At 37.9% G+C, this 57671-nt stretch carries 45 protein-coding genes, 1 tRNA gene and 6 pseudogenes (1 of these 52 running past the window's edge); 33 read left to right on the top strand and 19 right to left on the bottom strand.

The features are described 5' to 3' along the window. Window positions 1-270 carry the final stretch of a ParB/RepB/Spo0J family partition protein gene (locus tag HWX04_RS02565; RefSeq protein WP_175868674.1) on the top strand. It extends 627 nt beyond the left edge of the window, so the window shows 270 of its 897 coding nt (coding positions 628-897); its start codon lies off the left edge, out of view; its stop codon occupies window positions 268-270. 23 nt (window positions 271-293) lie between these two features. Here HWX04_RS02565 and HWX04_RS02560 read toward each other — a convergent pair whose 3' ends face one another. From HWX04_RS02560 to dapF, 7 genes are all read right to left on the bottom strand, one after another. After that, window positions 294-761 carry a hypothetical protein gene (locus tag HWX04_RS02560; protein WP_175868667.1) on the bottom strand — a complete coding sequence of 156 codons (468 nt, stop codon included), beginning with the start codon at window positions 759-761 and terminating at the stop codon, window positions 294-296. Between the two features lie 619 nt (window positions 762-1380). Further along, the gene (locus tag HWX04_RS02555) at window positions 1381-1869 is read right to left on the bottom strand and encodes a hypothetical protein (protein ID WP_175868666.1); all 489 of its coding nucleotides are present in this window, start codon (window positions 1867-1869) and stop codon (window positions 1381-1383) included. Between the two features lie 2 nt (window positions 1870-1871). Then, window positions 1872-2633, bottom strand: a complete 762-nt coding sequence (gene gloB, locus HWX04_RS02550; RefSeq protein ID WP_175868665.1) for a hydroxyacylglutathione hydrolase — start codon at window positions 2631-2633, stop codon at window positions 1872-1874. Between the two features lie 65 nt (window positions 2634-2698). Next, window positions 2699-3385 carry a septation protein A gene (locus tag HWX04_RS02545; protein WP_175868664.1) on the bottom strand — a complete coding sequence of 229 codons (687 nt, stop codon included), beginning with the start codon at window positions 3383-3385 and terminating at the stop codon, window positions 2699-2701. After that, window positions 3382-4623: a signal recognition particle-docking protein FtsY gene (ftsY, locus tag HWX04_RS02540; protein WP_175868663.1), complete on the bottom strand. Its 1242-nt coding sequence runs from the start codon at window positions 4621-4623 to the stop codon at window positions 3382-3384. Before ftsY ends, HWX04_RS02545 begins: the two co-directional genes overlap by 4 nt. Window positions 4624-4637: 14 nt before the next feature. Next, window positions 4638-5921: a tRNA (N(6)-L-threonylcarbamoyladenosine(37)-C(2))-methylthiotransferase MtaB gene (mtaB, locus tag HWX04_RS02535; RefSeq protein WP_175868662.1), complete on the bottom strand. Its 1284-nt coding sequence runs from the start codon at window positions 5919-5921 to the stop codon at window positions 4638-4640. Beyond that, the gene (gene dapF, locus HWX04_RS02530; protein WP_175868661.1) at window positions 5921-6772 is read right to left on the bottom strand and encodes a diaminopimelate epimerase; all 852 of its coding nucleotides are present in this window, start codon (window positions 6770-6772) and stop codon (window positions 5921-5923) included. The genes mtaB and dapF overlap by 1 nt, the downstream gene beginning before the upstream one ends. 223 nt (window positions 6773-6995) lie before the next feature. On the opposite strand from dapF, the gene HWX04_RS02525 reads away from it, so the two are divergent. From HWX04_RS02525 to lpdA, 8 genes are all read left to right on the top strand, one after another. Then, window positions 6996-7538 (top strand): AprI/Inh family metalloprotease inhibitor, encoded by a 543-nt coding sequence (locus HWX04_RS02525; RefSeq protein ID WP_175868660.1) that lies wholly within the window; start codon window positions 6996-6998, stop codon window positions 7536-7538. A 98-nt stretch (window positions 7539-7636) separates the two neighbouring features. Continuing rightward, the gene (gene zapE / locus HWX04_RS02520) at window positions 7637-8836 is read left to right on the top strand and encodes a cell division protein ZapE (protein WP_175868659.1); all 1200 of its coding nucleotides are present in this window, start codon (window positions 7637-7639) and stop codon (window positions 8834-8836) included. Window positions 8837-9124: 288 nt separating this feature from the next. Then, a complete protein-coding gene (gene mdh, locus HWX04_RS02515; RefSeq protein ID WP_175868658.1) occupies window positions 9125-10087 on the top strand; it encodes a malate dehydrogenase in 963 nt (320 codons plus the stop codon). An 88-nt stretch (window positions 10088-10175) separates the two neighbouring features. After that, entirely contained in the window at window positions 10176-11372 is a 1197-nt protein-coding gene (gene sucC / locus HWX04_RS02510; protein ID WP_175868657.1) for an ADP-forming succinate--CoA ligase subunit beta, read from the top strand. A gap of 3 nt (window positions 11373-11375) precedes the next feature. Then, on the top strand, window positions 11376-12278 hold the full coding sequence (gene sucD / locus HWX04_RS02505; RefSeq protein WP_175868656.1) for a succinate--CoA ligase subunit alpha: 903 nt from the start codon (window positions 11376-11378) through the stop codon (window positions 12276-12278). A 163-nt stretch (window positions 12279-12441) separates the two neighbouring features. Further along, on the top strand, window positions 12442-15441 hold the full coding sequence (locus tag HWX04_RS02500; RefSeq protein WP_175868655.1) for a 2-oxoglutarate dehydrogenase E1 component: 3000 nt from the start codon (window positions 12442-12444) through the stop codon (window positions 15439-15441). Between the two features lie 32 nt (window positions 15442-15473). Next, window positions 15474-16685 carry a 2-oxoglutarate dehydrogenase complex dihydrolipoyllysine-residue succinyltransferase gene (odhB, locus tag HWX04_RS02495; RefSeq protein WP_175868654.1) on the top strand — a complete coding sequence of 404 codons (1212 nt, stop codon included), beginning with the start codon at window positions 15474-15476 and terminating at the stop codon, window positions 16683-16685. 31 nt (window positions 16686-16716) lie between these two features. Then, on the top strand, window positions 16717-18123 hold the full coding sequence (gene lpdA / locus HWX04_RS02490) for a dihydrolipoyl dehydrogenase (protein ID WP_175868653.1): 1407 nt from the start codon (window positions 16717-16719) through the stop codon (window positions 18121-18123). Window positions 18124-19317: 1194 nt separating this feature from the next. Here the strand turns inward: lpdA and HWX04_RS02485 are convergent. Together HWX04_RS02485 and HWX04_RS02480 are read right to left on the bottom strand one after the other, a co-directional pair. After that, the gene (locus tag HWX04_RS02485) at window positions 19318-20556 is read right to left on the bottom strand and encodes a saccharopine dehydrogenase family protein (RefSeq protein ID WP_175868652.1); all 1239 of its coding nucleotides are present in this window, start codon (window positions 20554-20556) and stop codon (window positions 19318-19320) included. Window positions 20557-20610: 54 nt separating this feature from the next. Next, window positions 20611-21708 (bottom strand): carboxynorspermidine decarboxylase, encoded by a 1098-nt coding sequence (locus HWX04_RS02480; protein WP_175868673.1) that lies wholly within the window; start codon window positions 21706-21708, stop codon window positions 20611-20613. A gap of 167 nt (window positions 21709-21875) precedes the next feature. Here HWX04_RS02480 and HWX04_RS02475 point away from each other — a divergent pair, with 167 nt between their 5' ends. From HWX04_RS02475 to mnhG, 7 genes are all read left to right on the top strand, one after another. Next, window positions 21876-22343: a BA14K family protein gene (locus HWX04_RS02475; RefSeq protein ID WP_175868651.1), complete on the top strand. Its 468-nt coding sequence runs from the start codon at window positions 21876-21878 to the stop codon at window positions 22341-22343. A gap of 233 nt (window positions 22344-22576) precedes the next feature. After that, a complete protein-coding gene (locus HWX04_RS02470) occupies window positions 22577-25498 on the top strand; it encodes a monovalent cation/H+ antiporter subunit A (protein ID WP_175868650.1) in 2922 nt (973 codons plus the stop codon). Further along, complete coding sequence (locus HWX04_RS02465) at window positions 25498-25839, top strand: Na+/H+ antiporter subunit C (RefSeq protein ID WP_175868649.1); 342 nt, start codon at window positions 25498-25500, stop codon at window positions 25837-25839. Before HWX04_RS02470 ends, HWX04_RS02465 begins: the two co-directional genes overlap by 1 nt. Next, complete coding sequence (locus HWX04_RS02460) at window positions 25839-27461, top strand: monovalent cation/H+ antiporter subunit D (protein ID WP_175868648.1); 1623 nt, start codon at window positions 25839-25841, stop codon at window positions 27459-27461. The genes HWX04_RS02465 and HWX04_RS02460 overlap by 1 nt, the downstream gene beginning before the upstream one ends. Beyond that, on the top strand, window positions 27458-27940 hold the full coding sequence (locus HWX04_RS02455; RefSeq protein ID WP_175868647.1) for a Na+/H+ antiporter subunit E: 483 nt from the start codon (window positions 27458-27460) through the stop codon (window positions 27938-27940). The genes HWX04_RS02460 and HWX04_RS02455 overlap by 4 nt, the downstream gene beginning before the upstream one ends. After that, the gene (locus tag HWX04_RS02450) at window positions 27940-28221 is read left to right on the top strand and encodes a K+/H+ antiporter subunit F (protein ID WP_175868646.1); all 282 of its coding nucleotides are present in this window, start codon (window positions 27940-27942) and stop codon (window positions 28219-28221) included. Before HWX04_RS02455 ends, HWX04_RS02450 begins: the two co-directional genes overlap by 1 nt. Then, entirely contained in the window at window positions 28218-28628 is a 411-nt protein-coding gene (gene mnhG / locus HWX04_RS02445) for a monovalent cation/H(+) antiporter subunit G (RefSeq protein WP_175868645.1), read from the top strand. Before HWX04_RS02450 ends, mnhG begins: the two co-directional genes overlap by 4 nt. Before the next feature lie 17 nt (window positions 28629-28645). Here the strand turns inward: mnhG and HWX04_RS02440 are convergent, their stop codons facing one another. The 4 genes and pseudogenes from HWX04_RS02440 to HWX04_RS02425 all read right to left on the bottom strand — a co-directional run bounded on the left by HWX04_RS02440 (window position 28646) and on the right by HWX04_RS02425 (window position 31586). Then, window positions 28646-29038 (bottom strand): MliC family protein, encoded by a 393-nt coding sequence (locus HWX04_RS02440; protein ID WP_175868644.1) that lies wholly within the window; start codon window positions 29036-29038, stop codon window positions 28646-28648. Between the two features lie 17 nt (window positions 29039-29055). Next, window positions 29056-29439 (bottom strand): MliC family protein, encoded by a 384-nt coding sequence (locus tag HWX04_RS02435; RefSeq protein WP_175868643.1) that lies wholly within the window; start codon window positions 29437-29439, stop codon window positions 29056-29058. A gap of 405 nt (window positions 29440-29844) precedes the next feature. Continuing rightward, window positions 29845-30978 carry a 3-dehydroquinate synthase gene (aroB, locus tag HWX04_RS02430; RefSeq protein WP_175868642.1) on the bottom strand — a complete coding sequence of 378 codons (1134 nt, stop codon included), beginning with the start codon at window positions 30976-30978 and terminating at the stop codon, window positions 29845-29847. Then, window positions 30944-31586 (bottom strand): annotated as a pseudogene (locus tag HWX04_RS02425) (shikimate kinase). Before HWX04_RS02425 ends, aroB begins: the two are co-directional and overlap by 35 nt. A 254-nt stretch (window positions 31587-31840) precedes the next feature. On the opposite strand from HWX04_RS02425, the gene HWX04_RS02420 reads away from it, so the two are divergent. From HWX04_RS02420 to HWX04_RS02410, 3 genes are all read left to right on the top strand, one after another. Beyond that, complete coding sequence (locus tag HWX04_RS02420; protein WP_175868640.1) at window positions 31841-32779, top strand: site-specific tyrosine recombinase XerD; 939 nt, start codon at window positions 31841-31843, stop codon at window positions 32777-32779. A gap of 78 nt (window positions 32780-32857) precedes the next feature. Then, window positions 32858-33814, top strand: a complete 957-nt coding sequence (locus HWX04_RS02415) for an acetyl-CoA carboxylase carboxyltransferase subunit alpha (RefSeq protein ID WP_175868639.1) — start codon at window positions 32858-32860, stop codon at window positions 33812-33814. Window positions 33815-33854: 40 nt separating this feature from the next. Then, window positions 33855-34604: a L,D-transpeptidase family protein gene (locus tag HWX04_RS02410; protein WP_175868638.1), complete on the top strand. Its 750-nt coding sequence runs from the start codon at window positions 33855-33857 to the stop codon at window positions 34602-34604. A 792-nt stretch (window positions 34605-35396) separates the two neighbouring features. On the opposite strand, the pseudogene HWX04_RS02405 reads toward HWX04_RS02410, so the two are convergent. The 3 genes and pseudogenes from HWX04_RS02405 to HWX04_RS02395 form a co-directional block, all read right to left on the bottom strand. Next, a pseudogene (locus HWX04_RS02405) lies at window positions 35397-36458 on the bottom strand (CobW family GTP-binding protein). Window positions 36459-36842: 384 nt separating this feature from the next. Continuing rightward, complete coding sequence (locus HWX04_RS02400; protein WP_175868637.1) at window positions 36843-37934, bottom strand: D-alanyl-D-alanine carboxypeptidase family protein; 1092 nt, start codon at window positions 37932-37934, stop codon at window positions 36843-36845. A gap of 1010 nt (window positions 37935-38944) precedes the next feature. Further along, window positions 38945-39751 (bottom strand): lysophospholipid acyltransferase family protein, encoded by an 807-nt coding sequence (locus HWX04_RS02395; protein WP_175868636.1) that lies wholly within the window; start codon window positions 39749-39751, stop codon window positions 38945-38947. Window positions 39752-39881: 130 nt separating this feature from the next. Here HWX04_RS02395 and thiD point away from each other — a divergent pair, with 130 nt between their 5' ends. After that, window positions 39882-40736, top strand: coding sequence for a bifunctional hydroxymethylpyrimidine kinase/phosphomethylpyrimidine kinase (gene thiD, locus HWX04_RS02390; RefSeq protein ID WP_175868635.1), 855 nt, complete (start codon window positions 39882-39884; stop codon window positions 40734-40736). Between the two features lie 1127 nt (window positions 40737-41863). On the opposite strand, the gene HWX04_RS08455 is transcribed toward thiD, so the two are convergent. Continuing rightward, complete coding sequence (locus HWX04_RS08455) at window positions 41864-42589, bottom strand: GNAT family N-acetyltransferase (protein WP_246257349.1); 726 nt, start codon at window positions 42587-42589, stop codon at window positions 41864-41866. Window positions 42590-42838: 249 nt separating this feature from the next. Between HWX04_RS08455 and HWX04_RS02380 the strand changes: the two genes are divergently transcribed. Next, the gene (locus HWX04_RS02380; RefSeq protein ID WP_175868634.1) at window positions 42839-42985 is read left to right on the top strand and encodes a hypothetical protein; all 147 of its coding nucleotides are present in this window, start codon (window positions 42839-42841) and stop codon (window positions 42983-42985) included. Window positions 42986-43228: 243 nt separating this feature from the next. Here the strand turns inward: HWX04_RS02380 and HWX04_RS02375 are convergent. After that, window positions 43229-43303 (bottom strand) — tRNA-Gly (locus tag HWX04_RS02375). Window positions 43304-43497: 194 nt separating this feature from the next. Here HWX04_RS02375 and HWX04_RS02370 point away from each other — a divergent pair. From HWX04_RS02370 to HWX04_RS02340, 7 genes and pseudogenes are all read left to right on the top strand, one after another. Beyond that, window positions 43498-44476 (top strand): annotated as a pseudogene (locus HWX04_RS02370) (ABC transporter substrate-binding protein). A gap of 63 nt (window positions 44477-44539) precedes the next feature. Then, window positions 44540-45432, top strand: a pseudogene (locus HWX04_RS02365) (ABC transporter permease). Beyond that, a pseudogene (locus HWX04_RS02360) lies at window positions 45429-46222 on the top strand (ABC transporter ATP-binding protein). Before HWX04_RS02365 ends, HWX04_RS02360 begins: the two co-directional pseudogenes overlap by 4 nt. Window positions 46223-46226: 4 nt before the next feature. Further along, window positions 46227-47267 carry a DNA polymerase III subunit delta gene (holA, locus tag HWX04_RS02355; RefSeq protein WP_175868633.1) on the top strand — a complete coding sequence of 347 codons (1041 nt, stop codon included), beginning with the start codon at window positions 46227-46229 and terminating at the stop codon, window positions 47265-47267. A gap of 386 nt (window positions 47268-47653) precedes the next feature. Further along, window positions 47654-48586: a prephenate/arogenate dehydrogenase family protein gene (locus HWX04_RS02350; protein ID WP_175868632.1), complete on the top strand. Its 933-nt coding sequence runs from the start codon at window positions 47654-47656 to the stop codon at window positions 48584-48586. Window positions 48587-49060: 474 nt separating this feature from the next. Beyond that, window positions 49061-49915: a YihY/virulence factor BrkB family protein gene (locus HWX04_RS02345; protein ID WP_175868631.1), complete on the top strand. Its 855-nt coding sequence runs from the start codon at window positions 49061-49063 to the stop codon at window positions 49913-49915. 12 nt (window positions 49916-49927) lie between these two features. After that, window positions 49928-50424 (top strand): annotated as a pseudogene (locus tag HWX04_RS02340) (YaiI/YqxD family protein). 1 nt (window position 50425) lies between these two features. On the opposite strand, the gene HWX04_RS02335 reads toward HWX04_RS02340, so the two are convergent. Next, on the bottom strand, window positions 50426-51124 hold the full coding sequence (locus HWX04_RS02335; RefSeq protein ID WP_175868630.1) for a TlpA family protein disulfide reductase: 699 nt from the start codon (window positions 51122-51124) through the stop codon (window positions 50426-50428). Window positions 51125-51158: 34 nt separating this feature from the next. Here HWX04_RS02335 and argH point away from each other — a divergent pair, with 34 nt between their 5' ends. The 5 genes from argH (at window position 51159) to HWX04_RS02310 (ending at window position 57603) form a co-directional block, all read left to right on the top strand. Continuing rightward, complete coding sequence (argH, locus tag HWX04_RS02330; RefSeq protein WP_175868629.1) at window positions 51159-52559, top strand: argininosuccinate lyase; 1401 nt, start codon at window positions 51159-51161, stop codon at window positions 52557-52559. A 46-nt stretch (window positions 52560-52605) separates the two neighbouring features. Continuing rightward, window positions 52606-52785: an LptM family lipoprotein gene (locus HWX04_RS02325; protein WP_175868628.1), complete on the top strand. Its 180-nt coding sequence runs from the start codon at window positions 52606-52608 to the stop codon at window positions 52783-52785. Window positions 52786-52794: 9 nt separating this feature from the next. After that, window positions 52795-54069, top strand: a complete 1275-nt coding sequence (gene lysA / locus HWX04_RS02320; protein ID WP_175868627.1) for a diaminopimelate decarboxylase — start codon at window positions 52795-52797, stop codon at window positions 54067-54069. Between the two features lie 116 nt (window positions 54070-54185). Beyond that, a complete protein-coding gene (locus HWX04_RS02315; protein WP_175868626.1) occupies window positions 54186-56612 on the top strand; it encodes a TIGR02302 family protein in 2427 nt (808 codons plus the stop codon). A 226-nt stretch (window positions 56613-56838) separates the two neighbouring features. Next, window positions 56839-57603, top strand: a complete 765-nt coding sequence (locus HWX04_RS02310) for a class I SAM-dependent methyltransferase (protein ID WP_175868625.1) — start codon at window positions 56839-56841, stop codon at window positions 57601-57603. Window positions 57604-57671 lie beyond the last annotated feature (68 nt).

Here is a 57671-nt window from a genome sequence, read left to right as displayed (position 1 = left end):
GATAATCCACAAGATTTAGCTGAAAAAATTATCCGTGAAGGGCTTTCGGTACGCCAAACAGAAATACTTGCATATGAGCTGGCAAATCCTAAGACTAAAAAACGTACAACTATGGAAAAAGATGCAGAAACAAAATCTTTAGAAAAATTACTTGCCGATGTCATTGGAATGAAAGTTATTATTCGTCACGGTAAAAAAGGTGGCGATTTAAAAATACATTATTCTTCACTAGAACAATTAGATGAAATTTGCCGTCGTTTACAAAGTTAATAAATTGTTTTTTAATAGTTTTATTAACAAGTTCCTTTTAAAATTTTGATTATTCTATACATATGCTTTTTAGCAAATTCTATATTACTTGAAGAGACGATGTTTTTTTCATAAGGAGAGTTTTTTTCATTTGTAAGCATATTCAATGTTGCTTGAAGCGTTAGGAGAGCAATAACAAAATCTTTTGGTGTAAAATTATTTTCTCTTAAAATATTTACAAGTCTTTGTTTACTAGAAATATAAGTGATATATCCTTCTATATGATTATTATTAGTGTTTAAATTGCTGTTTGTATTTTCTTTTTCTGGCTCAGGAGGTAATTTTTTACATTTTTTTTCAATTTTTTCCAGCTTTAAAAGAAGATCTTCTGTTAAGGGATAATTTGCACCATGATCTGATATAAGAGAAGGAGTATTCGTTTTTTGCTTTTTTTCTTGAGCGTATGATGTAGAAGGAAAAAGCAAAAGAAAGCACAACGCAAATTTAAACATAATTAAAAAATATCCTTTCTTTACCGAATTTTAATTAAAGACTTTTTCATCTATTGCTCTTTATTTTTAGAAAAATCATTTATAAATATAACCAGAATATAAGGTAATTATTCGGAATGGTGAAAATATGATGATTTTTAAGAGGAGTATATCTCTCACGAAAAATAAAACGCTATTGGATGCTAATTCACACGCTTGTTTTAAAAAGACATCTTTCAACGCACCTAAGTCCGTTTTACGACAGTGTCCGTGAATGGCATAAAGGTACATCCTCATGAATAATATAAAATTATAAGGCTCCAATCTTTACGTTTATGAAGGAGCTAAGCCATATCATAACGCATACTTTGCCAGCTCCCAATGTGCGGCAAGTCTTTGGCACTTAAGATGGTTCATAAAAGGTGTTTTTATTATAGAATTTCACTCCACATGGCTCTCCCAGCTTCTAACAAGCGAACGAATAGTTTTGATTGTTTCAACATGAGAGAGAGTTTGAATAAGAGAATCTTATGATATTTAAGATTCTAATAGAGTATGAATAAAGATAAATTATTATTAATAATAAATATGTTGACTTATTATAGCAATAGGACGATATTTTCTTATGTCTTATAATTTATTAGTTTCTCAAAATGAGCTCTTCACAGCTTCCTAAAAGAGTTGTTATTTTGTAAAAATGTTTTTTTACAAATTGAAGGTTATTTAGAAATATAATATTTTTCTCAGATGAATATTCCTTTTCGGGTAAAAATGCAGAAAGCATTGATATTCCTCTAAGTGTTAAAACTCCAGCAGCGAAATCGTTTGGTGTGAGATTATTTCGTTTTAAAATACTTACGACTTTAGGTTTACGAGAAATATAGGCAGTGTAATTTTCAATATTAGAATCAATACTATGGTGATAAGTGATAGGATCATTTTTTATTTCTAAAAGTGAAATTTTACATTCTTTTTCAATTTTTTCCATCTTTAAAAGAAGATCTTCTGTTAAGGAATAATTTTCAACAAGAGTTAATATAAGGGAAGGATTATCCGTTTTTTGTTTTGTTTCTTGAGCGTATGAGATAAAAGGGAAAAGAAAGAAAAAGTACAATACAAGTTTAAACATAACTAAAAATTATCTTTTCTTTTTCGAATTTCAGCAAAAACTTCTTCATCTGTAGAATCTTTCATTGAAAGATTTTTTCTGATTGCCGGATCATCCCAACGAAGAAAGGGATTTGTTGCTTTTTCTTCTCCTAAAGTGACTGGGAGAGTCATGGCATTTTTTACGCGTAATGAAAAAACTTCTTTTGCTCTTTGTTGAAGTTTTTGATTATGTTGATCAAGTGTCAATGCAAAAAGAGCATTATTTTTTGTGTACTCATGTCCACAATAGAGAAGTGTTTCGTTGGGAAGTTCACGAAGTTTTTTTAAAGAATTTAGTATCTGTGCAGCGCTTCCTTCGAAAAGACGTCCACAACCAAGTGAAAAAAGCGTATCTCCGGCAAAGAGTAATTTTTTTTCAGGAAAATAATAGGATAGAGCTCCTAGGGTATGGCCAGGTGTTGAGAGAGCTAAAAGCATGTGAGAACCAAAGAGAAGTTTCTCATCAGCTTTAAGTGTTTGATCAAGATGATGAATCTTTTCTTTTTCTGCTTCTGGTCCGATAACCATAGCGTTGTACACTTGTTTTAATTCAGCTATGCCTTCTGTGTGATCATAATGATGATGAGTCACAAAAATAGTGTGAAGTGTCCAATTACGACGTTTTAAAGCATTGTGAATTGCCTTGCTTTCAGGAGCATCTATTGCGGCTGTCATACCGCTTTTTTCATCATGAATGAGTACACCAAAATTATCTTCTCGACAGATAAACTGCTCAATCAACATGCTTTTTTTCCTGAACAGTGTATATGTCAATGAATACATAAAGTAATCTGTAATCGTGAATTTGTTTAAGAATTAGATTTATCCTCTTCTGTAAAAAGCCCTTGTGAGTGTTTTAGTATAAGAGGCATTTGGGTGAGCATAAAGACAATTGTTATAGGCATGACACCAAAAACTTTGAAACTTGTCCAAAAATTGTCGCTAAAATTGCGCCAAATAATTTCATTCAAAAGGGCAAGAAATACGAAAAAGAATGCCCAACGATAGGTAAGTTTTTGCCAGCCTAAGTCATCAAGTTTTAAGGTGGTGTCGAGAGCATAACGTAAAAGTGGTTTTTTAAAAAACATGCCACCAAAAAGAATAATAGCAAATAAGCTATTGATGATTGTCGGTTTCATTTTAATGAAAGTATCATTGTGAAGCCAGAGTGTTAAAAAGCCAAAGACGAGAACAAATACTCCTGATATGAGAGGCATTATGGGAATTTTTCGTGCGAAAATCCATGATAAGTTTAACGCAATAATGATTGCTACCATAAAAATAGCTGTAGCAGGGAAAATAGGCTTGTGAAAATTTTTAAAAAGTTCAACATTTTTTATTAGCCATTCCCCTTTATAATTGGCAAGAAAAAAAACAACCAAAGGTCCCATTTCTAAGAGAAACTTAAGTGTTGGTGAAAGAGGTGTTTTTTGATTGTCGTCCATATTTTTTTCAGAATTATTGTGTGAATTAGGGGTAGATAAAGGCTGTTTCATGCATGTTTTCCTACAATAGTTTCGGCAAAATCAGAAGCAGAAAAGGGGTGAAGGTCTTCAATATTCTCTCCTACACCGATAAAATAAATGGGTAATTTATATTTTGCTGCGATAGCGACAAGAATTCCTCCTCGTGCAGTTCCATCTAGCTTTGTCATGACTATACCATTAACACCAGCGATATCACGGAAAATCTCTACTTGGCTTAGTGCATTTTGTCCGGTGGTGGCATCAAGTGTTTGAAGAATTGTATGGGGCGCTTGGGGGGAGTGTTTTCTTAAAACACGGATAATTTTTGCCAACTCATCCATCAATTCAGATTTATTTTGTAAACGCCCCGCTGTATCAATAATTAATACATCACTGTTTGCTTTTTTTGTTTTCTCAAAAGCATCAAAGGCTAAACTTGCGGCATCTGCACCCAATTTAGTTGAAATAACAGGAGAATCGGTACGTTCACCCCAAATATGCAATTGCTCAATTGCTGCGGCTCGGAAAGTATCACCTGCAGCAAGCATAACTTTTAGTCCCCCTTCAGTTAATTTGGCTGCAAGTTTTCCAATTGTTGTCGTTTTTCCTGTACCGTTTACACCTACCAGCAAAATAACATGAGGTTTATGACTGAGATCAAGTTCTAATGGTAATGCTACAGGTTCCAGAACTTTTTTGATTTCATCAGCGACAATTGTATGAATGTCATCTGGGGAGAGATCTTTTTCATAACGACTGGAAGCTAAAGTATTGGTTATGCGTGTTGCCGTTTCTACACCGAGGTCAGCTTGAATAAGAATATCTTCGAGTTCTTGTAAGATATCTTCATCAAGTTTTCTTTTAACAAAGAGATCACCAATTGATCCGCTTAAGCGTTGTGAAGAAAGAGCTAAACCTTTTTTTAGGCGTCCAAACCATGCTGTCTTTTTTTGTTCAACAGAGGGGGCAGGTAAAGTTTCTTCACTCTTTTTTTCACGAATGGTGTCTGTGACAATAATTTTGCCATAAGAGGGAATTTTACCGGAAAGTGGGGCTTTATCAGAATGGAGTTCTAAAGGTGAGATGAGGTCATCGTGTTTTGTAGATGTTGATTTTTCTTCTTTTACTACCTCTACAGAGGTTTGGCTATTTTTTTTCCTTTCATTTTCTTTTATTATATCGCTTTTATTAGGAGCGGAAATTTGTTCCATTTCCTGCGCTTTAGATTTGTTAAAAGAGAATATTTTTTTTATAAAAGATTTTTTCATAAGAGTTTTCCCGCTTAAGCAGCGTTTAATTTTGGAAGGACAGCAATTAATTTATCGCCATCATGGTCAATGATAAGAGCTTGGACAATTGTTCCTGCTTTTGCACCTTTTATTTGTACAAGAGTATAATCTTCGGTTCGTCCAATTTCATCTTTTTCAACGAGAATTATTTGCTGGCTGTTTTGTAAATGAGCAAGATGTCTTTGGTAAGCTTTCTCACCTGCTTGACGCAATTTTTCAGCACGCATCTTAACTATTTTACGGTTGACTTGTGGCATTCGTGCGGCAGGTGTACCTTCTCTTGGACTAAAGGGGAAAACATGAAGATGGGTTAAATTACAATCTTTGATTAAAGCAAGACTGTTTTGAAACATCTCTTCTGTTTCTGTAGGAAAACCAGCAATTAAGTCGGCACCATAAACCATTGTAGGACGTTTGGCACGCAATTCGTGGCAAAATTGAATAGCATGTTCACGCAAATGCCTACGTTTCATACGTTTTAAAATCATATTATCGCCTGCTTGCAAAGATAAATGCAAATGGGGCATAATCCTTTTTTCGTAGGCTAAAAGATTTATAAGTTCTTCATCTGCTTCAATAGAATCGATAGATGATAGGCGTAATCGGGCTAAGTCAGGGATATGATGTAAAATGGCTGAAGTCAATTTTCCTAGAGTCGCTTTTCCAGGTAGATCGTGACCATAACTTGTAAGGTCAACACCTGTAAGGACCACTTCTTGAATCCCTTCGCCTGTAAGCTTTTTAATTTGCTCTATGACAGAACCCATGGGAACTGAACGAGATGGTCCACGTCCATAAGGAATAATGCAAAATGTACAGCGATGATCGCATCCATTTTGCACCTGTACAAAAGCACGGGTGCGTTCTTGCATTGCACTGACCATATGGGGAGCAATTTTTTGCACTTCCATGATATTATTGATACGCACCTTTTCGGAATGGTTAATACCAAAATCAGGAAGTTGACGGTAGGAATGGGCGTGAAGTTTATCTTCGTTTCCTAGAACGAGATCTACTTCTGTCATTGAGGCAAAATTTTGTGCTTCTGTTTGGGCAGCACATCCTGTTACAATAATGCGCGCATGAGGATTTTCACGTCGCGCTTTGCGGATAGCTTGTTTTGCTTGTCGCACGGCTTCGGCAGTGACAGCGCAGGTATTAAAAATAATAGCACCATCTTTGAGCTGGTCTAGCCCTGAAGAAGTGCTTTCTTTGCGAATGATTTTCGATTCGTAGCTGTTGAGTCGACAACCAAAAGTTACAATTTCTATTGCCATCAAGAGTGATCCTTTTTGTAGCACCCTGTTAAAGGGTTTAAAAAACCACTAAATTGATATTTTATGGGTCCTGTCATAATGATGTGATCATCTTCTCGGTAAAAAATATTAAGTGTTCCCCCTGGTAAGTTTACATCGATATGGCGCTCTGTCAGACTACGTCGATAAGCGGCTACTGCACTGGCACAAGCAGCGCTCCCACATGCTTGTGTTAATCCTGCTCCTCGCTCCCATGTACGTAAATTTAGACTTTTCTTTGACGTTATGCAAGCAATGGAAATATTGCATCGTTCTGGAAAAAGGGAATCATGTTCAAGTTTTGGTCCGTATTTTTCTAATGGAATATGTTGAATATCATTTTCGACAAAGAAGATAGCATGAAGATTGCCAATAGATATAAGACAAGCATCTTTCAGGGGACCAGCCGTAATTTCTACGTGATTGGTATCAACTATTTCACGTGAAACAGGCATCTCTTTTGCATTGAATTTGGGGCATCCCATATCAACAGAGATGAGATTGTTGGTCTGCTGTTTTCCTTCAATAATTCCAGCGGGTGTTTCTAAACGAAAATTTTCACCAAAATTGTGGTCTGTAAGCCATGCAATGACACAGCGGGTACCATTGCCACAAGCTTTAGCCTTTGAACCATCAGCATTCCATATTTCGATGCGGAAGTCAGCTTCGTTCTCAGTTGGTGTGTGGATAGCCATGATTTGATCAAAATGCATTTCAGGGGCTGCCGATAAAGCAAGGATTGCTTGTGGTGTAAGAGCTTGTGCGCTTCCACGCATATCAGCAACAATAATTTGATTCCCAAGACCGTCCATTTTGCTAAATGACGTTTTCATGAAATTTCTCTATTCTAAAGATTACTTATCAAGAGATATATGACTAAAAATCTTATAAATTTCTAGTGTTTAATAAATATAAACTTAAGTACATAAATTATTTCGTTTAAAATGAGAAATTTAAATCCTGTTTTTTTAATTTGTTAATTTATCTTTGTAAGTATAAAAAATATTCACTTAATTTTTTGTGAGCTTATTTATTGACATGGGAGAGAGTAAAGATATGTCGTTTTTAAAAATTTCGTTTTTCGTTACAATGTCAACTGTAATACTTTTAGGGGGGTGTTCAACAACGCGGTTTGACAGTAATGATAATAGTAACGCATTAGAAGTTTTTTATCCATCTCAACAAATGACAACATTGGAAGTATCTGATTTATCGTCTTCTTCGTCGATATCTGAAGCTGAAAACGCTTCGATTTATGAGAAAGGTGATGCTCAGAGTGATGGACGAATGGCTAGTCTCGAATTACCAAGTAATGCTACTGATTTGTTTCCTGCAAGTATTGCTGGGGTGTGGAATCTTTCTATGGGGGGTAAAGTTTGTCGGATTGCAACGCCACAAACAAAGTTTGGACAAGGATACCGAGCTGGTCCTTTACACTGTTCAGGAATTGTTTCCCAAGTGAGATCTTGGGCTGTTAAAGGAAAAAGATTATATTTTTATAATAATTCTGGACGTGTTATCGTTGCTCTTTTTTCTTCAAATGTTGATCGTTTTGAAGGACGTACGCTTGATGATCATCCCGTTGTTTTAAGCCGTTAGATCACTTTTGACCGTTTATGAAAAAATAAGCTATATGGGCAGATTCGTGAAAAGAATTTGTATTTTTCATTGAAAACGTTTGGAAAAAGGTTGTTTTAATGGTTCTCGTTTCAACGCGCTATAAAGAGCTGGTCTCTAAAGGAAAAGTCCTTTTTGATCCAGCTCAATTGGCTGTAACAGAGCATTTTGATCATTTATTAAAAAAAATTTCAGAACAAAATGCTTCTAGTCCTTGGTCTTGGATATTCTGGTCTTTTTTAAAAAGAATATTCAAAAAGAAAAGACAAAATTTTGCTCGTGTTGCAAAACAAGGGGATGAAAATGCTTCTTTTCAGGGATTATATATTTATGGTGAAGTAGGACGGGGTAAAACCATGCTGATGGATTTGTTCTTTTCTTGTTTGCCTAAGATTGATAAAAAGCGCGCTCATTTTAATGATTTTATGGCTGATGTGCATGAGCGTATTAATTTTTATCGTCAAGCATCTGGGCGTACAAAATCTAAACAAGATAATCCTATTTTAGCTGTTGCTGAAGATCTTGCACGAGAAGCAAAGGTGCTTTGTTTTGATGAATTTAGTGTAACAGATATTGCCGATTCTATGGTGTTGGGGAGGCTTATTTCTGCTTTTTTTGATAAAGAAATTTTCTTTATTGCGACTTCAAATGTAGCGCCGGATAACCTTTATTATAACGGTTTAAATCGTGAACTCTTTTTGCCTTTTATTGACGTTTTGAAAGCATATGTTCGTGTTGTTAATCTTGATGCAAAAACAGATTATCGTCTTGAAAAATCAAATCTACAGTCTGTGTATGTAACACCATTAGGGAAAAAAGCAGATGAATGCATGGATCAAGCGTGGGCATTTGTGTTGCAAGGACATAAAGAAAGATCTGATGAGCTTTTTATAAGAGGGCGCCTTATTCCTATTCCGCGTTTTGCTGCGGGTTGTGCACGCTTTGATTATAGAGACTTGTGTGCAAAGCCTTTGGCTGCATCTGAGTATTTGGTATTAGGGGAGCATTATCATACGATTTTTATCGATAATATACCGATCATGGATGATACATGTCGCAATGAGACAAAACGGTTTATTTTGCTTATTGATATTCTTTATGAGCGCCACATCCGATTATTTATGTCGGCAGCAGCAGGGGTGGAGGATTTGTATAAGGGGTATGCTCAGACCACGGAAACATTTGAATTTCAAAGAACACAGTCACGTCTTTTTGAAATGCAAAGCTATGATTATTTGAAGCGTTGGGAAGAACATTTTCTTTTGAAGAAAAAGTGTTGATTATACTTTTACCTTTACGTAAACTGTAAAAACAATAACTCTTTGAAATTAAAGAAATGTAATAATTCTGTTGTATTTTTTTTAAATTCACTTTATCGATACATCATGATAATTTTCTAATAGTTGTTTTTGTGGAGGGGTGTTGTTTCTATAAGGAGAGAAATTTGTAAATTTCATTTCTTTACTCCTTTTTATGATGTTGTTTAAATATGATTGAAGTCAAAAATATTCAGTATATGAGCGCTGATGAGTGTGCGCTGAATTATCTAAAAGTTAGGAAGAAATAAAATGGCACGAAAAAAGATAGCTCTCATTGGTTCAGGTATGATTGGTGGTACTTTAGCACATATTATTGGATTTAAAGAGCTTGGTGATGTGGTCTTATTTGATATTGTAGAAGGTATGCCACAGGGTAAGGCTCTTGATATTGCTGAATCTTCTCCTGTTGATGGTTTTGATGTTAATTTAAAAGGTGCAAATGCTTATGAAGCGATTGAAGGGGCTGATGTTGTTATTGTAACAGCAGGGGTTGCACGTAAACCTGGTATGAGCCGTGACGATCTTTTGGGTATTAATTTAAAAGTCATGGAACAAGTTGGTGCTGGGATTAAAAAATATGCGCCTTCAGCCTTTGTTATTTGTATCACAAATCCTCTTGATGTAATGGTATGGGCGTTGCAGAAATTTTCAGGTCTTCCCGTGCATAAAGTAGTTGGTATGGCTGGTATTCTGGATTCAGCGCGTTTTCGTTATTTTTTATCTGAAGAATTTAACGTCTCTGTTAAGGATGTGAGTGCGTTTGTTTTAGGCGGGCATGGTGATTCAATGGTGCCTTTGGTGCGTTATTCAACTGTTGGTGGTATTTCTTTACCTGATCTTGTTAAAATGGGTTGGACAACACAGGAAAGAATTGATCAAATTATTCAACGTACCCGTGATGGAGGTGCAGAGGTTGTTGGTTTGTTAAAAACAGGTTCTGCTTATTATGCACCAGCTGCTTCTGCTGTTTCTATGGCTGAAGCCTATTTAAAGGATACTAAGCGTGTTGTGCCGGTTGCAGCCTATCTTTCTGGGGAATATGGGGTTAATGATACCTATGTTGGTATTCCTGTTGTACTGGGAGCCGGTGGTGTTGAAAGGGTCATTGAAATTGATCTTGATAAAGAAGAAAGAGATGCTTTTGATTGTTCCGTAAATGCGGTTAAAAAGCTTTGTGAAGCTTGTATTGCTCTTGTGCCTAGTCTCAAGTAATAAAACAAGATTTCGTTCATTAAAATAAGTATTGAGAATATTAAAACTTTAGGATTAATAATAATTCATAAAAGAAAAGGACAAATGCATGAATATCCATGAGTATCAGGCCAAACGTCTGCTTCATGAATATGGAGCACCTATTGCAAATGGTGTTGCTGTTTATTCTGTAGAGCAAGCTGAAAAATGGGCAAAAAAATTGCCTGGACCTCTCTATGTGGTTAAAAGTCAGATACACGCTGGTGGTCGTGGTAAGGGTAAATTTAAAGAACTTGATCCTGAGGCAAAAGGTGGTGTGCGGCTTGCACAATCTGTTGAAGAAGTTGTTGCAAATGTTCAAGAAATGCTTGGGAAAACTTTGGTAACCAAACAAACTGGTCCAGAAGGTAAACAGGTCAATCGTCTTTATATTGAAGATGGTGCTGGTATTGAACGCGAGCTTTATCTTTCACTTTTGGTTGATCGTAGCGTTGGTAGAGTTACTTTTGTTGTTTCAACAGAAGGTGGAATGGATATTGAAGCGGTTGCTGAAGAAACACCAGAAAAAATCTTCACACTGCCCATTGATGTGGTTAAGGGTGTTACCTCTGCTGATTGTGCAAGACTTTGTGATGCATTAGAATTGCGCGATAGTGCACGGGAAGATGGTGAAAAGCTTTTTCCAATTCTCTATAGGGCATTTTGTGAAAAAGATATAAGTCTTTTAGAAATCAATCCGCTTATTGTGATGAAAGATGGTCATTTGCGCGTTTTGGATGCGAAAGTTTCTTTCGATAATAATGCTTTGTTTCGTCATCCAGATATTTTAGAATTGCGCGATCTTTCAGAAGAAGATCCAAAAGAAATTGAAGCCTCAAAGTATGATCTTGCTTATGTTGCTCTTGAGGGCACAATTGGTTGTATGGTCAATGGTGCGGGGCTTGCTATGGCAACCATGGATATTATTAAGCTTTATGGAGCTGAACCGGCAAACTTTTTGGATGTTGGCGGTGGTGCATCAAAAGAAAAGGTGACGGCTGCTTTTAAGATTATTACAGCTGATCCAAATGTTAAGGGCATTTTGGTTAACATTTTTGGTGGTATTATGCGTTGTGATGTCATTGCTGAAGGTGTGGTTGCTGCTGTTCGTGAAGTTGGCTTAAAGGTTCCATTGGTTGTTCGTCTTGAAGGCACGAATGTTGAGCAGGGTAAAGCAATTATCAATGACAGTGGTTTGAATGTTATTCCCGCTGATGATTTAGATGATGCTGCTCAAAAAATTGTTGCAGCCGTGAAGGGAGCTTAAGCTATGTCAATTCTTGTGAATAAAGAGACGAAAGTTCTTGTTCAAGGGCTTACAGGAAAAACAGGAACATTTCATACAGAACAGGCGTTTGCTTATCATGGCACGCAAATGGTTGGTGGTGTGAATCCTAAAAAGGGTGGAGAAACATGGGAAGGTTCAAAAGGTGAAACTCTTCCTATCTTTGCTAGTGTTGCAGAAGCAAAAGAAAAAACAGGCGCGGATGCTTCTGTTATTTATGTTCCTCCAGCAGGGGCTTCGGCAGCTATTATAGAAGCTATTGAAGCTGAAGTTCGTTTAATTATCTGTATTACGGAAGGTATTCCCGTTATGGATATGGTTAAGGTAAAGGCGCGATTAGAAAACTCAAAATCTCGTCTTATTGGTCCTAATTGTCCAGGTATTCTTACACCAAACGAATGTAAAATTGGTATTATGCCTGGTTCTATTTTTAGAAAAGGCTCTGTGGGGGTTGTTTCAAGGTCGGGAACTTTAACTTATGAAGCTGTTTTTCAAACGAGTCAGGAAGGTCTTGGACAAACAACCGCTATAGGGATTGGTGGTGATCCTGTTAAGGGGAGTGAATTTATTGATGTGTTGGAAATGTTTTTGGCGGATGATGAAACCCAGTCTATTGTTATGATTGGTGAGATTGGTGGATCTGCAGAAGAAGAAGCAGCACAGTTTTTGCAAGATGAAGCAAGAAAAGGTCGCAAAAAGCCAGTTGTTGGCTTTATTGCTGGTCGGACGGCTCCTCCAGGACGAACAATGGGCCATGCTGGTGCTGTTATTTCTGGTGGTAAAGGTGGAGCAGAAGATAAAATTGCGGCTATGGAATCAGCCGGAATTCGTGTGTCTCCTTCGCCATCACAGATAGGTAAGACTTTGATGTCAGTTTTGAAAGGCTAAAAGAAAGTTTCACCTGAATTAAGAAAATATTCTTATTCAGGTGAAAGGACTTGAGTATAAAAAGGTAAAAGTTTTTTGAATGTTCGACCCTTCGTCTGCTTTGTAAGCATTTAACGGTCGAAAAGAGATATGAGGAGACGGAATAGATGTTCCGGAGAGGTATATGGCAAGGCAGGACGAGATAAATAGTCTTTTTGCACAGACGTCATTTCTTTATGGTGGAAATGCGGATTATATAGATCAACTTTATGCTCAGTATGAAAAAGATCCTATTAGTGTTGATTCACAGTGGCGTGCTTTTTTTGAAGGCCTTCATGATAACAGAGAAGATGTTCTCAAAAATGCTGAAGGTGCAACATGGCAACGTGATCATTGGCCATTAAAGCCAGATGGTGAGTTGGTTTCTGCTCTTGATGGTGATTGGTCTTCTCTTGAAACATATTTTGGTGATAAATTAAAGGAAAAAGTAGCGATAGGAGCTCTTCAAAAGGGAAAAGCTTCCAGTGAACAAGATATTATTCGCGCAACGCGCGATTCTGTTCATGCCATTATGATGATTCGTGCGTTTCGAGCACGGGGGCATCTTCGGGCAAAGCTTGACCCTCTTCAATTGGCGGAAAAACTGGAAGATTATAAAGAACTTTCTCCAGAAGCTTATGGTTTTACTCCTGCTGATTATGAACGTCCCATTTTTATTGATAATGTTTTAGGATTGGAATATGCAACTATTCCGCAAATGCTTGAAATTCTCAATCGTACCTATTGTTCAACAATCGGTGTGGAATATATGCATGTTTCTGATCCAGTCCAGAAAGCATGGCTTCAAGAGCGTATAGAAGGGAGAGATAAAAAAATTGCTTTCACACAGCAAGACAAGAAAGCTATTCTCAATAAGCTTATTGAGGCAGAAGGATTCGAACAGTTTTTAGATACTAAATATAAAGGTACAAAACGTTTTGGACTTGATGGTGGTGAAGCACTGATTCCTGCTCTTGAACAGATTATTAAATGCGGTAGTGCTTTAGGGGTGCAGGAAATTATTTTGGGAATGGCTCATCGTGGTCGTTTAAATGTTCTTTCACAAGTTCTCACTAAGCCGCATAGAGCTATCTTTCATGAATTCAAAGGGGGATCTTATAAGCCAGATGATGTAGAAGGATCAGGTGATGTTAAATATCATTTAGGAACGACGGCTGATTTTGACTTTGATGGAAATAAAGTTCATTTATCACTTTTGGCTAATCCCTCTCATCTTGAGATTGTTGACCCGGTTGTTATGGGAAAAGCACGTGCTAAACAAGATCAACTTATGGGACCTACACATACTGATACCCTCCCATTAAGTGAGCGTTCAAAAGTGTTGCCATTGCTTATTCATGGTGATGCTGCTTTTGCAGGACAAGGCGTTATCCAAGAAACTTTTGGTCTTTCAGGCCTTAAAGGTTATCGTGTTGCAGGCTCTCTTCATGTGATTATCAATAATCAAATTGGTTTTACAACAGCGCCACGTTTTTCACGTTCTTCACCTTATCCATCTGATGTTGCAAAAATGATTGATGCTCCCATTTTTCATGTGAATGGGGATGATCCTGAAGCTGTTGTTTTTATTGCTAAAATAGCAATGGAGTTTCGTCAAATTTTCCATAAACCGGTGGTCATTGATATGTTTTGTTATCGCCGTTATGGACATAATGAAGGCGATGAACCTTCCTTTACCCAGCCACTTATGTATAAAGCAATTCGTAATCATAAAACAACCCTTCAGCTTTATAGTGATCAATTGATAGCGGAAGGGGTGGTTACTTCAGAAGAGATTGAGCAACAAAAAAAGTTATGGCGCGATAAACTTGAAGATGAGTTTGAAGCAAGTGCTTCTTATAAGCCTAATAAGGCTGATTGGCTTGATGGAATCTGGACGGGACTCAAAGCTTTTTGTAATACTGATGAGCAACATTCTAAAACAACGGGTGTTGAATTAAAGACTTTAAAGGAAATTGGTCAGAAACTTATCGAAGTTCCAGTAAATTTTAATGTTCATAAAACTATTCAACGTTTTTTAAACAATCGTGCTAAGATTTTTGAAACTGGTGAAGGCGTTGACTGGGCAACCGCTGAAGCTCTCGCTTTTGGTTCACTTTGTTTAGAAGGAGCGCCGGTTCGTCTTTCCGGTGAAGATGTTGAACGGGGAACTTTTTCACAACGTCATTCAGTTCTTTATGACCAAGAAAATGAAGCGCGTTATATTCCTTTGAATCATTTACAAAAGGGGCAGGCACTTTATGACGTTGTTAATTCGATGCTTTCTGAAGAAGCTGTTCTTGGTTTTGAATATGGATATTCTCTTGCTGAACCACGAGGACTAACACTTTGGGAAGCACAATTTGGTGACTTTTCTAATGGTGCACAGGTCATCTTTGATCAATTTATTTCATCTGCAGAGCGTAAATGGCTTCGTATGTCTGGTCTTGTGTGTTTATTGCCTCATGGTTTTGAAGGGCAGGGACCGGAGCATTCTTCTGCGCGTTTAGAGCGATTTCTTCAGCTTTGTGCGGAAGATAATATGCAGGTTGCTAATTGTACAACTCCTGCGAATTATTTTCATATTTTGCGTCGACAAATTAAGCGTGATTTCCGTAAGCCATTGATTTTAATGACACCTAAATCACTTTTGCGTCATAAGAGGGCTGTTTCTCTTCTCAATGAAATGGGACCAGAAACGGGTTTCTGTCGTGTGTTGCTTGATGATGCAGAGTGTCTCAAAGATTCTGTCGTGAAGTTGCAAAAAGATAATAAAATTCGCCGTGTCGTTCTGTGTACGGGAAAGGTTTATTACGACCTTTATGAAGAACGTGAAAAAAAGGGCATCGATGATGTTTATCTCCTTCGTATTGAACAATTGTATCCTTTCCCTGCAAAGGTTTTGGTGAATGTGTTATCACGCTTTTTGCAGGCAGAGGTTTTTTGGTGCCAAGAAGAACCAAAAAACATGGGGGCTTGGTCATTTATTGAGCCTTATTTGGAATGGGTTTTGGCACATATTAATGCGCAATATTCACGTGCTCGTTATGCAGGACGTCCGGCGAGTGCATCACCGGCCTCTGGGTTAATGGTGAAACACCTTGAACAACTGGCTGCGTTTCTTAAAGACGCGTTAGGTTCTTAATTTATTACTACTCTGATGTATGGAAAAATATTATGACTACTGAAATCCGTGTTCCTACTTTGGGCGAATCGGTTACCGAAGCAACGGTTGGTAAATGGTTTAAAAAACGTGGCGAAGCTGTCGCTATGGATGAGCCTTTGGTTGAATTAGAAACTGATAAGGTAACAGTTGAAGTTCCTTCTCCTGTTGCAGGGAAATTATCTGAAATCATCGCAAAAGAAGGCGATACGGTTGAAGTGAAAGCTCTTTTAGGAGTGGTGGAAGCTGGCGAAGCCGGTATCTCTCAATCATTTTCGCCTTCTGCGACACCTGTTCCAGCGGTTTCATCTGAATCGGAGAAGCTTGCTTCGAGCAGTACTATGCCTCCTTCACCTTCAGCAGCAAAATTGATGGCTGAAAATAATGTTGCGAAAAATGATATTTCAGGTTCTGGAAAACGTGGACAAATTCTTAAAGAAGATGTTCTTAGTGGATTAGAACAAAGAACAAAAACTCCTACACCTTCTTCCTCTGCGATAAGTTCTTCAGTAGCTTCTGTCCAAGAAACACGTGAAGAGCGGGTTCGTATGACGAAATTGCGTCAAACAATTGCTCGTCGTCTTAAAGATGCGCAAAATGTAGCAGCAATGTTAACCACATTTAATGAGGTTGATATGTCAGCGGTGATGGATTTGCGCAAGCGTTATAAGGATCTTTTTGAAAAGAAACATGGCGTTAAACTTGGTTTTATGGGTTTTTTTACCAAAGCTGTTTGTCATGCATTAAAAGAACTTCCTGCTGTTAATGCTGAAATTGATGGAACAGATATTGTTTACAAAAACTATGTCAATGTTGGAATTGCTGTTGGAACGGATAAAGGGCTTGTTGTTCCAGTGGTTCGTGATGCAGATCAAATGTCATTGGCAGAGATTGAAAAGGAGATTGGCCGTTTGGGACGTCTTGCGCGTGATGGAAAATTAGCCGTTTCTGATATGCAAGGTGGAACTTTTACCATTACTAATGGTGGTGTATATGGGTCGTTGATGTCAACACCAATTTTGAATGCACCGCAATCTGGTATTTTGGGAGTGCATGCGATTAAAGAGCGAGCAATGGTTGTTGAGGGCCAAGTTGTGATCCGCCCCATGATGTATTTAGCGCTTTCTTATGATCACCGTATTGTGGATGGGCAAGAAGCTGTAGCTTTCCTTGTACGTGTTAAGGAAAGTTTAGAAGATCCGGAACGCCTTGTTCTTGACTTGTAAAATGCAGTTTTCAGGATGAAAGGAGAAACGGATGTCTTATGATGTGGTTGTGATCGGAGCGGGTCCAGGTGGTTATGTAGCAGCAATAAAGGCGGCACAACTAGGTCTTAAAGTAGCAATTATTGAAAAACGTACAACATTAGGGGGAACATGTCTCAATGTTGGTTGTATACCCTCTAAAGCGTTGTTGCACGCTTCAGAAGTGTTTGCTGAAACCCAGCATGGTTTTGAAACACTTGGGATTTCTATTGATAAATCTAAACTTAATCTTGAACAAATGATGGTTCATAAGAAAGCTGTGGTGACAGCCAATACAAGTGGCGTTTCTTTTTTGATGAAAAAAAATAAAGTTGATACTTTTTTGGGGACAGCTAAAATTTTAAGTGCGGGTTATGTGGAAGTTGTAGCCAGAGATGGACATAAACAAACAATTGAAACAAAAAATATTATTATTGCCACGGGGTCAGAGAGTTCAGGCATTCCAGGAGTGAATGTTGAAATTGATGAAAAGACTATTGTTTCTTCTACGGGAGCCCTTTCCCTTGAAAAAGTACCATCGCATATGATTGTCGTGGGTGCTGGTGTTATTGGTTCAGAACTTGGGTCAGTTTGGAGCCGTTTAGGGGCTAAGGTGACCATTATTGAATATCTTAATAAAGTTTTGGGCTCAATGGATGGTGAAGTTTCACGTCAATTTCAGAAATTAATGGAAAAACAAGGTATTGAGTATAAAATGGGTGCAAAGGTAACAGCAATTACAAAATCTGACTTAACAGCTCAGGTGAGCTTTGAATCTGTCAAAGGTGGTGAATCTGAAACCTTAGAGGCTGATGTTGTGCTTATTGCGACTGGACGTTCTCCTTACACGGAGGGACTTGGCTTGAGTGAGGCTGGTGTTCAGTTAGATGAACGCGGCTTTATTGCAATTGATGCCCATTGGCAGACGAATGTTCCAAGAATTTATGCGATTGGTGATGTCGTAAAAGGGCCAATGTTAGCGCATAAAGCAGAGGAAGAAGGTGTTGCTGTAGCAGAAATTTTGGCAGGTCAAAAAGGGCATGTTAATTTTGATGTTATTCCTAGTGTTGTTTATACACAGCCTGAAATTGCGAGTGTAGGAAAGACGGAAGAAGAACTGAAAGCAGCCGGTATTGAATATAATGTTGGCAAATTTCCTTTTATGGCTAATGGTCGTGCACGCGCAATGCAAAAGAGTGATGGGTTTGTTAAAATCCTTTCTGATAAAAAAACAGATCGGGTTTTTGGGGGGCATATTCTTGGATTTGGTGCTGGTGAAATGATCCACGAAATTGCAGTTTTAATGGAATTTGGTGGATCATCAGAAGATCTAGGCCGCTGTTGTCATGCGCATCCTACCTTATCAGAAGCGGTCCGTGAAGCAGCTTTGGCAACATTTGCTAAACCGCTTCATATTTAAAAAGCTTTTAAAACGTATCTTTTAAAAGGCACAGGGGACATTAAATATTTGTGAAGCATGCAGCAACATTTGAGAGAGAATAAAACCAATCGTATGAGGTGTTCTACTTAATTTGTTGTGTGCTTTTCAATAATTGTTGTTTTAGATCTCAGTTGTGTATTTTTGATTGATTATCCTGTTGTACACACTCGTTTAGAGTGTGTGGTATTTAGTCTATGTCAAATTTTACATATGAGGTATTTTTTATACTGTTATAAAATATTCAGAATAGGGTTTTCAGCCTAGTTTTCGTGCTTTGCTTTAAGAAAATATCTCTTAAAATTCTCAAACCTATTTCGCGATGGTGTGCTCGTTAATGGTATAACTATAAAGTTCTTTGTGGAGTATATAAAACCTCTTATGTACCATCATCTTTATGTTTCATAAAAAGTATAAGTTGGGCACTCTAAGTTATATTTACTAGCCTTCAATATTATACAATTTTCGGTTATTTGAGAGCGTTTAGTTTATAAGAGGTGTTTTTTCTTGCTTCTCCTTTTATTCATATGGACTCCCCTGCTTGTGATATGTAAAAGGGATGGTTTTGATTAATTCAATATAAACAAATTTGTAATGAGAGAATCCTATGGCATTAGGGGCTCTTTGTTGTGTATTCAGAGCAAAGTTTGCTTATAAAGTTCAATGAAGTGGAAAACCAAGAAGAAGATATTCGATAAGAATCTGGATTATTTACAGATCATTGTTTATAGAATAGAAACGATATTTTATAGTTATAAATCAATATATTATATATTACTTGAATTACATGAAGAGAGAGGGAAAGAAGAATTTTCTCAAAAAAATCGGATTGTTTAACGATTGGTGTGGGGTAGGAGTCTTCATTCTTTAAGATCAATAGGATGTCAGATATTTTATAAAAATACCGCTCTTTTTAAAAGAGCGGTATTTTTATATCTTTTGTTGAGATACTCTCTTTTTGATGCCAATAGCAGGTCATACAGTGTATTTAAACCAATTCTTTTTTCTGTTCTTTTTGATCATTGCTTGCTGCGTCTTTAAAAGATGATCTGGATCTTCTTTAAGGTTTTTAAGAAACCCCAATGTTGCCAAAACATAATTTCATAGTAAACTTTTTCATTTGGCGGTTTTGTGATAACTTAAAAAATCAAGTCTAAGCACTCTATAGGGATAAATTTAAAATTGTAATTTTTTATCCTCTTCTTGTTCTCTTATAAAGGTGGGAAGCCCCATATGATCAAGATATTTGAGGAAGGGGTGGGGTGGTAATTCTTCTACGTTGACCATCGTTTTAACATCCCATTCACCTGTGGCAATGAGAAGAGCTGCCGCTGCTGCTGGTACACCGGCTGTATAAGAAATACTTTGTGCTCCGGTTTCATGAAAAGCTTGTTTGTGATCGGCTATGTTATAGATAAAAATTTCTTTTGCTTTTCCATCTTTTTCGCCTTTAATAAGATCTCCGATACAGGTTTTTCCTGTGTATTCTGGGGCGAGAGAGGAAGGATCAGGTAAGACAGCTTTTACAACTTTTAAAGGGACGACTTCTTGTCCTTCTGCTGTTTTAATGGGCTGTTCGGATAAGAGACCAAGATTTTTCAAAACGGTAAAAACAGTGATATAACGATCACTAAACCCCATCCAGAAGCGGATATTTTGGACATCAAGATTTTTGGAAAGCGAATGAATTTCATCATGTCCTGTCATATAGGCTTTTTGTTTTCCAACAACGGGAAGATCCCATTCATGGCTGACTTCAAACATTTTATTGGAAGTCCATTTTTTATTTTGCCATGACCATACTTGTCCTGTAAATTCACGGAAGTTAATTTCTGGATCAAAATTTGTAGCAAACCAACGCCCATGATTTCCGGCATTAATATCAATAATATCAATATCGGTGATTTTATCAAAATAACATTTATGCGCTAGCGCTGCATAGGCATTTACGACACCTGGATCAAAGCCAGCACCTAAAATAGCTGTGATACCAGCTTGTTCGCATTCTTGACGCCGTGGCCATTCATAATTGCCGTACCAAGGGGGTGTTTCACAAATTTTAAGAGGGTCTTCGTGAATGGCTGTATCGATATAAGCGCATTTGGTTTTGATACAAGCTGAAAGAACAGACATATTAAGAAAGGCAGAACCAACATTAATAACAATTTCACACTTGTTTTTTTGGATGAGCTTTACAGTTTCTTCTACATTCATGGCATCGAGCGAATGGCTTTCGAGAACACCTTGTTCTTTCATTGTATTTTTTTCTTTAATGGAAGCAAGAATGGCCTCACATTTTTTGAGTGTTCGTGAAGCAATATGAATTTCACCAAGAATATCGTTGTTTTGAGCACATTTGTGTGCAACAACTTGTGCAACACCTCCAGCACCAATAATGAGAACGTTTTTTTTCATTGTAGGTTCATCTCCTTTTTAATACTGTCGTATGACGTTTTTTTATGGTTATCTTTATGAAAGGCTTGTCCGATAGTCATTGTAGCTGAATTGGCGTTGCAGCGTTAATGTACCATCGCATTCTTTGAGAACAATAGCAGGCATTGTTACACCATTAAACCAGTTTTTCTTAACCATTGTATAACCTGCTGCATCTTGAAAAGACAGTCTATCCCCTATTTCAAGAGGTTTTTGAAACTTAAACGTTCCAAAAATATCGCCAGCAAGACAGGATTTTCCACAAATCATAATTTCGTGTTCTCCTTGATTGGGTTCTAATTTAGCTGTTTCACGATAAATGAGAAGATCAAGCATATGTGCTTCGATTGAGCTATCAACGATGGCAAGATTTTTTTCGTTGTACAATGTGTCAAGAACACTGACTTCTAAGGTGGTGCTTTTGGTGATGGCGGCTTCTCCTGGTTCTAGAAAAAGAGTGACACCATGGGTTTTGGAAAAATGCTTTAAGCGTTCAGCGAAAGCTTCTAGAGGATAATTTTCGGCTGTAAAATGAATTCCACCGCCAAGGCTTATCCAGTCTACGGCTGAAAAAAGCTCTGAAAACTTTTCTTCCATATCCCCAAGCATTTGGTTAAAAAGATTAAAGTCAGCATTTTCACAATTGTTATGGATCATCAAGCCGTTAATGAGAGGCAAAACTTCTTTAATAGCATTTGGATTTGTTTCTCCTAAGCGACTAAAAGGGCGGGAGGGATTGGCTAGATCAAAATGAGAGGCACTTATTCCTGGATTTAATCTTAAACCTCGTTGAATGGTTTTGCTTGCATCAGAAAAACGTTGAAGTTGTTGGATAGAGTTAAAGATAATTTTATCTGCATAACTACAGACTTCATCAATTTCATGATCAGCCCAAGCAACTGAATAGGCATGGGTTTCTTTACCAAATTTTTCTCTTCCTAAACGTAGTTCATAAAGGGATGATGAAGTGGTTCCGTCCATGAATTCAGACATTAAATCAAAAACACTCCATGTGGCAAAACATTTCAAAGCAAGCAAAACTTTTGCTCCTGACATTTCTCGTAAACGAGAAATTGTTTGCATATTTTTGATGAGTTTCGTTTTGTCTATAAGATAGTAGGGGGTTTTTATCATCATTTGTTCATTCTTTTTTGAAGGATCTTATTCTTGAGATCAGCGTTTAGTACAAAGAGTAACAGAATGTCTCAAGAAAAAAGAATCTTAAGAAAAGAATCTGTTTCTGTCTAGAAATAGAAAGGCTTTCTGTAACGGTTGTTGTTTATTATTTCGAGTTTTGCGTTATGCGTATGAAAAAAAAATTATATTATGCTTTAGCTTGTGTATTTGTGAGCAGTCTTTTCATTATAACAACCACTCTTGTTCATTTGGGGCAAAATAGGGGGGATGCTAAAGTCAAATTGGTTTCTCAGACTGCTGTCCAAGAGAGTTCGGTGCCTTTGATTTTTACGGGTCGTAGAGAACTTAATGGTTTTAAGGGTTATCATCATTATCGGCGTGGTTATGTTAAGTATAAAGATAATTGGTGGTATCCTGAAGCGGCTTTTATTACATTATCGCACTTAAGCACAAAAGGCGCATCATTAAAAGTCATCTCATCAGAAAGATTAGAAAAAAAAGAGCCATGGATGCTTAAACAGCATATTGAGTCTTGTCGTGCTCGTTATCGCTCTTATAATAAAAATGATAATAGTTTTCAGCCTTTTCATGGGCCTCGTAAACAGTGCTTATCGCACTTTTTTAAAGGATAGAAATGATTAAATAAAATTTTAATTGCTTCTTGTCGTGAGCGTTATTGCTCTTACAATAAAAAGAAAGCTTGTGTGGTGCGCAGCATTTCCATGCAAGCATTGTTTTTTGAAAWATTTAAATACTTTTAAGTTTTATTAAATCTTATTATCATTAAGTGTGGAATGGGGGGGTAAGAGTATAAATTTTTGTTTTGTCAATGACAAAATATTAAGGGTAGGATGGAGCTAAAAGCATGACAACACAGGAAGCAATGCTGATATTGCTCATTTTGCTTCCTTTTTGTGGAAGTGCTGTTATTGGCTTTTTTCGTTCAACAGCAAAAAATAATGAAGCGTGGTTTGCAGGGGGTATTGCTCTCTTTAGTCTTCTTTTTACAATCATGCTTTATCCAGCAATTCGTGGCAATCACATTATCCGTTTAAATATTGCTTGGCTTCCAGAATGGGGGGGTGATTTGATCCTCCGGATGGATGGTCTGTCGTGGCTTTTTTGCTTGCTCATTACAGGAATTGGGCTGCTTGTCGTTGTTTATGCTCGTTATTATATGGATCCTGCGGATTCTGTACCACGATTTTTTTCTTTTTTCCTAGCCTTTATGGGCTCAATGACAGGGATTGTTTTATCAGGTAACCTAGTTTTTTTGGTTGTTTTCTGGGAACTTACCAGTATTTTTTCTTTTTTGTTGATTGGTTATTGGTATCATAATGCGAGTGCGCGTGAAGGGGCGCGTATGGCTTTAACTATTACAGGTTTTGGGGGGGGGGCCCTTTTTATTGGGGTTTTATTGATTGGGTATATCGTTGGTAGTTTTGATCTGGATAAAATTTTGCAGTCTGGAGATGTGATCCGTTCAAGTTCGCTTTATATCCCTGCTCTTATTTGTATTTTATTGGGTGGATTAACAAAAAGCGCACAGTTTCCTTTTCATTTTTGGTTGCCTAATGCGATGGCAGCTCCAACGCCTGTATCGGCTTATTTACATTCGGCAACAATGGTAAAAGCTGGATTATTTTTGCTTGTACGTTTATGGCCTGTGTTCTCTGGGACAGAGTCGTGGTTTTGGATGGTTGGCTTTTCAGGACTCTCAACACTTCTTCTAGGAGCTTATTGTTCTATGTTTCAGCAAGATTTAAAGGGATTACTGGCTTACTCAACAATTAGTCATCTTGGATTGATTACCACGCTTTTAAGCCTTGGGAGTCCCCTTGCGTGTGTTGCGGCGATTTTTCATATGGCCAATCATGCTACTTTTAAAGCATCTTTATTTATGGCTGCTGGAATTATTGATCACGAAACGGGAACACGTGATATGCGTAAGTTAACAGGTCTTTATCGCTCTATGCCGATTACAGCAACTCTTGCTTTAGTAGCAAGTGCGGCGATGGCTGGTGTTCCCTTGCTCAATGGTTTTTTATCAAAAGAAATGTTTTTTGCTGAAGCTGTTGAAACACATATGGAATCATGGCTTGATTGGATTGCTCCTTATGTCGCAACGTTTGCTAGCCTGTTTAGTGTAACCTATTCTATACGTTTTATTCATGGTGTCTTTTGGGGACCAAAATCTGATGAATTACCAAAAACTCCGCATGAACCACCGCATTTTATGCGTTTACCCATGGAACTTTTGGTGTTTATTTGTTTGGCCGTTGGTATTTTTCCTAATTTAACAATCGGGCCTATTTTAGATAATGCTGTTGTGTCTGTTTTAGGACCGATGACGATCTCTTATAGTTTGGCTGTTTGGCATGGGGTTAATACGCCATTAATGATGAGTTTGGTGGCTTTATTAGGGGGCGGCTTGCTCTATGTTGTTGGGCGGCGCTATTTTTTATCTTGTGATGATGGGGCTCCCTTTTTTCGTCATTTGAAAGGACAGCGTATTTTTGAACGCATTCTTGTGATTATTTCTTGGAAATGGGCACGTGCGGTGGAGGCTATTTTGTCAACACGCCGTTTGCAAATCCAGTTGCACTGGATTTTTGTTGTGTGTTTTATTTTTGTTGGTCTTTTGCTTTGGCGTGATGGTTTCATTGCACTGGGAGGGTTACCGCTTTTTCCACTTGATATCCCTTTTCTCGCGCTTTGGTTGGTTGGTGGATCGTGTGCGCTTTTAGTCGCTTGGCAAGCAAAGTTTCATCGTCTTGCATCGCTCATGCTTTTGGGGGGAGCAGGATTGATGACGTGTGCAACCTTTTTATGGCTTTCTGCACCCGATTTGGCTATAACGCAATTGGTTGTTGAAGTGGTGACAGCTGTTTTATTATTGCTTGGTTTGCGTTGGTTGCCTAAGCGTGTGTATAATCCTGCTCCAATGTCTGTTCGTTTCGGGGTGCGTTTACGTCGCGCCCGTGATTTCATCATAGCAATTATAGGGGGGGCTGGTGTTGCATGGCTCTCTTTTGCGATTATGACACGTCCTCAAAGGATAACAGTTTCTAATTTTTTTCTGAAAAATGCTTATTCTGGTGCTGGTGGTCGCAATGTTGTGAATGTATTGTTGGTTGATTTCCGTGGTTTTGATACGATGGGAGAAGTTGTGGTTTTGGGGGGTGTTTCTTTGACTGTCTTTGCTCTTTTACGTCGATTTCGTCCTGCTCCTGAAAGTATTGATGCACCGTTTCAACAACGTGTTCAAGAAGATTTTGATAAGGCACAGCCAGATCGAAATGTGGGGGATACAATATTGAATTATCTCGCTATTCCTTCTGTTATTATAGGGTGGCTCTTTTCTTTTATTATTGCTTTTTCTTTTTATTTATTTGTGCGAGGACATGATCTTCCTGGAGGGGGATTTGCTGGCGGGGTGACGCTAGCGATAGGCTTTATTTTGCAGTATCTTGCACGGGATATTCGTTGGGTGGAAAACCATTTAAGAGTTTTGCCTTTACGCTGGATGGGCTTTGGCTTATTGCTATCGGTTGTAACGGGAACAGGAGCCTTATTTGTTGGGTATCCTTTTTTAACATCATTCTTCCAATATATTCAGGTGCCATTGATTGGAAAGGTGCCTATAGCATCTGCTTTTTTGTTTGATTTTGGTGTGTTTTCTCTTGTGTTGGGAGCAACGATTCTCATTTTAATTGCACTTGCACATCAATCAATACGTAGTTACCGGATCGGTAAAAAACCTGCTTTAAAAGGGAAGGAAAATTAATGGAAATTATTCTTTCTTTGGCTATTGGTGTTCTTGTAGGATCTGGAATTTGGCTCATTTTGCGTCCCCGAACTTTTCAAGTTATTCTCGGTTTGTCTTTGATATCCTATGGTGTCAATCTTTTCATATTTGCAATGAGTAGACCACGGAGTAATGCAGCGCCAATCGTTGATCCTACGATGGTGATCAATCCGGCGAATTATGTTGATCCTCTTCCACAGGCTTTGGTTTTAACTTCGATTGTGATCAGTTTTGCAACGACAGCTTTATTTTTGGTTATCTTGTTGGTTTCACGCGGTTTAACAGGTTCAGATCACGTTGATGGACGTGAGGTACAGTGATGGAAGCTTATGTTCATCATCTTCTTGTCTTGCCGATTCTTGTGCCGTTAAGTACCGGAGCTCTTCTTCTTTTCTATGATGAACGCTGTTCAAAACTGAAATCACTCATAAGTATTTTTTCTGCTACATTGCTGGTTGTCATTGCTGTTTTACTGGTGATGCGTGCTCTTGAAGTTGCACCTGCTGTGGATGTTTATCGGCTTGGTAATTGGCCTTCTCCTTTTGGTATTGTTTTGGTACTCGATCGCTTAAGTGCTATGATGCTTTTGCTTTCTAGCTTGTTGATCAGCGCGGCATTGGTTTTTGCACGGGCACATTGGTATAAAGCGGGTCCTCATTTTCAGTCATTGATGCAATTTTTCATGGTTGGAATAAACGGTGCTTTTTTAACAGGTGATTTATTTAATTTATTTGTATTTTTTGAAGTGATGTTAACAGCTTCTTATGGCCTTGCGTTACATAGTTCTGGCCCACTACGTATGCGCGCTGGATTGCATTATGTCGTGATTAATCTGGTTGCTTCGTTGTTTTTTCTCGTTGGGGCGGCGCTTATTTATGGAATCGTAGGCACCCTCAATATGGCTGATTTGGCCGTAAAAATACAATATATAGCTTCTAGCGATATGACTTTATTTGAAATAGGGGCTGCGCTTTTGGGAATTGCTTTCTTAATTAAAGCAGGGATGTGGCCATTGAATTTTTGGTTGGTGCCAACTTATAGTGCAGCAGTAGCGCCTGTTGGAGCTTCTTTTGCACTTTTAAGCAAAGTCGGTATTTATATTATTTTACGTTTAACATTGCTATGGTTTGGTCCAGAAAATGGACATTTTAGCCATTTTGGTCAAATGGTTTTATTTTACGGTGGACTTGCCACTATGGCTTTTGGTTTTATCGGGGTATTGGCAAGCCAAGTCTTGGTACATTTGGCAGCTTATAGTGTTTTGGTCTCTTCTGGAATATTGTTGACAGCAATCGGGATCGGCAATACAGCCCTGATCGCAGGGGCACTCTTTTATATTGTTTCCTCAACTTTGGCACTGGGGGCTTTTTTTCTTTTGGTGGAGTTGGTTGAACGCTGTCAAGATGTGGCAGCTAATGTTTTGACAGTGACAATGGAAGTCTATGGGGATGATGAAGAGGAAGAAGAAGATGAAGTAGGATCTTATTTACCGGTAACTTTGGCAATTCTTGGAACTTGTTTTAGTTTTTGTGCACTTTTGATTATTGGTCTGCCTCCTTTTTCTGGTTTTGTTGCTAAATTTATGATGTTTGTGGCACTCTTAAACCATAGTAAAGAAAATATTTCTCCTTCTCTACCCGTTTATCACGATTGGCTTTTTATGATTTTTGTCACTCTCTCTGGTTTTGCTGCTTTGATTGCGATGACACGAATGGGCATTCGAACTTTTTGGGTTTCTCTTGAAGGGAAAATTCCACGGGTGCAGGTGATTGAATTTGCCCCTGTTGCTGTTCTACTTGCTTTGTGTTTTCTTATTACAATTGTTGCTGATCCTGTTAGTCGTTATATGTTTGAAACAGCTAAAACTTTGTATGAGCCTCAAAATTATATTGGCAGCGTTTTAGATGATTTGTCTCTTGAAAATAGAGGGGGGCATCAGTGAAACATTGTTATTTTTTCCCTTTTTCTAGCGCGGCAATTATTTTTATGTGGCTGATCTTAAATGGCTTTAGTTTTGGTCAATTGCTTTTAGGGATTATTGTTGCTTTGTTTGGGGGGTGGGTGATGCGGCTTCTTGAGCCGGAAAAGATAACGATTAAAAGTTGGCGTGCAGTTTTTCAGCTGTTTTTTCGTGTGTTTATTGATTCTATTATTTCAAATATTTCTGTGGCTTGCTTCGTTTTAACCAAAAGATCTCGAAAACAGCAGTCTGGTTTTATTGTGGTGCCCATTTTGCTTGAAAGTCGCACGGCTTTAGCCGTTTTGGCATGTATTATTTCAGCAACTCCAGGGACTGTTTGGATTGCCTATAATAGTAAGAATAGAGAACTTTTGCTTCATGTCTTAAATTTTAAAAATGGATGGAATTACCAAAAATTGATCAAAAACCGCTATGAGCAATTACTTTTGGAGATTTTTTAATGAGTATGGTGATCCTTTATTGGGGGCTTTATCTTTCGCAGTTTTTTTTAAGTTTGGCTATGATTCTCGCACTGTTTCGGTTGATTCGTGGTCCACGAGCACAAGATCGGATTGTAGGGTTAGATGCTCTTTATATAATCACTATTCTTTTTTTTCTTACATTTGATATACGTTCAGGAACAACTATTTATTTTGTGGCAGCTCTCATTGTTGGCTTATTGGGTCCTATATCAAGTATTGCGTTGGCAAAATTTCTCATGCGGGGGGAGATTATTGAATGAAGGATGATGTATCGCTTGTTGTTGCTATCGCTGTTACGTTTTTTTTGATATTAGGAGCTGGTCTCACGTTGATTGGAATGATAGGATTGGTGCGTCTTCCCACTTTTTATAAGCGTTTACATATGCTTTCATTGAGTACAAGTTGGGGCGCTGGAAGTATTCTTATTGCGTCGTTTCTTTATTCAACCTTTGTAGATCATCATTTTGTTTTTCATGAATTTTTGTTGGTAATTTTTTTACTTGCAACAATACCGGTTGCTTCAATGTTGGTATCACAAGCAGCGGCTTATCGATATTATTCAGAAAATAAATTTAAAAAACCGCTGGCCCTTTTATCACGTCACATGGAAAAACAAACATCTACTTCCGACGAAATGTCAAGTGATACGAGCCAGAGCGATTTTTAAGATGCAATAAACTTTTTTTATTCTGTTTTTTGTTTTTCTACACACTGAATAAGATTTTTTTCTTCTGGATCATTAATGAGATCAGAAAGTGTGGCTTCGTTTCCTTTTGTCCACCATATATAGGGTCCTCCCATATATTTTGCTCCGGAAGCACTCATGCTGCGGGAAGCGATGATGCGTTTTCCTTGCCATTTTAAATCAACAAGCGAAATGCTACCCGCATTAAGATAGGTTACTTCAACATGCTCTTTACTTGTATTTGTTTCGCATTGATAGGCAGTTACTTCTGTTGTTGGTTCTGGATCATCTGGGACCTTAATAACTAAAGAGCCAGCAAAAGCATGGACTGAACTAAATAGCGGTAAGCTTAAAGCGGTAAAAAATCCTACAATAAAAGCAATTTTTTTCATGATATTTCCTCAGTTATTTAAAATAATAACAGTGATTCATCCTTACAGAGGATGGTTTTTTTTTCTTCTGGATCTTGAGTAAGATCATAAAGTGTTACGTCTTTATTTTTCTCCCACCAGATATACTGCTCTCCCACATATTTTGCTCCAGAAGCAGCAATAACATTTGCAGCAATAATACGATCGCCTTGCCATTTGAAATCAACCAATGAAATATCGTCAGCGTTGTGATAGGTTGCTTCAACGCGCTCTTTATTTGCACCCATATCACATTGATAGGCTATTGTTTGTGTTTCTGGCTTACCTGACACTCCAATGACTAAAGCAGCAGCTAAAGTACTGCTAACATTGAAAAATAATAAAGAGGAAAAAAATCCTAAAATTTGTAGAGTTTTTTTCATAATGCTTCCCTATATGAAGAGTAATTTGTCTTAATAAAGATGGTGTCTACGGCAGGATTCGAACCTGCGACCCCAGGATTCATACCACTTCGGTTTTCACCGCCAACCTTATTGGCTGTTTGTGGTCTGGACTGTCTCTTCACCTTGAAGCTTGCGCCTTTTAGGTGCTGCCCGTTCAGTCTCTACACCTTCCTCTCATGTGAAGAGAGGCTTGGCTCGGGATTGGCATATAGTTTTGCCTATGAAGCTTTCCCCGAATTTGAGCAGATCCACTTTGAGGATTTCTCCTCAAGGCGCCCAATTTCTTTAGGAATCCTGTGCTCTATCCTACTGAGCTACGTAGACATCATCGTAACTATTCCTTTAATAGAAGTATAAAAACGAATCAATTATATTCAATATGAATTAACGAATTTCTGTTAATTTTTGTTCTAAAAAGGATAAAACTGCATCTGGTGGAACATTTTTTGCAATAAATGATTGGCCAAGTCCGCGTGTCAAAATAAAGGTCAAATTATTTTGTGAAACTTTTTTATCTTGAGCAATGAGAGTCATCAATGTTTCAGCATCTGGTAGATCTCCTGGGATATCCTTTAACCCTGTAGGCAAACCTACAGCTTTAAGGTGTGCTTCGATACGGTGTATGAGTGTAGGGGCTACTAGATTCAGTTGTGCAGAGAATTGATGTGCGAGAATCATTCCAATTGCTACAGCTTCACCGTGAATTAAACGCTTTGAATCATAAGAGGTTGCTGTTTCAAGCATGTGTCCAAAGGTATGTCCGAGATTTAAAAGTGCACGCTCTCCTGTTTCGTATTCGTCACGTGCTACTATGGCAGCTTTAAATTGGCATGAGCGAACAATAGCTTTTGTTCTTATCGCGCCATTAGAAAAAATTTCTTGTCCGTTTTTTTCAAGCCATTCAAAGAAATCAGGCTGGTTAATAAGTCCATATTTGACCATTTCCGCATAACCTGCGCGAAATTCACGTGGTGGCAAGGTATCAAGAACAGATGTATCAGCAATAACGCATTGCGGTTGATAAAAAGCACCAATAAGATTTTTACCATATCGGCTGTTGATTCCCGTTTTTCCACCAACAGAGGAATCAATTTGTGCAAGTAGCGTTGTGGGTATTTGAATGAAATTCATTCCACGGCGTATCATACTTGCTGTAAATCCTGCTAGATCTCCAATAACACCGCCACCAAAAGCAATAACACAGTCACTTCTTTCTAAGCGTGCGGCAAGAATTTGGTCGATGACAGTTTGCAAAGTTGAAAATGATTTTGATTGTTCTCCTGCTTCTACAATAATAGGGACAGTATGAATTTTATTTTTTGTTAATTCTTTTTGTAATGTATTTAAATGGAGGGATGCAACATTTGTGTCTGTAACAATTGCCAAACGCGTTTGATAAAAATCTTTTTGCTTAAGAGAATGTTTAATTTGTAAAGCAGCTTGCGTAATAAGATCTGGACCAATGATGATATCGTAACAGTGCTTATCTAATTGAATAGTGATGGTTTTGGCTTGCATGCTTATTCTTTCTATAGTTATTTTTTTATATAGAGGTAATGCTGTAAAGATCGTATGACATTTTTTGCTACACTGGAGGGGCTTTCTTTATGACTGTTAATTGTTAAGTTGGCTGTTGCATAGAGAGGATAACGCTGTTCCATGAGTTTTTGCATCGTTTCTTTAGGATTTTCTGTTTGAAGAAGCGGTCGTGTTGGACGTTTGGAAACACGTTGCATAAGGATATCAAGATCTGCTTTGAGCCAGATAGAGATTCCATTTTGATGAATAGCTTTTCGTGTATCTTGATTTATATAAGCACCTCCACCCGTTGCTAAAACAAAAGGACCTTTTTTTATAAGATTGAGAATAACACGTTGTTCAAGGGAACGAAATTCCGCTTCACCATAGATTTTAAAAATTTCTGTGATAGACATTTGAGCTGCTTTTTCGATTTCTTGATCAGAATCATAAAAGGGTAAATCAAGAATGGTGGCAACATGTTTTCCAATGACTGACTTTCCTACTCCCATAAGACCAACAAACACAAGAACTTGGCTATCGAGAGATGATAAGATTTGTCTTTTTATTTGTGACAAGGAGGAATGTTGGAGGCGATTATTTTTCATGGCTTATTTCGGCATTTATCTGTTTTAAAGTCAATTCCTGTTAATCTTTATAAGATAGGATAAGAGATAGAGTATTTTGGAAAAGTTTATTATTTTATGCCAACATTAACCAGACTTTTTATGATTCTTTTCATTTTGTTTGCTATTCTTTTTAGTATAATGATCATTCTTGTCGTTTTTGTTGAACCCGTAACTGTGGATATGTCTGTTGATGTCCCTTTGGATTCGCTGGCTCTTTCTTTGAGAATGAATCCATGAAAAGTAACATTGTGATAGAGCGTTTTCTTGAAATGATGAGTGCTGAGCGAGGCGCTTCTGCCCATACACTTGCGGCTTATCAGCATGATTTACAGTGGGCGCAAGATGAATTGTCTTCGCATTCGGTTTCGCTTTTTTCAGCACAAAAGGAAGATTTAATTGGTCTTTTGTCGTTCATGCATACATTTGGTTTTGCTGCAACTTCACAAGCGCGCCGTTTATCGGCGTTGCGTCAATTCTATCAGTTTCTTTATGCAGAAGGATTAAGAGCAGATGATCCTTCCCATGATATTGATACCCCTCGCCAAGGGCGCCCTTTACCCAAAATTATTAGTGAAGATGCGGTGACAAAATTTCTTGATTTGGCGCAGTTGGAGGTTAATCAAGCAGATTATGGATCTAAGGATTATCTGCGCGCATTGCGTCTTCAGTTGTTGGGCGAAATGCTTTATGCAACAGGATTACGCATTAGTGAGTTGGTGAGTCTGCCTGTGCAGGCTGTTCGGGGAAAAGCATACAGTATTTTGGTTTGCGGTAAGGGAAAAAAAGAACGAATGGTGCTGTTATCAAAAAAAGCCTATCAAGTTCTTTTGCAGTGGTTGGATTTTCGTGATCAAGGGACAGATGCTAAAAGTCTTTATCTTTTTCCGGCGCATTCAGAAACAGGGTATATTGCGCGTCAAGTTGTTGCACGGGAATTGAAAAATCTTGCTAAAAGGGCAGGAATAAAAAGTGAAAGCTTTTCTCCCCATGTATTGCGCCATGCTTTTGCTAGCCATCTTTTGCAAAATGGTGCTGATTTGCGTGCTGTTCAACATTTGTTAGGTCATTCTGATATTTCTACCACTCAGATTTATACCCATGTGTTGGAAGAGAGACTTTATCGTTTAGTCAATGAGCATCATCCACTTGCTGATGCGCAAAAGGCTCGTTAAAGAAAAGGTGATGTTTTTGAAAAAGACTTTATAAAGAAAATTATAAGTGTATAAGTGACACTGAATGAGTTGGTGCAAATGTATAATTATCTTGATTTTGAAAAACCAGTTGCTGATCTTGATGGGAAAATTCTTGAATTAAAAAAAATTTCTCAGGAAAAAGGCGGTCTTGATATGAGCGACGAGATTGCGCGTCTTGAAACACGTTCCCAAACGGCATTGCGTGATCTTTATAAAAAATTGTCGCCGTGGCAAAAAACACAAGTGGCTCGTCATCCTGATCGTCCGCATTTTATAGACTATTCTAAACGTTTATTGAGTGATGTTACACCTTTGGCAGGAGATCGAAAGTTTGCTGAAGATGAAGCTATTCAAGCCGGATTCGCACGCTTTAAGGGAGAAGCAGTTGCTTACATCGGTCAAGAGAAAGGTCACGATACGCAAACACGTTTGCGCTATAATTTTGGTTCTGCACGTCCAGAGGGATATCGTAAAGCTGTACGTATTATGGAAATGGCTGACCGCTTTGGTTTGCCACTCCTTACTTTTGTCGATACGGCGGGTGCTTATCCTGGGGTAAGCGCTGAAGAACGTGGGCAAGCAGAAGCAATTGCTCAATCAACAGCCGCAACTTTGCGCCTAAAGATTCCTGTTGTATCCGTTGTGATTGGAGAAGGTGGTTCTGGGGGGGCGATAGCAATTGCGGCTGCCAATAAAGTTTATATGTTGGAACATGCAATTTACTCGGTTATTTCTCCAGAAGGAGCAGCTTCTATTTTATGGCGTGATCCAGCCCGCGCAAAAGATGCTGCAATGAATATGCGTATTACCGCTCAAGATTTGCTTCGCTTAAAGATTATTGATGGCATTATTTCAGAGCCTTTGGGAGGAGCGCATCGTGATAAAGAGATGGCCATTAATGCAACGGGTGAGATTATTTCAGAGGCTTTAAAAGCTATGGCTGGAAAAGATGGTGAAGTTCTTAAACAAGAGCGAAGGGAAAAATATCTTCAAATTGGTCGGTCATTAGCGTAAGTCGTTTTTGATGAGGGGTGTTGGATTGGAGTTTTATTCGATGAAAATTAACAGATTCCTCGCTGTATGTGTATTGTTTGTAATGGGAATATTGACGGCCTGTGAAGGAAGATTACCGGCTGCTATTCGTGCTAAAGTTGAGCAGCCCCTCCCACAAGAAATCCAGAATAGAATGGCTTTGTACGATATTGATCCCTATGCACCAATTGTGATGCGCTTTTTCAAGGAAGAAAATCTTGCTGAAATTTGGAAGCAATCTCGTTCAGGTCCTTTTATCTTGGTTGCTCGCTATAGTATTTGTAAATGGTCTGGTAAGCTTGGGCCTAAATATAAAGAAGGGGATCTTCAGACACCAGAAGGTTTTTATACGATTACTGCATACCAAATGAATCCTTATTCAAAATATTATCTTTCTTTTAATATAGGGTTTCCTAACCTTTATGATCAGGAAAATGGTCGTACAGGAAGCAATCTTATGGTGCATGGATCCTGCTTTTCCGCTGGTTGCTATTCTATGAGTGATAAAAATATGGCTCAGATTTATGCGTTTGCACGGGATGCTTTTAAGGGGGGACAAAGAGCATTTCAGTTGCAGGCTTTTCCTTTTCGCATGACACAAGATAATATGTTGCGTCATAGCAATGATCCTCATTATCAGTTCTGGGTTATGCTTAAGAAAGGTTATGATTTTTTTGAAGAAAATCGTCAGCCTCCGATTGTTGAAGTTTATGGAAAACGTTACGTTTTTAATCGCGATCTTGATAAAACTTCAGTTTCCTTAATGAAGTAAGTGTTACTTTATTCTGCTGCACCGTAAAATACTATCGTTTATGATGGCAATACAGGACATGCGAAAAATTTTTACGCATGAGGTATTTAAGGGGGTATTCATACTTTAAAGCGCTGAGTTTTTTCATAGAGTTTTATGTCAGTAAATTAGATAAAGTTGGGAAGACCAAAAAAACTAGCTCAGAGAAATTGAGGTGTTTGCAGACCGATATGGGTGGCAATCTTGGTTTTTAGTGGAGAGTAGGTTATTATAAAATGCGCCTCTTTTTTTACGTTCAAAGAGTTTTATTATTTCATACTTTAAAATATTGTCTTATCGTGTGGCCTATAAGAGATATACATACATCTAAAATAGGATATTGCCTCTGTCTGATTTTAAAAACTTAAGAGGATTTTATTTCAGTCAGCTAGAAGAAATATAGCGTTGAGCGGAATATTTAGAACCAAGAATTTGTCCAATGGGGTTGTGAAATGAATCACATAAAGTGTATTTCGAGAGAAAACAGCTTGATTATAGATTGGTAAGTCTTAAAATTTTTTATCATAACAAGTTGATTTATAATGATAATATATTGTTGTTCCAAAATCATTCGCTTGCACGTTACAAGCGGAGAAAGCCGTGTCGATAAAAAAGATTAAAGAATTAAAATGCCTCTCATGAATCATCTCAAGCGCTAAGAGCAGCCACATACATTGGGGGCTGGTAAAATCTATGGTGAGCTGTTTTGCGTCTTTAAAAGCATAAAGAGGGTATGCCTCAATTGATTTAACGTTATATCTTTGAAGGGGAGAATTAAAACTTTATGCCTGGAATGATTAGAGGGTTTTCCAAGAGAGCTGTTTTGTCTGCAGTATCTATTGCTGGTTTATTAAAAAAAGCATTGAGAAGTTTTTGTATTGCTTCTTTTTCAACACCATCGGCAATGATGACAAAACGTGTTTGTGTTATTCCTTTTGGCCATGCTGGTAGTCTTATGGGGGGATGGAAAAATGTTTGTACACCATGTAATACAAGTGGGCGATAAGGATCATCACGTAATGCGATAATTGCTTTAATACGGAGTAATTTTGTACCATAACGGTCTTGTAGGAGATCTAAAAAAGCTTCAATTGTGGCATAATCAACAAGATCTTCACAGTCTAGTGAAAAGGTACGAATGGTTTTATGGGGGAATGATCGTGTGGAGACGTCGTAAGATTTTGCTTAAGGTGTGTATTTTCTCCTTTTTCATTCCATAATGTGTGATTTATTAATAGATTTGCGCAGAGTTCTTCAGAATGGGCATCAATGATCTGTGCTGTAGGGTTTATTTTTTTGAGTGCGTTAAGGAGCGTATTTGAAAGGGGTTGTGAGCCTGTAAGATCTGTTTTGGTGAGAATGATTTTATCAGCAAAGATTAATTGTTTATATATTTCAGGATAGCGCTCACATATGGAAAGTGTGCTTAATGTATCAAATGTTGCAAGCACAGCATTTATCGACAGTGTTTGAATAAACAGTGGGTGGCTTAAAAGTATTTGTAAAATAGTGGTAGGATAAGCCATCTCTGTTGTTTCAATGATAATGTGATTGAGTTGTTTGATCTGTCCTGTCTGGACGCGATTGATTAACTCAATTAATGTATCAATGAGATCACTGCGTAAATTGCAGCATAAGCAACCATTGGCAAGCTCAATAATTCCTTCTGTTGCCTTTTCAACTAGAAGGTGGTCAATACTGATTTCGCCGAATTCATTGATGATAACAGCACATTCGGTTAAGAGTGGATCTTGTAGCATACGGTTGAGTAAAGTTGTTTTGCCAGAGCCTAAAAAAACCAGTAATAAGCGTGAGAGGAATGCTCTTTATTTTCATTTTGATCAGCAACCATGGTTTTGTTTTAAAGAAACATATCTTACGATATTCAACCCCATTCATAATAGGGACCGTGAGGGATATGTGATGGAAAATTGCCTAGTGAAATTCATTTTATCACCATTTTTATGCTTATAAAGGTAAGTGCGGGTACAATTATACACTTTTTCAGTGCCAATGTTATGATAATTCTTGGTACGTGAGAGGTTTTATAGGAAGAGTTTTAATTCTTTGCTTTGATTATTTTATCTATGCTCATCACACTTTGTGACCTGTAAGAGACGGGTTTTAATTGATTCAACAGATATGGATTTGAAATAAGTCAATCTTACGATGTTGGTGGGTCTGACATAAGGTGCATTATAATTAATCATAGATTATGTCTTACGGCTTTTTTATAGAATAGTTTGCGCGTTTTTTATATGGACTATGGGGCTTTCTGAGTGGTTTTACTGTGATTTTAGGCGTCTGTGGCGTATGAATGAGATGTACTGCTAAAGGATGAGAAAAAGAAGGTGAAGCAGTGATAAAAGGTGAGGTGAGAATAATATTTCCTTGATCATCATATGAATTGGCATGCATTTTTATGGCTTCAGGCGTGCATGTTTGTTGTCTCATATTATTGGCTTGTGTTATGTTACTCCCATAAGGTTTTAATGTCGCTATTGTAAGTTGGGGGCTTCCTTGATGCAAAAATCCTATTTCAAGAAGTTGCGCCGCTTTTTTTTCCCTTTCACTTATGTTGTTAGCGCCTAAAATGACAGCAATAATTGTACGTTTATTGCGGGTGGCTGAGGCAACAAGATTAAAACCAGAGTCGCAAATAAAGCCTGTTTTCATACCGTCTATTCCATAGAAACGACCAATGAGGTTGTTTGAGTTATGCTGGATTTTTCGGTTATTACCAAAATCAATGGCTGGAATAGAAAAATAATGAGCATATTGTGGAAATTCCCGACGTATTTGGACGGCTAAAAGAGCAATATCACGTGCGGTGGAATAGTTTTGAGGATCTGGTAAACCACTTGCATTGGCAAAATGGGTGCCAAACATGCCTAAACGTCTAGCTTCGCTATTCATTTTTCTTACAAAAGCTTTCTGTGAACCAGCAACGGCTTCACTCATGGCAATGGCCAAATCATTGGTAGATTTAACCATGGTGATACTTAAGGCTGTATCAAGTGTGAGAACAGAACCAGCTTTATAGCCTGAACGATAGGCGGGAGCTTTTGCGGCATATTCGCTGATGGTGATAGGTTTGTTGGCTGAAATTTCCCCTCGGCTCATAGCGCGAAAAATAACATAAGCGGTCATTAATTTTGTTAAGGAAGCTGGATACCAACGCTCAAAAGCTTGATTATGTTTTAAGATATGTCCTGTTGTAACATCAACAGAAATAAAAGGCTGTGCTAAAGCAAAAGTGCTTGACAAACTCAAAATGAAAGAAAAAAATAAATTATAGAAGAGACGTCGCATTAATTTAAATTCAGCTCCTTCTTATTCATTATTTAGAATTGTTTTAATGTAGCACACAAAGCTTTCAAGTCCAGAATAGAGAGGACAGATGGTTAATTGCTGTATTGAGTTATGTCTCAGGAATAAAAACCAATACTCATCTTTATTTTCCCCTTGAATTTGGTTTGATGGCTTAAGTGTCTCAAAAAATACTTTTTAAATAATGAAGATAGTACAAGATTTCAGGTTCTTGAGGGGATGGATATTTTTCAGGAAACAAAAAGCTAGTATAACCATACATTCTGCCTGCTGTTTTATTAGCTAAATGTTGATTTATTATAATAATTCATTGTTTTGCATTTTTAATGAGTCCCTCGAAGATCGTCAGATTTTTCCTCCCAAATTTGTTCTGATTGAATCAATCAAAACTATCTGCTTGCACATTAAAAGCGAGAAAGCCTGTGTGGATAAAAACTGTACAATAAAACCTATTATGAATCGTCTCAAGTGCCAAGAGCTATTGCACTTGGAGACTGAAAAGGTGAGTGATGGTGTATCCGGTTTGCTTCTTTACAAGCATAAAAATGAGGCTGTTCAAAAGATTTATTATTATATCATGTATCGTCATCGTTGTAAAATGGGTTGGGGGCCTTAAGAGATGTCTTTTTAAGATAACCCTTAAATTGAAATGGTCTATAAAGAGGTGCTTTAATTTTTTGTTTCGATAGTTCTTGCCTAAATATTATTAATTTTAGTTGTAACGGCAGATAATTATTTCACTATAAGAAGAAAAGATAATTTTACTATATTGGATATTATTGTTCATCGTCTACATAATTTGTCATTATAAACCAATAGGCTGTATGTTATTTAAATGAAAGGAAGGATTCTTTCTCAAAAAATTCATACATTCATCGTGTTTTATAATGTGTATGTATTTTATAATTTCGAACGAGAAAGTTTGAAATATCTCCCTTAGTATTTTTGTTTCATATGTTTCATTTAACATAGAAAGTGATGTTGTTTATCAATTAAGGTTGTGCTTCATGATGCTTCAGTTTTTGAAGCTTCTGAACAGCGGATGGTGGCATAGGAGGAGGAGTAGGATCTTGAGCTGCTAAGAGAAGCAGTTCATCACATGCTTCTTCAGTTTTTTTGATAAGTTGATCTAGAAAGTCACGTTTGCTTAAACCAGCTTCTATTGGAGGCAGAATACGAACACGAATTGTTCCAGGATAGCGGCGAAAGTTACCTCGTGGCCAATATAAACCCGCATTGTGCGCAATAGGGACAACTTGAAGCCCTAATTCATTATAAAGTGCGGCAATTCCTGACTTATAATCTGGTTCTTGACCGGGTTGCCGACGTGTTCCTTCGGGAAAAATGAGGATTTGGCGTCCTTGTTTTACTTTCTCTTTTGCTTTTTGGATAACTGTTTTTAAGGCTTTGATGGGTGTTGTGCGGTTAATGGGGATAATTTGTGTTTTTGCCATATACCATCCAAACAATGGAATCCATGTCAATTCACGTTTTAGAATGAGAGTAGGGTCATCAAGGTAAGGGACGAGACTAAAGGTTTCCCATGCAGATTGATGTTTTGGAGCAATGATATAGGCTCCTTTGGGGAGATTTTCTAATCCTTCAATTTCATAGTTTGTACCTGCTATGTATTTTTGCAAAAAAAGCGTAACGCGTGCCCATGTTTTTGGTACAATCCACGCTTTTTTGCGGGGCATGAGAAAATAAACGGGGGCATAAAGAATCATTTGTATGAAAGTTATTGTATAAAAAGCGAACGTAAAAAGAATAGAACGAAGGATAAGCACTATATTTTCCATTTTATATCTACAAAAAGAGCGTATATATAACGTAATTTACCTGAGAAAACATCTCTCTTTATGTTTTTTCAAACATCTATTTTTTCGGTAACTCATTTTCTGATATTTAAAAACAGAAGGAAAGAGATTGATGGAATTACAAAAAGATAAACTTTTTATTCCACGGATTTTATCTATTGCGGGAACAGATCCTTCTGGTGGTGCTGGAATGCAGGCGGATTTGAAGGTTTTTTCTGCTATGAAAACTTATGGTATGAGTGTCGTTACAGCTGTTGTTGCACAAAATACTCAGGGGGTGCGTTCTTTTCAGGCGTTGGATGCTTCTTTTGTTGCAGATCAAATTGATTCTGTTTTTGAGGATATCCATGTTGATGCCGTTAAGATTGGTATGGTTGCAAATGCTCAGATTGCGCAGGCTATTGCAGAACGTCTTGCTTATCATAAAGCGCGTTTTATTGTTTTTGATCCCGTTATGGTGGCAAAAAGTGGAGATGTGCTTTTACAGCCTGACACCATTGAAATTATGCGTGATGTTCTTGTACCGATGTCAACTTTGATCACACCAAATTTGCCGGAAGCTGCCCTGTTATTGGGATGTGAAGTACAATGGTCTTTAGAGACTATGTATCAATATGTTCCAAGATTCTTGACGCTAGGGTGTCATGCAGTTTTGTTAAAAGGGGGACATTTGAGCGCGCTTACCAGAAATAGTACAGAAAGTTATGATTGTTCTAGTCCAGATCTTTATTGTGATGGTGAAAATCTTGTTATGCTTGAAGCTTCTCGTCTTTCAATCACTCATGATCATGGGACAGGGTGTACCATTTCTGCCGCCATTGCAGCTCTTTTACCTACACAACCTTTGGACCGCGCTGTTAAACAAGCAAAAGATTATATACATGGCGCTTTATCTGCTTCACATGCTTTAAAAGTAGGGAAAGGGCGAGGACCGCTTCATCATTTTTATGCATTATGGAAAGATTGATACAACAATTGATTGTGAAAAATCTTCACTCTATGAATTTATTTCGTCATTATCGGCTGTTTGGGACTTATGACTGATAAGTTTTAGCGCATTGTAGCTTACCAGTTGTTTTATATTTAAGAAGAATTAGAGAGAAATTCGTTTAGCGGATGTTACCATTAAAGATTTAAACTGGTCTGATTTTATTATGCGTTATGATCGTTCTAACACCTTATTTTACCTTATCTGGATTGAAGTTATGTTCTTCATGTAAAATAGTTTGCTTTAAAGAGGCTTCTCTCAAGTTTGTCACATCCATTTCATTATAACGTTCGTGAATGGTCTAAGGCCTCTATGAAATGTAAAAGCTATTATGCTTTCTATTTTTACGCTTTGAAGGTGAAAGGAGTGCTCCTATACTATTTTTAGCCCCCAATGTTACGATAATTCTTGATATTTCAGAGCGTCTATAAGAAAAATTTTTATTCCTTTTCTTCAAGTGAATTTTATCGATACATCAATTCCGCTTGTGATGCGCAAGCAGATGATTGGGAGTGATTAATAGATAGAGATTTGAAATGAGATAATCCTATGATATTTTGGATGCTTGCTCAATATTAATAATGATAAATTATCTTTGTAAATCAAATTATTGATTTATTTTTTTTTGAAGATTCTTCTAGATAAGCTTTTGTTTAAGTGAGGAGAATGATCAAACGATGTCTGCGCTGTTTACACAACAAGTATAAAGAAAATTACTCTTGTTTTTCAGATGATGTGTTGGAAATCCAAAAAAACTTTTAGTCAATTTCTTCTAAATATTAATACAATTCGCGTGAAGTGTTATCTCATCATCAACTGTGATTTAAAAAAAAGAAACAATACGCATAAAGCAGCCTTAAATAATCTTTAAATCTCCGTTGGTTATTTTTTTAAGCAGAGATTTTTTCTATCAATTGACGAATGGAGCAACCATTGAATAAACTATGACGAAATTGTGATTTTCAGTATTTGCTTTCGCGCTTTCCACGATCAGTATTAAAGGAGATTGGCTAAATTTCTCTGACTGTATCGATTGGTTGGCTATATTTGGGTTTTGTTGAAAATAATAAATTATCTTAATTGATGAGTAAAAAGAGAATCCACCGCTAAATGATCATGTGTTTATTGGAATAAACTTTGAATTCACCAAAGTTTATAAAACCCAATTTTTTATAAATGCCAATACCCTCGTATGATGTTTGCATACCAATCACATGACATTTCTTTCTTTTTAAATGCTCAATAGCAATTTTTGTCATGAATGTCCCTATCTCTTTTTTCTGAAAATCTGGATTGGTGGCAATATCATACACTCCACCAATTTCATCCGCTTTAATACAAAAACATATGGCTACAGGATTGTTATTTATATAACCAACGAACAGATCTACATTAGGATCTTTTTTATAACAATGACCTATTGTTTTATAAAATATGACGGCTTCTTTATCAAAAGGTTCGAATACTGAGGCCATAACATTTCCGTAATCTCTAAAATCTTGAAGTGATTCAACTTCCTTGATTTTGAAGTTATCCGGCTGAGAAGTAATATGTGAGTCTATATCTTGCGCTAAAGCTGCCATGCCCACCTCTGTTTCAACATGTTCTAAACCAACAGATAAGAGAACTTCATAAACTTTAAAACGAGACGAATGAGGTCCAACCCACCAAGCTAAAGGGAGTTTCTGTGCATTAAAGGAATCGATTATGAATTTTGCTTGGTCTACAGGGATCGTTTCTTGTAAATTTTTAGCAGAGATAATGTTGAATGTGTCTGAAGCAAATGTTGAATTAAGAGAAGATATTCCATTTGAAAAATCAATAACCTGCATTTGAGAACACAATTTTGGTAAAAAACGTACCTTTGAAAAAAAAATTATTCTCTAACGATAAGTCGATTTTTGCTTTGTTTAACATTTGTTGTCACTATAATTGCTCATCATTTTAAATTGATCTTTCAATATTGGGGCTATAAAAACGTCAGTTCAAAGGTAATCCCAAATTCTTTTACATAAGCCTCTATAAACTGTAAGGCTGCAAAAGATCCACCTAAAAAATTATCTTCGCGATAGCACGAGACAATGAATAATACTCTTGGGAATAATACTCTTGGCAAAGCTAAAGGTATTATTGCCAAACAACGTCATGGAGCAACAGAAAATGCTCCTCTTACTTTTAAAGATTACTTTATACGGTTTAGGACTTGGCAGATAAGAGTAATTTTTTAAAAAATTCGCTTGAGCTAAAAATTATTATCCGATGGTCGAGGAGTAAAATCCAATAGATTCTTCAAAAAATGACGAATCTTAAAACATCCTTTGAAAGGTCTTTGAAAACCCTTTGAGGAACCTCTTAAAAAACTTTGAAAGAAAATAAATTGGTACAAAATGAGATGTCAAAATATACAAAATCTGCTGATAAGCTAAAAAAGACATTCAAAAATGTAAATCTCACGCAACACAAGATTTAAATGGAGCGGGCGATGGGATTCGAACCCACGACCCCAACCTTGGCAAGGTTGTGCTCTACCCCTGAGCTACACCCGCTCACCGATTCGAAACATATTCTGCTTCAGATGCTGTCTGTATGGCGTAGGCTTTAGCGAATTGCAAGAAAAAAATAACATGTCAGTCTGATTTATTTTGTAAATGTTTCAAAAATAAAAATAAAGATTGATTTTGATAGTACTCTTCAATAAATTGACTGCTCTTTAATTATTGCAAAAAAGGGGCGGAGTAGAATGTTGAAAAGAGTCACTATATTATGCATTATGATTGCAGCTGTTTTTATGATGCAGTCCTTTGCAAAAGCTGATGATGACGTTAAACACATTAAGGTTACAGTTACACAAATTATGGCACATCCTGCTGCAGATGTTGTTCGTAAAGGGGTTATCGATACGCTTGCAGAGAATGGGTATAAGAAGAGGAAAAATTTCGAACTTACCTTTTTATCAGCTCAGGGCAATATTTCTACAGCAACACAAATTGCACGTAAATTTGTTGGTGATAAACCCGATGTTATTGTAGCAATTACCACACCTTCAGCCCAAACAATGCTTGCGGCAGCAAAAACAATTCCTATTGTTTTTGCTGCGATTTCTGATCCCGTTGGAACCAAAATAGTGCCTTCGCTTACTAAACCTGGTGGAAATGTAACCGGATCTTCTGATCGCATAGATGTGGAAGCAAGTGTTAAACTTGTGCAAGAAGTAAAACCAAATTTAAAAAAAAATTGGTTTTCTCTATAATGCTTCTGAAGCCAATTCTGTTGCAACATTGAAGACTTTAAAGGAGGTGGCAAATAAAGTTGGTATTGAAGTTATTTCTTCATCAGCACCAAAACCTTCTGATGTTCAGGCTGCAACACGCGCTTTAATTGGTAAGGTGGATATTGTTTTTATTCCTGCTGATAATACGGTGCTTTCTGTTTTAGAGGGAGCAGTAAAAGTTGCACAGGAAGCAAATATGCCTCTATTTACTGTCGATTTTAATGCTATTGGGAGAGGGCCTTTTATGACCCAAGGTGTGAATTTCTACGATGTTGGGGTTGATGCTGGAAAATTGGTGGTGCGTATTCTAAAGGGTGAAAAGCTTGGCGATATTGATGTGGTACAGGCGGTTAATAATGACATTCGAATTGATCTGAAAGCAGCAAAAAAGGCGGGAATTGTTATTCCTCAGGCCGTTATTGACCGTGCGACAAAAGTGATTCAATAATTTTTGTTGATAGGGTGTTGATACAATAAAAGTACGTTAAGTTTTTATGGGGATTGTCTTTACATGAATATATTTTCTTTTTCTGGCGCTATGGAATTAGGCCTTATTTATGCGTTTGTGGCTATAGGGGTTTATCTCTCTTTTCGCGTTTTGGATTTTCCTGATTTAACAGTTGATGGATCATTTCTTCTTGGCTCCTGTGTTTGCGGTGTGTTGATTCTTTTAGGTTTTAATGCGTGGACAGCTATGGCTGGTGCTTTTTGTGCTGGTATGCTGGCAGGTTTGGTAACAGCTTTGCTTAATTTGCGTTTCGGCATTCTAAATCTTTAGGCTTCTATTTTAACAATGTCAGCACTTTATACAGTTAATCTTCGTATTATGGGGATTATGGGAGGCTCTAATATTAATTTGGCGCTTTCTGATACGGCTTTAACACCCTTTTATAACATGTTTGGCTTGTCTGATATCTTTGTGCGTACTCTTTTTATTGCTGCTGTACTATTCATTGTGGCATTTTTGATTTGGCGCTTTTTGGAAAGTGAAATAGATCTTGCGATGCGTGCAATGGGAGCTAATCCGCGGATGGCTACAGCGCAAGGCATTCATACATCCGCATTGATTTATTTTGGTATGGGGCTTTCTAATGCCTGTGTTGCCTTTGGTGGCTCTCTTTATATTCAAACTGCGATTGCTACCGATATTACCGGTGGAGCTGGTACAATCGTTTTTGGTTTAGCAGCGGTGATTATTGGAGAAACTCTTTTTCGTACGCGCAATATCTTTTGGATTATTGTGAGCTGTGTTGAGGGTTCTGTTCTTTACCGCGTTGCGGTGCGATTTGCTTTTGAGGCCAATGGGATTGGTATTGATACATCGACAGATTTGCAATTGATCACTGCGTTGCTCGTTTTTTAGTCCTTGTTATACCACGTTGTTGGGGGAGGCGTAAAACATGATTGAGTTTTCACATGTTGGAGTTACATTTAAACCGCAAACACCTGTGGAAAAACAAGCCTTAATTGATCTTAATCTCAAGATTAATAGTGGGAGCTTTGTGACGGTTGTCGGCTCAAATGGCGCTGGTAAATCAACTTTGCTGAGTGTTTTAGCAGGTGCAACTCTGCCTACCACAGGAAAAGTGATCATCAATGGACAAAATATTTCTAGGCAATCAGTCAGTGAGCGTGTGGGAAAGGTTGCTTGTGTTTTTCAAGATTTATCAATGGGAAGCTGCGATTCTTTAACAATTGAAGAAAATTTGGCTCTTGCTGCTCTTCGCGGGAGTCGCCGTGGTTTGCGTTCAGCTTTAAATCACCAGAAACGACAATTTTTTCGAGATGAAATTGCAAAATTAGGCATTGGTCTTGAAGCGTATATCCATAATCCTATGGACAGTTTGTCGGGGGGCAACGCCAAGCGGTTTGTCTTGTGATGGCAACTTTGGCGCAAGCGGATGTTTTGCTGCTTGATGAACATACCTCAGCTTTAGATCCTGGAATGGCTGATTTTGTGATGCAGTTGACCGAAAAAATCGTTGAAGAGAAAAAATTAACAACTATTATGGTGACGCATTCTATGCGCCAAGCTCTTGATCATGGAGATCGCACTTTGATGTTGCATGGCGGAAAAGTGATTTTTGATATCTGTCAAGAAGAGTGTCAAGGCTTGAAAGTCAATGATTTAATTGGCATGTTTCAAAAAGTTCGTGGGGAAGCTCTTGATGATGATGAATTGTTAATGGATTAATATTTTGGCTCAGAAAAAAGCGCATGAAGTTGGTCATTTTCTAACGCGTCTTTCACGTGCTTTTCCTATTGTACTCGTTTACGGACCAGATCGGGGGCTTGTCTGTGAGTCTGCACAACGCTTTGCTAAACTGACACAGATAGCAGTAGATGATCCGTTTTCAACAATTCGCTTGGATGCAGCCGAGATTGATAAAGATCCCGCACGTTTGGAAAATGAAGCGCGCACTTTATCACTTTTTGGAGGCGATCGTTTGATATGGATCTCTAATGGTGCTAATCAAAAAGGTTTTCTTACAGCCTTGAAGCTTCTCATTGAAGAGCCTCCAGAGAAGAGTTTTATTCTCATTGAGGCGGGAGATTTGAAAAAAGGAACAGGGTTGCGCAATGTTGTTGAAACGGCAGCAAAAGCGATGGCTCTGCCTTGTTTTGCTGATGATGCTCGTTCTCTGGATGCTCTGATTGATGAGGTTGTGGGTTGTTTTAAAAAGAGCATTTATTTGGATGCACGCAAGTGGTTGCATGAAAGTTTGGGAGCAGATCGGCTTGTTTCTCGAAGTGAATTAGAGAAGCTTTGTTTTTATGCTGCTGATAGACAGATTACTCTTGAGGATGTGAAAGCTATCGTGAGTAATGTAAGTGCTGTTTCTTTCGATGAGGTGATTGATGCTCTTTTATTGGGTGATGTATCAAGCTTTGAGGCGCATTTTAGTCAAAATGCTCTATTGAGTGGTGCGTTTTTTTTGATTTTGAGTACCGCACAAAGGCATTTTCAGCAACTGCAGCTTTTGCGTTATCAAGTGGAGATTGAAGGAAAATCTCCTTCTATCGTGATTTCTCAAGCACGGCCGCCGATTTTTTTTCAACGCAAAAAAACAGTTGAACAAGCTTTAAGATATTGGAAATTAGAACAGATTTCTTATGCGATGGAAAGAATTCAAACTGCTGTTTTAGAAAGCCGTAAAAATCCGCTTTTGAGTGAAGCGATTATTCGCCAAGCTTTGCTGGGGCTTACAATTGTTGCGCGACGCCAGAAGGCTGCTTAAAATAAAATATTGTATAAGATTTATTGTTTTTTTAAGATAACAAGTTTCTAAAGTAAAACGGTGATGTTTTATTAAAGAGCGGTTGTTTTGACCATGCAAGAGAAGAAAGAGCATTTGTCTTTGGTGCCATGAGGTGTGCTTGTGGGTTAAGAATTGACAAGTTTTAAGGCTTGATGTTAGGATCTCTATCATTTTTTGGGGCATTTTCTAGATAAAATGATCTGTTGATGGCTTGTGCCAAGTGATTATTGGTTGTTGTTTGCAACCTTATTATTTTATTTTCTTGCTGGTTGTGATTTTTTAAATGTTTGGTACATAACTCTTGAACAAAGAGGCAGATAGTTTTGGTTTTATTGCTGTTTTCAAAGAGTTTTTAAAGGTGAGAAATGCTCCATATTCGGTTTGAAAGAATAGCCCTTATTGGGATTGGTCTGATTGGCTCTTCTTTAGCAAGAGTAATTAAAAAGAAAAATCTTGCGGCTCAGATTTCTATTGCAACGCGTCGTCAAGAAACATTGGAAAGAGCCCGTGAATTGCAACTCGGGGATTTGTATACAACCGATAATGCAGAAGCTGTTGAAGGGGCTGATCTCGTTATTATTTCTGTTCCTGTTGGAGCAAGTGCAGAGGTGGCAAAAAACATTCATGATCATTTAAAGCTAGGGGCGATTGTGAGTGATGTTGGTTCTACAAAAGAATTGGTTATTGCAGAAATGGCACCTTTATTACCCAAAACAGTTCATTTTATTCCGGGACATCCGATTGCTGGAACAGAGTATTCAGGACCAGATGCTGGTTTTGCTGATTTGTTTGTAAATCGCTGGTGTATTTTAACGCCTTTTGCGGATAGTGATGCGGCGGTTGTAGCGCAATTGACAGCGTTTTGGGAAGCTTGTGGTGCGCGTGTTGAAAAAATGGAGCCTAAACATCATGACCTTGTGTTGGCTATTGTTTCGCATTTGCCGCATTTGATTGCCTATAATACTGTGGGGACAGCCAGTGATCTAGAAAAAGTCACTAATTCGGAAGTGATTGCTTATTCTGCTTCAGGTTTTCGTGATTTTACGCGTTTGGCATCTTCTGATCCTGTTATGTGGCGCGATATTTGTTTGCATAATAAGGAGGCTATTTTAGAAATGTTGGGTCGTTTTAGTGAAGGGCTTGCTTTTTTAGAACAGGCAATTCGTTTGGGAGATGGGGAGACACTGTTTAACTTTTTTACCCGTACGCGCGCTGTGCGTCGTAATATTATTGATGCAGGGCAGGAAATAGATGTGCCTGATTTTGGACGCCATAGTGTTTCTAAAGAGAGCGTGTAAAAAAGTTTTTTATTGAATCTTTTTCGTTTTTTCTAGAAGTCTATATTTCTATCCAAAAGAGTGGCAATTGCTTGCGTGGAGAGGCTTGAGGGTTAAAAGGTTTTATGGGTGGGAGATTATCATTTGTGGTTCTGTAGAATATGGGATGTAGGATAAGAGGCTATGGAGTTTAGAAGAAAGCGCCTTTAAGTGGTTGGAGAACTTTATATCATGCGATTTTAAGGATTATTTTTAGATCATTTTGTGTGATATATTTATGCTTAAGATGCTTTGTATAAATTTGTATGTGTCCTTTATGTTGCCAATAATGTCAATGGTTTATTATATTAATCTTCATCGTTTTGTTATGCTAAAAAGTTAGACTTGACCACATGGATTATTGCCCTTTATATTAAACTAGTTTGTTTTGAAATTTTGATGATGATTATGAAATTTGTATAGATGAGAGAGAGTATTACCAGAGAGTATTGAGATTTGTTAAGAAATATCTTTTGGTACAGCTATCATATTCTTGTTAATGCAATAAGCCATTATTGGCGTGATAGTGGAAGTGCTTTTGCCAGTCATGTCGCGCTATCAGGATTGTTAGCGTTTTTTCCTTTTTTTATTTTTGGAACATCTCTTGCTAGTTTTATCGGCGCTTTTACTTATACACCGCAAAAAATTAAAGCGCTGGTACAGTTATTACCAGATATCATTGCCGAGCCTTTATCTCAGGAAATTATCAACGTTTTAACCATTCAACGAGGGGATGTGTTAACGATTTCTGTTATTGGAGCTGCTTATTTTGCCTCTAATGGAATAGAGGCTTTGCGTACGGCTTTAAATAAAGCTTATCGTGTAACTGATCAGCGTAGTTTATTGTTTTGTCGTTTCCAAAGTTTGTTTTTTGTCATTCTTGGAGCTATTGGTCTTGTGGTGATCAGCTTTTTGTTGGTTTTGGCACCTTTGCTGATTAAGATTATGAAAAATCATTCTTTTTTCATGACAGAATATATCAGTGTTATTCGTCTATGGCGTTATGTAATCGCTATTGTTGTTTTGTTTATCAGTCTTTTGATTGTTCATAAATGGCTTCCCGCAGAGAGACGGAAATTTATAGATATTTTACCAGGAATTGTGGTAACAATGTCGGTGTGGTTTATAGCTTCCATTGCTTTTGCACAATATTTAACGATGTTTGATTATATTTCTACCTATGCGGGGTTAGCATCTATTATGGCTGCTATTATTTTTCTTTACATATTAAGCGCAATTTTTATTTTGGGAGGCGAAATAAACGCAGCAATCATGTTTTATCGCAATCATCTGCAGTATTCAGAGGAATGAAAGAACGAATGCGTGTGTGAAAGCTCAAAGACAAATAAACAAATAAAACCTGCCATTACTTTATTGGTTGATGCGGATGCTTGTCCTGTAAAAGATGAAGTTTATCGTGTGATGAATCGTTATCAGCTAGAGACGTTTGTTGTGGCAAACCGTTTTCTCTCTCTCTTCCCGATGAAGAGCTCGTTGAAAGAATCGTTGTTTCTGATGGGCTTGATAGGGCTGAAGATTGGATTGTAGAACATGTGCATGAAGCGAGTATTGTTATTACCAGCGATATCCCTTTAGCAGCAAGGGTTGTGCAAGCGGAAGGGGGGTGTCTTTCGTCAACAGGGCGTATTTTTGATATAAGCTCTGTCGGTCAAGCTTTGGCAATGCGTAATTTGATGGAAAATTTACGAGAGCAGGGGCATGTCACTGGAGAACCACGTCCTTTTTCTGGTAAAGATCGTTCTGCTTTTTTGTCATCATTGGATGTTGCTATACAACGTTTAAAAAGACGTGGTTATTAGATTATTGTGCTTCTTTCATGACAGCTTTTATAAGTGCTTTGGCTTCATCATTGGCCCATGGCGCTGCCCCGTTATAGGACGCAATGAGATAACCATTTTTATCAATGAGAAATGTGATGGGGAGTCCTAAAGCAAGTCCTTGTTTTCTCATGTCGTTGAAGATATTCATTGTTTCATCGCGATAGTAGACTAAATTATCAGCATGAATATCTTGCAAAAATTTCTGAATTTTTTCAAGAGAAGCGGCTTTATCGATATTAATCGCTATGACATCGAAATTTTCTCCACCCAATTCGCGTTTTAATTGTGCCAGTTCGGGCATTTCCGTGCGGCAGGGAACGCACCAGATCGCCCATAGATTAATGAGTATCGGTTTTCCATTAAATTCAGCGAGTGCGTGGTCTTTCCCTTGAATATCCTTAAAAGAGAGAGTATTCATATCTAAGGGGGTATCAATAAATCGCATGTGAGCAAAAAAGCCTGTTGCGGCTTTTTGGATTGTCATCATTTTTTTGTTTTGTACTTTTTCGGTATTTTCTTTTGAAAGAGAGTTGGCAATTAATCCCGCACTCTTGTCATGGGAACCTTTTGTTGCGTATAAACTGACACCAGCTAAGATCATGGTAGCGAGAAAGGATGTGATAAAGATTATCTTTTTTTTGTTTTTCTTTTTTTGGTTATCAAAATTTTGAGGAATCATAATTTTTATCCTTATTTATGGGTGTTTTTAGAATATGACAGATGAGAAGTTAAAAAACCAAATGTGGGGAGGACGGTTTAACGCAGGACCTACTGCCGCCATGGAAAAAATTAATGCCTCAATTGATGTTGATCAAAAACTCTATCGGCAAGATATTGAAGGTTCACTTGCTCATGCTGCAATGTTAGCGCAAACAAAGATTATTTTACAGTCTGATTATGAAAAAATTTCTCATGGTTTAAAAATTATTTTACAAGAAATTGAAGGGGGGACATTCGTTTTTTCGCGAAAGCTTGAAGATATTCATATGAATATTGAAGCGCGGCTCTCTGAATTGATTGGTCCTGTTGCTGGGCGTTTGCATACGGCACGTTCACGAAATGATCAGGTAGCTGTTGATTTTCGGTTGTGGGTGCGTGAGGCATTGCAAAAAATAGCACAAGCTTTAAAAGAGTTGATAGAACAATTACTTGTTCGCGCAGAGCAACATGTTAATACCTTTATGCCAGGCTTTACGCATTTACAATTGGCGCAACCTGTAACATTGGGTCATTATATGATGGCTTATGTTGAAATGTTTGGTCGCGATTTATCACGGATGCGTGATGCCATTGAGCGAATGAATGAATCGCCTTTGGGGGCGGCGGCTTTGGCAGGAACAAGTTTCCCGATTGATCGCTTTATGACAGCACAAGCGCTAGGTTTTCGGGAACCTACACGAAATTCGATTGATAGTGTCGCTGATCGTGATTTTGCCTTGGAATTTTTAAGCGCTGGTGCTTTTTGTGCAATGCATCTTTCGCGTTTAGCAGAAGAAATAATTCTTTGGTCAAGTGAACAATTTTGTTTTATTCGTTTGTCAGATGCCTTTTCAACGGGTTCTTCTATTATGCCACAAAAGAGAAATCCTGATGCAGCAGAGTTAGTACGGGCAAAAGCAGGTCGATTGAATGGTGCGCTTATGGGATTGTTAACGGTGATGAAAGGATTGCCGCTTGCTTATTCGAAAGATATGCAAGAAGATAAAGAATATGTGTTTGATGGAGCTTTGAGTTTGGAATTATCATTAGCAGCAATGACAGGGATGATTGCTGATTTGGAAGTGAATAAAAAAGCTATGAAACAAGCAGCAGATTCAGGATATGCAACAGCGACGGATTTTGCTGATTGGCTTGTATGCGAATTAGGGCTTCCTTTTCGTGAAGCACATCACATGACAGGGCATGCTGTGGCATTGGCAGAAAGAAAACAATGTCGTCTTCAGGACTTATCATTGGAAGAGCTCCAAGAAATTTGTCCTGATATCAATGCAAGACTTTTTGATGTTTTGACCGTTGAAAAATCTGTTGAAAGTCGCAAAAGTTTTGGGGGAACAGCACCTTCAGAGGTTCTTAGGCAAATTTCGTATTGGAAAAGGCGTCTTGTGGAAGCTTAACTGATTGTATTTAGAGGTAAAAAATCAAGATAATGAAAGAGGACAGATGAAAATTATAGTAAAGGGGTTGATGATTGTCCTTTTAGGGGGCTTGGGGGTTGCTGGGTGTGGGCGTAAAGGATCATTGGAGGCGCCTCTTACAAGTGTGGAAAAGCCTATGCATGGGACATCTGCTACTAAAAACGAAGATGATAAGCCTTTTATTCTTGATCGTTTGATAAAGTAGGAGGATAACGTGGATTTTTTCTCCTACCATCAAGGTATGCTTTACGCTGAAGGGTGTTCGCTTGTTGCTCTTGCGCAGGAGGTGGAGACACCTTTTTATTGTTATTCGGCCAATGCATTGGTTTCAAGTTTTAAGGACTATCAAAAGGCATTTCAAGGGATGTCCAGTCTGATTGCTTATGCGGTTAAAGCCAATTCTAATCAAGCAATTTTACGGCTTTTAGCGGTAAATGGGGCGGGGGCTGATGTGGTTTCAGAAGGTGAATTACGGCGTGCTCTTGCTGTTGGTATTCCGGCTGATCGTATTGTTTATTCTGGTGTTGGTAAAACTGTGAGAGAAATAGATTTTGCTCTTTCTCAGAACATTTATTGTTTTAATGTTGAATCAGAACCAGAACTTGAACAATTGTCGCAACGCGCTGTTGCACTGTCAAAGACAGCACGTGTTTCATTGCGCATTAATCCAGATGTTGATGCAAAGACTCATAAGAAAATCACAACAGGAAAATCTGAAAATAAGTTTGGTATTCCATTGATGTTGGCAAGAGAGGCCTACAAAAAGGCTGTCTCTTTACCTGGATTGCAGGTTTGCGGTATCGATATGCATATTGGTAGTCAAATTTGTGATTTAAAGCCGTTTGAAGAGGCATTTCTTCTTATTGCAGATTGTGTACGTCAATTGTGGAGCGATGGTTATGCAATAACGCATATCGATATTGGTGGCGGGCTTGGCATTGCCTATGGTCATGAACAACATCCTGTCCCCTCTCCTTTTGATTATGCCGCGTTGGTAAAGAAGCATATTGCTCCTTTAGGGATTAATATTGTTGTGGAACCGGGGCGGAGCATTGTGGGCCAAGCTGGTGTATTGCTAACCTCTGTTCTCTATTTAAAAAGGGGACAAGGGCGGAATTTTATTATTGTGGATGCGGCAATGAATGATCTGATGCGCCCAACACTTTATGATGCTTGGCAGAATGTCGTCCTTGTGAAACAAGCAGCAAAAGATGCTCCTCTTATTCGGGCCGATATTGTTGGTTCTGTTTGTGAGACTGGTGATTATTTAGCATTAGATCGTTGCTTGCCGATTTTGGCACCAGATGATCTTTTAGCAATTACGCAGGCTGGGGCTTATGGAGCTGTGATGGCGAGTACTTATAATAGTCGACTTTTGATCCCTGAAGTTCTCGTTCAAGATACGCGTTATGCAGTCATTCGTCCGCGTCTTGATTATGCGCAATTGATGGATTGTGATCATATCCCTGATTGGATCGAACATTCTTAAATGTTTTTGGTCTTATTTTTACTAAACTTTGATGAAACAATTTATTTTCTGGAAATTGTCTTATATGGGTTTTATGATCTTAATACACCACGGTAAAAGGGGAAAAATGCTTGTTTATGAAAAATAAAAACATAAAGAGCTTTGCCATAAAGCTTTGGTGTGTGCGCATTTTGATGTGGGGGATCCTTTCATTTGAACGGGTATGGGTGCGGTTGTTACCATTTTTCCTTGTTCTCAGTCTCTTTTGTTCGTTTGGTTGGTTGGGGCTTTTTGGCGTTATAGGCTATTGGTTCCATTGGCTCTTACTTGCGGTTTTGCTCGTTTGTGCTGGGGCAAGTTTATTTTTTCTTATTGGTTTTCGCTTTCCCACAATGCGGGAAGTGGATCATCGTCTTGAACGCGTTAATGATCTTAAACACCAGCCTTTGAATATTCAGACAGATCATGTATGTTCCGAAAATGAAGAAGATTTTAGTGCTGTTATTTGGCGTGAGCATCAACGCCGAATGGCAAGGCAATTATACCATTTAAAAACTGGATTTATTTCTCTTAATAGTGCGGCTTATGATCCTTTGGCTTTGAGATCTTTGTGTGTTCTCCTTTTTGTGTGTGCTTTTAGCTTTTCTTTTGGTTCACACGGGGGACGTTTAGCTGATGCTTTTGATTTTCGTCCTTTTGTGGATGAAAAATTTATACGGATTGATGCTTGGGTAACACCACCTTCTTATACCGGTGTGGCACCAATTTATTTAACAAAAGATGAGAAGACACAACTGGAAATTCCTGAAGGAAGTGATGTGGTTGTACGTGTTGTTAATGGGGCTGGTGTTACAGTCAAAGCAAAAACTGTAGATGATGGGCAGAAAGTTTTGTTTTCAAAGAAAACGGAACAAACAGCTTTGAATGATCCAATCATTCATTTTGAAACCCATTTAGAGAATTCAATGGATTTGTTTATCTCATCACGTCGTAAAAAACAGCAATGGCATTTGCAGATGATGAAAGATCAGCAACCAACAATTGATTGGCTTGGAAAACCGGGGCGGATTTTAACGGGGTCGTTAGAGTTGCGATATATGCTGGATGATGATTATGGTGTAACAAAGGCTTTTGTTGAAATAGAGCCTCTTTTTCAGAATAAAAACGCTTTTTCTCTCTATAGGGCACCGGAAATAAAGCTTCTTCTTCCACGGGGTGGAAAGGGTAAAATGCGGACGGTGCATGATGTCTCAGTGCATCCATGGGCGGGATCGCAAGTCAAAATTACTTTGTTGGCAGAAGATGGTGCGGGACAACAAGGGCGAAGCAAAACTTTTGTGATGATCCTACCACAGCGTGTTTTCTCAAATCCTGTTGCACGTGCTGTTAGTGAATTGCGTCGTATGTTGGCTCTTAATACTTCTACGAGAGAGCGTGTCCTTGATATGCTTTCTGCTTTGCTGGTGCGTCCAGAAAAGGGGCTTCAAAATGCAACGCATTTTCTCGTTCTACAAAGTGCGTGGACAAGGCTTTCTTTGGCACAAACAGAAGAAGATTTGCGCGATGTGGTGGATTATTTATGGCAGATTGCTTTGGGGCTGGAAGGCAATCAGCTTGAATCCGTGCAGAAAAATTTAAAACAAGCACAAGCTGCTTTACGGGATGCTCTGCGATATGGTGCTTCAGCGGCAGAAATCGAACGGCTTATGGCCGATTTGCGTCAAGCTATGGATGCGTATATTCAGGCTTTGGCTGAAAGAGCACCAGATAGTCAAGTTTCTAAAAATTCTAGAAATTCTAAAAGTCTTAATCTTTCTGAAGATACATTACAAGAAAAGCTGAATCTCATTGAAGAAATGGCTAAAACGGGTTCTTCTTTAGCCGCTGAACAACTCTTGGCGGAAATTGAACAGACGCTTGACTATTTGCAAGTGCAAAAAGGCAATCACAATGGGGGAGAAAAAAGTCAATCTACACATATGAAAGAAAAGATGGACCAACTTGGAGATGTAATGCGTCGTCAGCAAGAAATTCTCAATGAAACACATCAGTTAGAGATGAAACAAAAACGTGGGGAAAATGTACCAGAACAACAAAAAAAATCTTTAAAAAAACGTCAGGCTGAATTGCACTCTGAATTATCAACATTAGAAAAAGAATTATCAGAACAGGGCTTTGAAACAGATGATGCATTGAAAAAAGCGGAAGAAAAAATGAATTCTGCAGAAGATGCTCTTGACCAGGGAAATCATCAGGCATCTATACGAAATCAGTCTGATGCTTTAGAATCTTTGCGGCAAGGCGCGCAAAGTGTTTTGAAAAAAATGCGTGAAACACTCAAAGAAACAGGAAATGCTCAAAACGCTGATTCTGGTCCGAAAGATCCGTTAGGACGTCCGCTTTCTTCAAAAACAGATGGAGGACAAGAAGGTGAGGCATTCCCAAAAGAAAGTGATCAAATGCGTACGCGGCAAATTTTAGATGAAATTCGCAAACGTTTGGGCAAGGAACATATTACAGAAGCAGAAAAAAACTATCTTGAAAGGTTGCTTCATTTTAATTAACAAATTGTTGGCTTTTTTCTTAATTGATATCAGAAACAGCGTATGAGAAACCTCTATGGAATTCATCTCCAAAGAAAATGATTAAAGTGCTTGTAACGCAATCATCATCCTGTTCTGCTGCTTTTTGGGATCATTTAAGTTTAAAATGTGAAATATTAAAATGTTTACTATTGCAGAGAAAGCGCAGAAGTCCATATAGGTTTTTGTATATAAAAACCTGTAACATTTGAAATTTGTTTCTACAGAGTATATTGAGTTGGATATCGTTACACTGAAAGATTTTTATGCTTCTGCACTTGGGTTGCGTGTACAAAAGACGCTGTGTGACCAATTGAATTTATGGTGGCCCAATCTTGTGGATAAACGGGTTATGGGGTTGGGGTATGCTCTTCCTTATCTTTCTACTTTGCGTGAACGTACCCAACACTGTTTTGCTTTTATGCCAGCGAGGCAAGGTGCTTCGTCTTGGCCTTGTGTTGAGCAAGTTGCTACAGCGCTTGTTTTTGAAGAAGATTTGCCACTTCCTGATGCATCAGTTGATTGTATTTTATTGGTCCATGCCTTAGAATATACTGAGAATTCATTTGAAACGTTGAATGAAATATGGCGTATTTTAGCCCCTAATGGTCACTTGATTGTTATTGTTCCTAATCGTTCTGGCTTTTGGGCGCGCAATACGACTACGCCTTTTGGTTATGGCGAACCCTATACTCGGCAACAGATTATTCGTTTGTTTGAAAAAACAAACTTTGTTTCTGGGCCAATACAAGAAATTGTCCATTATATGCCCTCTACAGGTTATGTTTCGCGATTTTTTTCATTTTTTTATGAGCCAGTTGCACGCCATCTTTTTCCTTATTTTGGTGGACTCTTAATCTGTCAGGCACAAAAACGTGTTTATCAGGGGGTGCTCGTACAGCGTCGTCAGTCGCGACGTATTTTTATTCCTACTTTATCTCCACAGACAAGAAATATTGTAATTTATAAATAGAGAGAAAAAGTATATGAAGCAGTAGTTGCCAAGTATATCGTGAGATTGAAAAGCATCTTTGTGGCGGG

It is taken from the genome of Bartonella gabonensis (assembly GCF_903679515.1).
Taxonomy (GTDB): Bacteria; Pseudomonadota; Alphaproteobacteria; order Rhizobiales; family Rhizobiaceae; genus Bartonella; species Bartonella gabonensis.
Note: the sequence above shows the minus strand (reverse complement) of the source record. Positions and strands in the feature narration are given on the sequence as shown.

Bases quoted from the DNA above. Each gene is read 5' to 3' on its own strand.
- HWX04_RS02560 (WP_175868667.1), bottom strand. From the start codon at position 761: ATGTTTAAATTTGCGTTGTGCTTTCTTTTGCTTTTTCCTTCTACATCA.
- HWX04_RS02555 (WP_175868666.1), bottom strand. From the start codon at position 1,869: ATGTTTAAACTTGTATTGTACTTTTTCTTTCTTTTCCCTTTTATCTCA.
- gloB (WP_175868665.1), bottom strand. From the start codon at position 2,633: ATGTTGATTGAGCAGTTTATCTGTCGAGAAGATAATTTTGGTGTACTC.
- HWX04_RS02545 (WP_175868664.1), bottom strand. From the start codon at position 3,385: ATGAAACAGCCTTTATCTACCCCTAATTCACACAATAATTCTGAAAAA.
- ftsY (WP_175868663.1), bottom strand. From the start codon at position 4,623: ATGAAAAAATCTTTTATAAAAAAAATATTCTCTTTTAACAAATCTAAA.
- mtaB (WP_175868662.1), bottom strand. From the start codon at position 5,921: ATGGCAATAGAAATTGTAACTTTTGGTTGTCGACTCAACAGCTACGAA.
- dapF (WP_175868661.1), bottom strand. From the start codon at position 6,772: ATGAAAACGTCATTTAGCAAAATGGACGGTCTTGGGAATCAAATTATT.
- HWX04_RS02525 (WP_175868660.1), top strand. From the start codon at position 6,996: ATGTCGTTTTTAAAAATTTCGTTTTTCGTTACAATGTCAACTGTAATA.
- zapE (WP_175868659.1), top strand. From the start codon at position 7,637: ATGGTTCTCGTTTCAACGCGCTATAAAGAGCTGGTCTCTAAAGGAAAA.
- mdh (WP_175868658.1), top strand. From the start codon at position 9,125: ATGGCACGAAAAAAGATAGCTCTCATTGGTTCAGGTATGATTGGTGGT.
- sucC (WP_175868657.1), top strand. From the start codon at position 10,176: ATGAATATCCATGAGTATCAGGCCAAACGTCTGCTTCATGAATATGGA.
- sucD (WP_175868656.1), top strand. From the start codon at position 11,376: ATGTCAATTCTTGTGAATAAAGAGACGAAAGTTCTTGTTCAAGGGCTT.
- HWX04_RS02500 (WP_175868655.1), top strand. From the start codon at position 12,442: ATGGCAAGGCAGGACGAGATAAATAGTCTTTTTGCACAGACGTCATTT.
- odhB (WP_175868654.1), top strand. From the start codon at position 15,474: ATGACTACTGAAATCCGTGTTCCTACTTTGGGCGAATCGGTTACCGAA.
- lpdA (WP_175868653.1), top strand. From the start codon at position 16,717: ATGTCTTATGATGTGGTTGTGATCGGAGCGGGTCCAGGTGGTTATGTA.
- HWX04_RS02485 (WP_175868652.1), bottom strand. From the start codon at position 20,556: ATGAAAAAAAACGTTCTCATTATTGGTGCTGGAGGTGTTGCACAAGTT.
- HWX04_RS02480 (WP_175868673.1), bottom strand. From the start codon at position 21,708: ATGATAAAAACCCCCTACTATCTTATAGACAAAACGAAACTCATCAAA.
- HWX04_RS02475 (WP_175868651.1), top strand. From the start codon at position 21,876: ATGCGTATGAAAAAAAAATTATATTATGCTTTAGCTTGTGTATTTGTG.
- HWX04_RS02470 (WP_175868650.1), top strand. From the start codon at position 22,577: ATGACAACACAGGAAGCAATGCTGATATTGCTCATTTTGCTTCCTTTT.
- HWX04_RS02465 (WP_175868649.1), top strand. From the start codon at position 25,498: ATGGAAATTATTCTTTCTTTGGCTATTGGTGTTCTTGTAGGATCTGGA.
- HWX04_RS02460 (WP_175868648.1), top strand. From the start codon at position 25,839: ATGGAAGCTTATGTTCATCATCTTCTTGTCTTGCCGATTCTTGTGCCG.
- HWX04_RS02450 (WP_175868646.1), top strand. From the start codon at position 27,940: ATGAGTATGGTGATCCTTTATTGGGGGCTTTATCTTTCGCAGTTTTTT.
- mnhG (WP_175868645.1), top strand. From the start codon at position 28,218: ATGAAGGATGATGTATCGCTTGTTGTTGCTATCGCTGTTACGTTTTTT.
- HWX04_RS02440 (WP_175868644.1), bottom strand. From the start codon at position 29,038: ATGAAAAAAATTGCTTTTATTGTAGGATTTTTTACCGCTTTAAGCTTA.
- HWX04_RS02435 (WP_175868643.1), bottom strand. From the start codon at position 29,439: ATGAAAAAAACTCTACAAATTTTAGGATTTTTTTCCTCTTTATTATTT.
- aroB (WP_175868642.1), bottom strand. From the start codon at position 30,978: ATGCAAGCCAAAACCATCACTATTCAATTAGATAAGCACTGTTACGAT.
- HWX04_RS02420 (WP_175868640.1), top strand. From the start codon at position 31,841: ATGAAAAGTAACATTGTGATAGAGCGTTTTCTTGAAATGATGAGTGCT.
- HWX04_RS02415 (WP_175868639.1), top strand. From the start codon at position 32,858: ATGTATAATTATCTTGATTTTGAAAAACCAGTTGCTGATCTTGATGGG.
- HWX04_RS02410 (WP_175868638.1), top strand. From the start codon at position 33,855: ATGAAAATTAACAGATTCCTCGCTGTATGTGTATTGTTTGTAATGGGA.
- HWX04_RS02400 (WP_175868637.1), bottom strand. From the start codon at position 37,934: ATGCGACGTCTCTTCTATAATTTATTTTTTTCTTTCATTTTGAGTTTG.
- HWX04_RS02395 (WP_175868636.1), bottom strand. From the start codon at position 39,751: ATGGAAAATATAGTGCTTATCCTTCGTTCTATTCTTTTTACGTTCGCT.
- thiD (WP_175868635.1), top strand. From the start codon at position 39,882: ATGGAATTACAAAAAGATAAACTTTTTATTCCACGGATTTTATCTATT.
- HWX04_RS08455 (WP_246257349.1), bottom strand. From the start codon at position 42,589: ATGCAGGTTATTGATTTTTCAAATGGAATATCTTCTCTTAATTCAACA.
- HWX04_RS02380 (WP_175868634.1), top strand. From the start codon at position 42,839: ATGAATAATACTCTTGGGAATAATACTCTTGGCAAAGCTAAAGGTATT.
- HWX04_RS02350 (WP_175868632.1), top strand. From the start codon at position 47,654: ATGCTCCATATTCGGTTTGAAAGAATAGCCCTTATTGGGATTGGTCTG.
- HWX04_RS02335 (WP_175868630.1), bottom strand. From the start codon at position 51,124: ATGATTCCTCAAAATTTTGATAACCAAAAAAAGAAAAACAAAAAAAAG.
- argH (WP_175868629.1), top strand. From the start codon at position 51,159: ATGACAGATGAGAAGTTAAAAAACCAAATGTGGGGAGGACGGTTTAAC.
- HWX04_RS02325 (WP_175868628.1), top strand. From the start codon at position 52,606: ATGAAAATTATAGTAAAGGGGTTGATGATTGTCCTTTTAGGGGGCTTG.
- HWX04_RS02315 (WP_175868626.1), top strand. From the start codon at position 54,186: ATGAAAAATAAAAACATAAAGAGCTTTGCCATAAAGCTTTGGTGTGTG.